Origin of the sequence: Leclercia adecarboxylata, from assembly GCF_035787115.1 — a bacterium.
GTDB classification, from domain to species: Bacteria; Pseudomonadota; Gammaproteobacteria; order Enterobacterales; family Enterobacteriaceae; genus Enterobacter; species Enterobacter adecarboxylatus_E.
Map to the genome: position 1 here is coordinate 112,684 of NZ_JALKTL010000001.1, position 56,855 is coordinate 169,538.

General features: G+C 57.0%; 53 protein-coding genes (2 of these 53 only partly in view). 19 read left to right on the plus strand and 34 right to left on the minus strand.

The genetic code is table 11. The features are described 5' to 3' along the window. The 7 genes from rsxD to blr form a co-directional block, all read right to left on the minus strand. Positions 1–534, minus strand: partial view of an electron transport complex subunit RsxD gene (rsxD, locus tag MXM41_RS00580; protein WP_325929273.1) — the 5' portion only. The gene continues 519 nt to the left of window position 1, outside the view; 534 of the gene's 1,053 nt are visible here — the first part of the coding sequence; its start codon is at positions 532–534; its stop codon lies beyond the left edge, outside the window. Then, complete coding sequence (rsxC, locus tag MXM41_RS00585) at positions 535–2,940, minus strand: electron transport complex subunit RsxC (RefSeq protein WP_325929274.1); 2,406 nt, start codon at positions 2,938–2,940, stop codon at positions 535–537. After that, positions 2,933–3,511 (minus strand): electron transport complex subunit RsxB, encoded by a 579-nt coding sequence (gene rsxB, locus MXM41_RS00590; RefSeq protein ID WP_325929275.1) that lies wholly within the window; start codon positions 3,509–3,511, stop codon positions 2,933–2,935. Before rsxB ends, rsxC begins: the two co-directional genes overlap by 8 nt. Continuing rightward, the gene (rsxA, locus tag MXM41_RS00595) at positions 3,511–4,092 is read right to left on the minus strand and encodes an electron transport complex subunit RsxA (RefSeq protein ID WP_039029166.1); all 582 of its coding nucleotides are present in this window, start codon (positions 4,090–4,092) and stop codon (positions 3,511–3,513) included. The genes rsxB and rsxA overlap by 1 nt, the downstream gene beginning before the upstream one ends. A gap of 76 nt (positions 4,093–4,168) precedes the next feature. Further along, positions 4,169–4,609, minus strand: coding sequence for a DUF2569 domain-containing protein (locus tag MXM41_RS00600; protein WP_325929276.1), 441 nt, complete (start codon positions 4,607–4,609; stop codon positions 4,169–4,171). An 86-nt stretch (positions 4,610–4,695) separates the two neighbouring features. Continuing rightward, positions 4,696–4,911 (minus strand): transcription modulator YdgT, encoded by a 216-nt coding sequence (ydgT, locus tag MXM41_RS00605; RefSeq protein WP_285127835.1) that lies wholly within the window; start codon positions 4,909–4,911, stop codon positions 4,696–4,698. A 201-nt stretch (positions 4,912–5,112) separates the two neighbouring features. Beyond that, positions 5,113–5,271: a division septum protein Blr gene (blr, locus tag MXM41_RS00610; RefSeq protein WP_325930809.1), complete on the minus strand. Its 159-nt coding sequence runs from the start codon at positions 5,269–5,271 to the stop codon at positions 5,113–5,115. 244 nt (positions 5,272–5,515) lie between these two features. Here blr and MXM41_RS00615 point away from each other — a divergent pair, with 244 nt between their 5' ends. Beyond that, positions 5,516–6,556, plus strand: a complete 1,041-nt coding sequence (locus tag MXM41_RS00615; protein WP_325929277.1) for an oxidoreductase — start codon at positions 5,516–5,518, stop codon at positions 6,554–6,556. A 32-nt stretch (positions 6,557–6,588) separates the two neighbouring features. Here the strand turns inward: MXM41_RS00615 and add are convergent, their stop codons facing one another. From add to malX, 3 genes are all read right to left on the minus strand, one after another. Further along, positions 6,589–7,590: an adenosine deaminase gene (gene add, locus MXM41_RS00620; protein ID WP_325929278.1), complete on the minus strand. Its 1,002-nt coding sequence runs from the start codon at positions 7,588–7,590 to the stop codon at positions 6,589–6,591. Between the two features lie 96 nt (positions 7,591–7,686). Further along, complete coding sequence (locus MXM41_RS00625) at positions 7,687–8,859, minus strand: MalY/PatB family protein (protein ID WP_325929279.1); 1,173 nt, start codon at positions 8,857–8,859, stop codon at positions 7,687–7,689. Positions 8,860–8,906: 47 nt separating this feature from the next. Then, the gene (gene malX, locus MXM41_RS00630) at positions 8,907–10,499 is read right to left on the minus strand and encodes a maltose/glucose-specific PTS transporter subunit IIBC (RefSeq protein WP_325929280.1); all 1,593 of its coding nucleotides are present in this window, start codon (positions 10,497–10,499) and stop codon (positions 8,907–8,909) included. A gap of 178 nt (positions 10,500–10,677) precedes the next feature. Between malX and MXM41_RS00635 the strand changes: the two genes are divergently transcribed. Next, the gene (locus MXM41_RS00635; RefSeq protein ID WP_325929281.1) at positions 10,678–11,706 is read left to right on the plus strand and encodes a Mal regulon transcriptional regulator MalI; all 1,029 of its coding nucleotides are present in this window, start codon (positions 10,678–10,680) and stop codon (positions 11,704–11,706) included. Positions 11,707–11,708: 2 nt separating this feature from the next. Here the strand turns inward: MXM41_RS00635 and MXM41_RS00640 are convergent, their stop codons facing one another. Then, positions 11,709–12,605 (minus strand): LysR family transcriptional regulator, encoded by an 897-nt coding sequence (locus MXM41_RS00640; protein WP_325929282.1) that lies wholly within the window; start codon positions 12,603–12,605, stop codon positions 11,709–11,711. 108 nt (positions 12,606–12,713) lie between these two features. Here MXM41_RS00640 and MXM41_RS00645 point away from each other — a divergent pair, with 108 nt between their 5' ends. Both MXM41_RS00645 and MXM41_RS00650 read left to right on the plus strand, forming a co-directional pair. Continuing rightward, positions 12,714–13,694: an MBL fold metallo-hydrolase gene (locus MXM41_RS00645; RefSeq protein ID WP_325929283.1), complete on the plus strand. Its 981-nt coding sequence runs from the start codon at positions 12,714–12,716 to the stop codon at positions 13,692–13,694. A 15-nt stretch (positions 13,695–13,709) separates the two neighbouring features. Further along, the gene (locus tag MXM41_RS00650) at positions 13,710–14,564 is read left to right on the plus strand and encodes an alpha/beta hydrolase (RefSeq protein ID WP_325929285.1); all 855 of its coding nucleotides are present in this window, start codon (positions 13,710–13,712) and stop codon (positions 14,562–14,564) included. A gap of 39 nt (positions 14,565–14,603) precedes the next feature. Here MXM41_RS00650 and MXM41_RS00655 read toward each other — a convergent pair whose 3' ends face one another. Further along, a complete protein-coding gene (locus MXM41_RS00655) occupies positions 14,604–16,157 on the minus strand; it encodes a YdgA family protein (RefSeq protein WP_325929286.1) in 1,554 nt (517 codons plus the stop codon). A gap of 98 nt (positions 16,158–16,255) precedes the next feature. Further along, the gene (gene manA / locus MXM41_RS00660; protein ID WP_325929287.1) at positions 16,256–17,431 is read right to left on the minus strand and encodes a mannose-6-phosphate isomerase; all 1,176 of its coding nucleotides are present in this window, start codon (positions 17,429–17,431) and stop codon (positions 16,256–16,258) included. Between the two features lie 199 nt (positions 17,432–17,630). Here manA and fumA point away from each other — a divergent pair, with 199 nt between their 5' ends. Further along, the gene (fumA, locus tag MXM41_RS00665) at positions 17,631–19,277 is read left to right on the plus strand and encodes a class I fumarate hydratase FumA (RefSeq protein WP_325929289.1); all 1,647 of its coding nucleotides are present in this window, start codon (positions 17,631–17,633) and stop codon (positions 19,275–19,277) included. Between the two features lie 156 nt (positions 19,278–19,433). Further along, positions 19,434–20,828 (plus strand): class II fumarate hydratase, encoded by a 1,395-nt coding sequence (fumC, locus tag MXM41_RS00670; protein ID WP_325929290.1) that lies wholly within the window; start codon positions 19,434–19,436, stop codon positions 20,826–20,828. On the opposite strand, the gene tus is transcribed toward fumC, so the two are convergent. From tus to rstA, 6 genes are all read right to left on the minus strand, one after another. Then, positions 20,829–21,758: a DNA replication terminus site-binding protein gene (tus, locus tag MXM41_RS00675; RefSeq protein WP_325929291.1), complete on the minus strand. Its 930-nt coding sequence runs from the start codon at positions 21,756–21,758 to the stop codon at positions 20,829–20,831. 74 nt (positions 21,759–21,832) lie between these two features. Further along, entirely contained in the window at positions 21,833–23,131 is a 1,299-nt protein-coding gene (gene rstB / locus MXM41_RS00680; RefSeq protein ID WP_325929292.1) for a two-component system sensor histidine kinase RstB, read from the minus strand. Positions 23,132–23,210: 79 nt separating this feature from the next. Beyond that, positions 23,211–23,981 (minus strand): ABC transporter ATP-binding protein, encoded by a 771-nt coding sequence (locus MXM41_RS00685; protein WP_325929293.1) that lies wholly within the window; start codon positions 23,979–23,981, stop codon positions 23,211–23,213. Beyond that, on the minus strand, positions 23,978–25,030 hold the full coding sequence (locus MXM41_RS00690; RefSeq protein ID WP_325929294.1) for a FecCD family ABC transporter permease: 1,053 nt from the start codon (positions 25,028–25,030) through the stop codon (positions 23,978–23,980). Before MXM41_RS00690 ends, MXM41_RS00685 begins: the two co-directional genes overlap by 4 nt. Further along, complete coding sequence (locus MXM41_RS00695) at positions 25,027–26,043, minus strand: ABC transporter substrate-binding protein (RefSeq protein ID WP_325929295.1); 1,017 nt, start codon at positions 26,041–26,043, stop codon at positions 25,027–25,029. Before MXM41_RS00695 ends, MXM41_RS00690 begins: the two co-directional genes overlap by 4 nt. 125 nt (positions 26,044–26,168) lie before the next feature. Next, positions 26,169–26,885, minus strand: coding sequence for a two-component system response regulator RstA (rstA, locus tag MXM41_RS00700; RefSeq protein WP_325929296.1), 717 nt, complete (start codon positions 26,883–26,885; stop codon positions 26,169–26,171). A gap of 129 nt (positions 26,886–27,014) precedes the next feature. Between rstA and MXM41_RS00705 the strand changes: the two genes are divergently transcribed. Further along, complete coding sequence (locus tag MXM41_RS00705; RefSeq protein ID WP_325929297.1) at positions 27,015–27,350, plus strand: GlpM family protein; 336 nt, start codon at positions 27,015–27,017, stop codon at positions 27,348–27,350. Here MXM41_RS00705 and folM read toward each other — a convergent pair. The 3 genes from folM to ydgH form a co-directional block, all read right to left on the minus strand. Then, on the minus strand, positions 27,347–28,069 hold the full coding sequence (gene folM, locus MXM41_RS00710; protein ID WP_325929298.1) for a dihydromonapterin reductase: 723 nt from the start codon (positions 28,067–28,069) through the stop codon (positions 27,347–27,349). The two genes, MXM41_RS00705 and folM, sit on opposite strands and share 4 nt — an antisense overlap. Before the next feature lie 39 nt (positions 28,070–28,108). Next, positions 28,109–29,491 (minus strand): amino acid permease, encoded by a 1,383-nt coding sequence (locus tag MXM41_RS00715; RefSeq protein WP_325929299.1) that lies wholly within the window; start codon positions 29,489–29,491, stop codon positions 28,109–28,111. Positions 29,492–29,677: 186 nt separating this feature from the next. Then, positions 29,678–30,631, minus strand: coding sequence for a DUF1471 family protein YdgH (gene ydgH, locus MXM41_RS00720; protein WP_325929300.1), 954 nt, complete (start codon positions 30,629–30,631; stop codon positions 29,678–29,680). Between the two features lie 536 nt (positions 30,632–31,167). Here ydgH and pntA point away from each other — a divergent pair. The 3 genes from pntA to MXM41_RS00735 all read left to right on the plus strand — a co-directional run bounded on the left by pntA (position 31,168) and on the right by MXM41_RS00735 (position 35,324). Then, positions 31,168–32,697: a Re/Si-specific NAD(P)(+) transhydrogenase subunit alpha gene (pntA, locus tag MXM41_RS00725; RefSeq protein WP_325929301.1), complete on the plus strand. Its 1,530-nt coding sequence runs from the start codon at positions 31,168–31,170 to the stop codon at positions 32,695–32,697. A 10-nt stretch (positions 32,698–32,707) separates the two neighbouring features. Beyond that, the gene (gene pntB, locus MXM41_RS00730) at positions 32,708–34,096 is read left to right on the plus strand and encodes a Re/Si-specific NAD(P)(+) transhydrogenase subunit beta (protein WP_325929302.1); all 1,389 of its coding nucleotides are present in this window, start codon (positions 32,708–32,710) and stop codon (positions 34,094–34,096) included. Between the two features lie 112 nt (positions 34,097–34,208). Next, on the plus strand, positions 34,209–35,324 hold the full coding sequence (locus tag MXM41_RS00735) for a mechanosensitive ion channel family protein (protein WP_325929303.1): 1,116 nt from the start codon (positions 34,209–34,211) through the stop codon (positions 35,322–35,324). Between the two features lie 32 nt (positions 35,325–35,356). Here MXM41_RS00735 and uspE read toward each other — a convergent pair whose 3' ends face one another. The 6 genes from uspE to MXM41_RS00765 form a co-directional block, all read right to left on the minus strand. After that, a complete protein-coding gene (gene uspE / locus MXM41_RS00740; RefSeq protein WP_325929304.1) occupies positions 35,357–36,307 on the minus strand; it encodes a universal stress protein UspE in 951 nt (316 codons plus the stop codon). 138 nt (positions 36,308–36,445) lie between these two features. Next, complete coding sequence (fnr, locus tag MXM41_RS00745) at positions 36,446–37,198, minus strand: fumarate/nitrate reduction transcriptional regulator Fnr (RefSeq protein ID WP_325929305.1); 753 nt, start codon at positions 37,196–37,198, stop codon at positions 36,446–36,448. A 182-nt stretch (positions 37,199–37,380) separates the two neighbouring features. Further along, a complete protein-coding gene (ogt, locus tag MXM41_RS00750; protein ID WP_325929306.1) occupies positions 37,381–37,896 on the minus strand; it encodes a methylated-DNA--[protein]-cysteine S-methyltransferase in 516 nt (171 codons plus the stop codon). A gap of 10 nt (positions 37,897–37,906) precedes the next feature. Then, the gene (gene abgT / locus MXM41_RS00755; protein ID WP_325929307.1) at positions 37,907–39,433 is read right to left on the minus strand and encodes a p-aminobenzoyl-glutamate transporter; all 1,527 of its coding nucleotides are present in this window, start codon (positions 39,431–39,433) and stop codon (positions 37,907–37,909) included. Positions 39,434–39,479: 46 nt separating this feature from the next. Continuing rightward, a complete protein-coding gene (locus MXM41_RS00760) occupies positions 39,480–40,925 on the minus strand; it encodes a M20 family metallopeptidase (RefSeq protein WP_325929308.1) in 1,446 nt (481 codons plus the stop codon). Beyond that, the gene (locus MXM41_RS00765) at positions 40,925–42,235 is read right to left on the minus strand and encodes a M20 family metallo-hydrolase (RefSeq protein ID WP_325929309.1); all 1,311 of its coding nucleotides are present in this window, start codon (positions 42,233–42,235) and stop codon (positions 40,925–40,927) included. Before MXM41_RS00765 ends, MXM41_RS00760 begins: the two co-directional genes overlap by 1 nt. A 174-nt stretch (positions 42,236–42,409) precedes the next feature. On the opposite strand from MXM41_RS00765, the gene MXM41_RS00770 reads away from it, so the two are divergent. From MXM41_RS00770 to MXM41_RS00780, 3 genes are all read left to right on the plus strand, one after another. Continuing rightward, positions 42,410–43,318: a LysR family transcriptional regulator gene (locus tag MXM41_RS00770; RefSeq protein ID WP_325929310.1), complete on the plus strand. Its 909-nt coding sequence runs from the start codon at positions 42,410–42,412 to the stop codon at positions 43,316–43,318. A gap of 359 nt (positions 43,319–43,677) precedes the next feature. Then, entirely contained in the window at positions 43,678–44,241 is a 564-nt protein-coding gene (smrA, locus tag MXM41_RS00775) for a DNA endonuclease SmrA (RefSeq protein ID WP_325929311.1), read from the plus strand. 57 nt (positions 44,242–44,298) lie between these two features. Then, positions 44,299–45,249 (plus strand): zinc-dependent alcohol dehydrogenase family protein, encoded by a 951-nt coding sequence (locus MXM41_RS00780; RefSeq protein WP_325929312.1) that lies wholly within the window; start codon positions 44,299–44,301, stop codon positions 45,247–45,249. On the opposite strand, the gene MXM41_RS00785 is transcribed toward MXM41_RS00780, so the two are convergent. Then, positions 45,246–46,283 (minus strand): AI-2E family transporter, encoded by a 1,038-nt coding sequence (locus tag MXM41_RS00785; protein WP_325929313.1) that lies wholly within the window; start codon positions 46,281–46,283, stop codon positions 45,246–45,248. The two genes, MXM41_RS00780 and MXM41_RS00785, sit on opposite strands and share 4 nt — an antisense overlap. A 136-nt stretch (positions 46,284–46,419) precedes the next feature. Between MXM41_RS00785 and MXM41_RS22775 the strand changes: the two genes are divergently transcribed. From MXM41_RS22775 to MXM41_RS00800, 4 genes are all read left to right on the plus strand, one after another. Beyond that, a complete protein-coding gene (locus MXM41_RS22775; protein ID WP_418936756.1) occupies positions 46,420–46,590 on the plus strand; it encodes a hypothetical protein in 171 nt (56 codons plus the stop codon). Positions 46,591–46,703: 113 nt separating this feature from the next. Continuing rightward, positions 46,704–47,066: a multidrug/spermidine efflux SMR transporter subunit MdtJ gene (gene mdtJ, locus MXM41_RS00790; protein WP_325929314.1), complete on the plus strand. Its 363-nt coding sequence runs from the start codon at positions 46,704–46,706 to the stop codon at positions 47,064–47,066. Beyond that, positions 47,053–47,382 (plus strand): multidrug/spermidine efflux SMR transporter subunit MdtI, encoded by a 330-nt coding sequence (mdtI, locus tag MXM41_RS00795; protein WP_325929315.1) that lies wholly within the window; start codon positions 47,053–47,055, stop codon positions 47,380–47,382. Before mdtJ ends, mdtI begins: the two co-directional genes overlap by 14 nt. An 85-nt stretch (positions 47,383–47,467) precedes the next feature. Continuing rightward, complete coding sequence (locus MXM41_RS00800) at positions 47,468–49,675, plus strand: bifunctional diguanylate cyclase/phosphodiesterase (RefSeq protein WP_325929317.1); 2,208 nt, start codon at positions 47,468–47,470, stop codon at positions 49,673–49,675. Here MXM41_RS00800 and MXM41_RS00805 read toward each other — a convergent pair. From MXM41_RS00805 to MXM41_RS00825, 5 genes are all read right to left on the minus strand, one after another. Continuing rightward, a complete protein-coding gene (locus tag MXM41_RS00805) occupies positions 49,632–50,453 on the minus strand; it encodes a serine protease (RefSeq protein WP_325929318.1) in 822 nt (273 codons plus the stop codon). The two genes, MXM41_RS00800 and MXM41_RS00805, sit on opposite strands and share 44 nt — an antisense overlap. Before the next feature lie 280 nt (positions 50,454–50,733). Then, a complete protein-coding gene (gene asr / locus MXM41_RS00810) occupies positions 50,734–51,054 on the minus strand; it encodes an acid resistance repetitive basic protein Asr (RefSeq protein ID WP_325930810.1) in 321 nt (106 codons plus the stop codon). 149 nt (positions 51,055–51,203) lie between these two features. Continuing rightward, on the minus strand, positions 51,204–52,691 hold the full coding sequence (locus tag MXM41_RS00815; protein ID WP_325929319.1) for a carboxypeptidase M32: 1,488 nt from the start codon (positions 52,689–52,691) through the stop codon (positions 51,204–51,206). 215 nt (positions 52,692–52,906) lie between these two features. Further along, a complete protein-coding gene (locus MXM41_RS00820; RefSeq protein ID WP_325929320.1) occupies positions 52,907–53,470 on the minus strand; it encodes a fimbrial protein in 564 nt (187 codons plus the stop codon). 394 nt (positions 53,471–53,864) lie between these two features. Further along, complete coding sequence (locus tag MXM41_RS00825) at positions 53,865–55,118, minus strand: MFS transporter (protein ID WP_325929321.1); 1,254 nt, start codon at positions 55,116–55,118, stop codon at positions 53,865–53,867. Between the two features lie 122 nt (positions 55,119–55,240). Here MXM41_RS00825 and MXM41_RS00830 point away from each other — a divergent pair, with 122 nt between their 5' ends. Then, positions 55,241–56,137, plus strand: coding sequence for a LysR family transcriptional regulator (locus MXM41_RS00830; protein WP_325929322.1), 897 nt, complete (start codon positions 55,241–55,243; stop codon positions 56,135–56,137). 130 nt (positions 56,138–56,267) lie between these two features. Beyond that, positions 56,268–56,855: the 5' portion of a sugar metabolism global transcriptional regulator Mlc gene (gene mlc / locus MXM41_RS00835; protein ID WP_325929323.1), read on the plus strand. It continues 633 nt past the right edge of the window; the window shows 588 of its 1,221 coding nt (coding positions 1–588); its start codon is at positions 56,268–56,270; its stop codon lies beyond the right edge, outside the window.

Here is a 56,855-nt window from a genome sequence, read left to right on the forward strand (position 1 = left end):
CAGGCGCAGGCTGGTCATGTCGGCGCCGCTGGCGGTATGGCCAGAGAAGATTACCTGCACAGCATCCATAAAGCCCGGCACCGTCGCGGCAATGTCATGCGGCGGCAGCCATCTGGTCATCTGTACCGGGAAAGAGATCAGCAGTACCACGTAGCCGATCATCGCCGGGTTAAACGGATTGTGTCCCAGGCCACCATACAGCTGCTTGGCGATGATCACCGCAAACATTGTGCCGAGCACCACCATCCAACAGGGGGCGAATGGCGGAATACTGATGGCCAGCAGCAGGCCGGTGAGCAGGGCAGAGTTGTCGGCCAGAATTTTGCCCACCGCCATTTTTCGCAGCCTGAGCACCAGCGCTTCGGCCGCCAGCGCGCTCGCACAGCCGAGGATAATCTGCAGCAGCGTACCCCAGCCGAAAAACCAGAACTGAACGGCAATGCCCGGCAGCGCGGCCAGGCAGACCAGCAGCATGATGCGCGACGTCTGGCGCTGGTTGTGGGTATAAGGGGAGCTTGCGATTCTGAAAACCATTTAATCCTCGTTAACTGCCTTCTGTGCGGCTTTCTTCGCCTGAACGCGCGCGATAGCAGCAGCCACTGCCGCTTTGCGTGGATCGTCATTGGCTGCCGGTTCTTCTTCCTGTTGCGCCGCTTTACGGGCTTTTGCCCGGGCAATGGCGGCTTCGACCGCGGCTTTACGCGGATCGACCGGAACCTGTTCTTCCGGTGTTTCTTCTGGCTGCGCCGCTTTGCGGGCCTTTGCGCGTGCTATCGCCGCTTCGACCGCGGCTTTACGTGGGTCGACCGGCGTCGATTCAATATGAATGTCGTCAGGCTGGGCCGCTTTGCGGGCTTTTGCCCGGGCAATGGCGGCTTCAACCGCGGCTTTACGCGGGTCTGCCGGAGGTTGTTCGGTCTGGCTCTCTTCCGTTGGCGCCGCTTTACGGGCTTTTGCCCGGGCAATGGCGGCTTCAACCGCGGCTTTACGCGGGTCTGCCGGAGGTTGTTCGGCCTGGCTCTCTTCCGTTGGCGCCGCTTTACGGGCTTTTGCCCGGGCAATGGCGGCTTCAACCGCGGCTTTACGCGGGTCCGCCGGAGGTTGTTCGGTCTGGCTCTCTTCCGGCTGGGCCGCTTTACGGGCTTTTGCCCGGGCAATGGCGGCTTCGACCGCGGCTTTACGCGGATCGACTGGCGCTGGCTCGCGCTGGCTCTCTTCCGTCGGCGCCGCTTTGCGGGCTTTGGCCCGGGCAATCGCCGCTTCAACCGCCGCTTTACGCGGATCGGATTCCGGCTGCGCTGCGGCTGCCTGCGCTTTTTCCGCCTGACGGGCGCGGGCCTCTGCTTTACGCGCTTCGCGGGCGGCAATCACCTCGCTGTTATCCGGGCGCTGACCAGCCGGGATCACAACCTCTTCAGTCGCGGTCGCTTTCTTCTCGCGCACGCGCGCCAGAGCTGCGTTAATTGCATCCTGATCTTTTGCCGCAGGCTGAACCGCAGCCTTCTTGTGACGCTCCTCGCGGGCGGCTTTCTCGCGCTCCAGGCGCTGCTGGCGCGCTTCAAAACGCGCTTTGGCGTCAGCCGCACGTTTTTCTTCCTGCGCGATGGCATAAATTTCGGCTTTCTCGACGCGGAAATATTGCACCAGCGGGATGTTGCTCGGGCAGACCCAGGCGCAGGCCCCGCATTCAATGCAGTCGGCCAGGTTATGGGATTTCGCTTTATCGTGGATCTGCCCTTTGCTGTACCAGTAGAGCTGCTGAGGTAGCAGATCGGCCGGGCAGGCGTCAGCGCAGGCGCTGCAGCGAATACAGCCTTTTTCTTCCTGCGCTTCGCCCATCTCGCTGACGGACGGCGCCAGCAGACAGTTGGTAATTTTCACCACCGGGACATCCAGCCACGGCAGGGTAAAGCCCATCAGCGGCCCGCCCATGATGACCATCTGTTCAGCGCTCGGGCAGAACCCGGCCTGGTCCAGCAGATGACGGACAGGCGTGCCCAGACGCGCCCAGACGTTGCCAGGACGATTAACGCCTTCCCCGGTGAGAGTGACGACGCGCTCGGTAAGCGGCTCGCCGTCAATAACCGCACGTTTCACGGCATAGGCTGTGCCGACGTTCTGCATTAGCACGCCAATATCAGATGAACGACCGCCGTGGGGAACCTGCTTGCCGGTTAAGATCTGGGTCAGCTGCTTCGCACCACCGGAAGGATATTTGGTAGGGATCACGCGCAGGCTGATATCATGGCTACCCGCCAGCACCGCGCGCAGCATGGAGATGGCCTGGGGTTTATTATCTTCAACGCCGATCAGCACCTCCTGCGGCTGCAGAATGTGCGCGAGGATGCGAATCCCCTCAATGATTTGCGCGGCGCAGTCCTGCATCAGTCGATCGTCGGCGGTAATGTACGGCTCGCACTCGGCGGCGTTGATAATCAGGGTCTTGATCCTGTCGCCGCCGCCCAGCAGTTTGTTGCCAGTCGGGAAGCCCGCGCCGCCCAGACCGGCAACGCCAGACTGGTGGATGCGTTCGATCAGCGCTTCGCGACTGTGACTACGGTAGTCGCTCCAGCCGTCGCGCTCAATCCAGCGATCTTCGCCATCGGCTTCGATGATCACGCACAGCTCAGAGAGCGCGGAAGGGTGGGCCACCGTATGCGGGGCAATCGCCACCACGGTGCCGGAGGTCGGAGCATGTACCGGCAGCATACGCCCGCGTCCGAAGGTCAGCGGCTGGCCGCGTAACACGGTATCGCCAGGTTTGACGCACAGTTCACCCTCAGCACCAATATGCTGTTTGAGAGGGATAATAAAACGGTTGGCCAGCGGGATCTGGCGCAGCGGCGTACCGCTGGACTGGGTTTTCATCTCCGGCGGATGAATACCGCCGTCGAAATCCCAAATCTTCTCTTTTCTGAAAGCAGAAAATAACTTAAGCATGTTGTTCCACAGGAATAATGCGCACCGGAATGGTCTGAAGATCCCATTTCCAGCTGTCGGTCGTGGTGGCTACCGGGCGTAACTCAATGCACTGGGTCGGGCAGGGGGCGACGCAGAGGTTACAGCCGGTACACAGGTCTTCCATCACGGTGTGCATGGCGCGCGTGGCGCCGACGATGGCATCTACCGGGCAGGCCTGAATACATTTAGTGCAGCCGATGCAGTTGGGTTCATCAATCACCGCCAGCATGCGCACGGGCTCCTGCGCGCTTTCGTCACCGTCGACCGGCTGCGGTTCAACGTTCAGCAGGTCGGCTATCTTCAGCATGACCGCTTCGCCGCCTGGCGCGCAGCGGTTAATCTTCTCACCGCCGTTGCCCACGGCCTCTGCGTACGGGCGACAGCCAGGGTAGCCGCACTGCCCGCACTGGCTTTGCGGCAGCAGCTCATCAATTTTTTCGACAACCGGATCGTCCTCCACCGCGAAGCGGCGCGAGGCATACCCGAGAATGATGCCAAACAGCAACCCCAGGATACCGAGGGCAGCGATGGCAATCCAGATTGCATTCATTACAACTTCACCAGACCACTAAAGCCCATAAAGGCCAGAGACATAAGACCGGCGGTAACCAGCGCGATGGCGTTACCGCGAAACGGTGCCGGAATATCTGCTGCGACCAGGCGTTCACGGATCGCCGCAAACAGCACCATCACCAGCGAGAAGCCGACCGCGGCGGAAAAACCGTACAGCGCCGACTGCAGAAAATTGTGCCCAAGGTTAATGTTGAGCAGCGCCACGCCGAGTACCGCACAGTTGGTGGTGATCAGCGGCAGGAAGATACCGAGCAGGCGGTATAACGCCGGGCTGGTTTTACGCACCACCATTTCGGTGAACTGCACCACCACAGCAATAACAAGAATAAAGGCCAGGGTGCGCAGATAGGTCAGACCGAGGGGGATCAGGATCCAGGTATCAACCCACCAGGCGCAGATCGAGGCGAGGGTCAGCACGAAGGTGGTCGCCAGTCCCATCCCCATCGCCGTTTCCAGCTTTTTAGATACGCCCATAAACGGGCACAGGCCGAGGAACTTCACGAGTACGAAGTTGTTTACCAGCACCGTGCCGACAAAGAGCAGTAAGTAATCGGTCATTATTTAGCCTGACATAAAAAAGCCGCCTATTATCGGATAAACCGTCGGAGGCGACAACAGGTTAACTGTAAGGTTATTACGGGTTCACAAAGGTGTTCTTCACGCGGGCCGAGCGCTTAAAGTACGGCACAAACAGCGCGGTTACCAGCAGTGGAAAGAGGAGTTGACGCACTGCCAGCGCATCGGATACCGGTGAAAAGGCGAAAGCTTTTACGGCCAGCAATACCGAGACCAGTAGCCAGATAATATAGTGCTTAGGCACGCTGCGACGGCGTTTAAAAAACGCGATGGTCAGCCACAGCGTGTAGTACCACATGGCAATCGCGAAGGCGAAAGAAATAAACCACATGACAATAGCAGAGGTATTTTGCGCGCCCAGCGCTTTTAACGCGTGCGGCGTAATTAATGCAGTGGAGTAAAGTACCAGCGCCAGCGAAGCACTTAATAATGCAACCAGCAGCCAGGCGAGCGGAGCAAGTAACCAGCCGCCAATTTTTTCTCCAGCCGTTGTGGTCATGTTCTCTCCCGATAGTCAGCGTAAAGCGCGAACTGCAAATTAGCAGGGGCGAGAGTATATAACATTTCCGGGGAATGGGTACCCTTTTAGAGCACGTAACGCCACACCGACTTCGGCACCTCACCAATGTTGAACAGGCGTCCGCCTGAGACCAGCTCAGCGCGACGGTGGTCGGCCGCACGGTACATGCTGATAATTTCCTGGTTGTCGCTCAGGTTGTAGTTCAGGTGGTCAAATAGCTTTTCCAGACTCTCGAGGGAATTAATTTTGCGAAATTTTAATAAATAATCCTGGACTGTCATTTTAATAATTTTCCATATAAGAGTGAGTAATGCCAAAGGAGTAATTCGGTCGAATAATAAACGGTTCAAATAAGACGTAAACTATTGCCAAAGCGCGTCGGCAAAAATAAGAATTTTCTTTACAGGTGAAATCAGGCGTCGGCCGACGCCTGGCGAAGAAGGTTAACGCTGTTCATGACGGCTGGCAATAACCAACTGACATCATATGTCACTATTTTTGATCAGCGTATGCGGCTTCTGTTGATGGACCGTATTCACTGGCTCGGGTGGCTGGTAGTTATCAATATGGCTGGCAATTCCCAGCAAGATCACCGAAACGCCAAGCACAATCCACCCTGCTAACTCGATAATTCGATTAATTATTGTCGTCATGATTCGTTATTTGTTTTATCCGTAAATACAGATTCAGAATTTTACAGCGCGGTATGACTTCCGGCAAGCGCTTTGCAGTGATGTTTTGCGATTGTATTCAGTAAGTTATAAATATTAATCAGAAATGACTTATTGCTTCTGTTGCGTTAAGGCGAGGAGCGCCAGATTAATCTATTGTGACGGAAGAGGAGATGGTGTGAAATAGGTGAGTCAAAAGATGAGAGGCGATTTCATGAGCGACAAAATCCGTGTTGGATTAATAGGTTATGGTTATGCGAGTAAAACGTTTCATGCCCCGCTGATTGATGGCACGCCGGGGATGGAGCTGACAGCAATTTCCAGCAGTGATGCGACGAAAGTCCATGCCGACTGGCCAACCGTGCCGGTGGTTTCCGAGCCGAAGCATCTCTTTAACGATCCGAATATCGATCTGATCATTATCCCGACACCGAATGACACGCACTTCCCACTGGCGAAAGCGGCTCTCGAAGCGGGCAAGCATGTGGTGGTGGATAAACCGTTCACCGTGACCCTGTCACAGGCACGCGAGCTGGATGCGCTGGCGAAAAGCCTCGGCAAGCTGCTCTCTGTGTTCCACAACCGCCGCTGGGACAGCGACTTCCTCACCGTCAAAGCGCTTATTGCCGACGGTTCCCTTGGCGAAGTGGCGTTCTTCGAATCGCACTTCGATCGTTTCCGTCCCCAGGTGCGTAACCGCTGGCGTGAGCTGGCAGGACCGGGCAGCGGTATCTGGTACGATCTGGCCCCGCATCTGCTCGATCAGGCCGTAAATCTGTTTGGTCTGCCGGTGAGCCTGCACGTCGATCTGGCCCAGTTGCGCCCCGGCGCGCAGGCCACGGACTACTTCCATGCGGTGTTAAGCTATCCGCAGCGTCGCGTTGTGCTGCACGGCACCATGATGGCGGCGGCGGAATCCGCGCGTTATATCGTACACGGTACCCGCGGCAGCTACGTGAAGTTTGGTCTCGATCCGCAGGAAGATCGTCTGAAAAACGGCGAGCGTCTTCCACAGGAGGACTGGGGCTACGACATGCGTGACGGTGTGTTGACCCGCGTTGAAGGTGAAGAGCGTGTGGAAGAGACCTGGTTGACGCTGCCAGGCAATTATCCGGCCTATTACGCCGGTATTCGCGATGCGCTGAACGGCGACGGTGAGAACCCGGTTCCGGCAAGCCAGGCGATTCAGATTATGGAACTGATCGAGCTGGGTATTGAGTCGGCGAAACATCGCGCCACGCTCTGTCTGGCGTAAATACATAAAGCCCGGCAATGCCGGGCTTTTTCTTATCCGCGTGCAACCTTGTCGCGCAAGGCCTGCTTCTCGGCGGGTGTTAGGAAGGCCATCTCCAGCCCGTTGATCTGCGCCTGGCGGATCTGCTCGCGGCTCAGTCCTGCCAGCGAGGCGGCAACCGTATATTCGTGAATGATATCCACTCCCTGAACCGCCGGATCGTCGGTGTTCAGCGACGCCATGACCCCATGTTCGAGGAAGGTTTTCAGCGGATGCTGGGCCAGCGTTGCCACAGTGCTGGTCTGAATGTTGGAGGTCAGACAGGATTCGATCCCGATGCGTTGCTCCGCCAGAAAGTCCATCAGAGCGCTGTCTTCCACGGCCTTCACCCCGTGACCAATACGCTCGGCTCCCAGCTCGCGGATTGCCTGCCAGATGCTCTCCGGGCCTGCCGCTTCACCGGCATGCACGGTGATATGCCAGCCTGCATCGCGGGCGCGGTTAAAGTGGGAGAGGAACAGGCTACCCGGGAAGCCCAGCTCGTCGCCCGCCAGATCCACGGCGGTGATCTTATCGCGGTGGGCAAGCAGGGCTTCGAGTTCCTGCAGGCAGGCGGCTTCGCCAAAGGTACGGCTCATGATCCCAATCAGGCGTGCTTCAACGTTAAAGGCCTTGCACCCTTCGCGAACGCCGGCGATCACCGCTTCTACCACACCCTCAACGGGCAAATGATGGTTCATCGCCATATAACCCGGCGAGAAACGCAGCTCAACGTAGTGCAGACCGTTGCGGGCGGCGTCTTCGATGTTTTCGAAAGCGACGCGACGGCAGGCATCCAGCGAGGCCAGAACTTTTACCCCCCAGTCGAGCTTGCTCAGAAAACTCACCAGATCCGGCTCGTTTTCCGTGACCTGCACATGCGGGATCAGCGACTCAAGGGTTTGTGCGGGCAGGGTTAAATTATACTGACGACCAAGGTCAAGGATGGTCTGGGCGCGGATGTTGCCATCAAGGTGGCGATGCACGTCGGTCAACGGGAGGGTGGTATCAATCATGGTCGCACTCTTTATTAGTAGAAGTGCGAGCTATTATAAAAACAAAACGGGCCAAAAAGCTATTTGCGCAATGAATGATTCCATTGCGCAAACAAATCACTGCAGGGCGCGGATCCCGGCAATCAGGCGTTCAACCCCTTGCTCCAGTTTACTGCGCGGGCAACCGGCGTTGAGGCGAATAAAGCCGTTACCGGCTTCACCATAGGTATATCCCGGCATAATCGCCACCTTTTGCTGCTCAATCAGGACTTTTTGCAGCGCCCGGTCGTTGATATTAAGCGGTCGAAGATCGATCCACGCCAGATAGGTTGCCTCCGGCGGCTGCCAGTTTAACGCGGGGAAGGCGGCATTCAGTCTGTCGGCCACGTACTGCAAATTGGCCTCGAGATAACTGCGCAGCGCGTCAAGCCAGGCATCACCCTGCTGATAAGCGGCAATATGCGCCACCAGCGCCAGCACCGACGGTGAAGAGAGCCCGTCGCGCCCCTTCAGCGCCTGAAGGTAGGCCGTGCGGCTGGCTTCATCCCCGATCAGCCCATACGCACCAGTAAGAGCGGGAATGTTAAAGCTCTTGGAGCCGGAGGTCAGCAGGGCCCATTTGCTCTGGGCAACCTCGCACCACGGGATATGCCGGTGGCTGCCCCAGACCATGTCCATATGGATCTCATCGCTGATCACCGCCACGCCGTGACGGGCGCAGAGTTCAGCCATGGTGTTCAGCTCATCCCGGGTCCAGACCTTGCCGGTGGGGTTGTGCGGGCTACAGAGTAATAAAATCCGGTTCTGCGGCTGGGCCAGCACCGCTTCCAGCGCCGCCATATCGCACCGCCATCCCGCCGTCTCTTTATGCAAATCGACGGCAACCACCTGACGGTTATTTCCCGCAATAGCATTGTAAAACGCGTCGTAGGCAGGGGTGTGGATCACCACGCCGTCGCCTGCCTCTGACCACTGGCGAATCAGCTCCGACACCATATAAATCACCGAGGGGCCATACACGATGGCGCTGGTGTCGATGCTGCTGGTAAAGCGCTCACGGAACCAGTGTGCCACCGCCGCCAGGAATTCGTCATTCTTCCAGCGGCTGTAGCCAAACACGCCGTGGCCGATGCGCGTTTGCAGGGCGTCGATGATGCAGGGCGCGGTGGCAAAATCCATATCCGAAATGGTAAACGGCAGCAGATCGGCGGCGCCGAAGCGATCGGCGACATAGTCCCACTGGGTACACCAGGTGCCGTGACGATCCACGACGGCAGAAAAATCAAACATGACGTGTCCTTAAAAGAAAACCCCCTCCTGATGAGGGGGCTGAGGCATCAGGCTTCTACTGTTCGCATCAGGGTTGCCAGCTCGTCTTTCACAGACTGCACCTGCGGACCGATCACTACCTGTAAATTGTGCTGGTTGAGCTGTACCACGCCGATGGCGCGATTGGCCTTCAGGGCGTTGGTATCCACTCTGGACATATCCGCCACCGACAGGCGCAGACGGGTGATGCAGTTATCCAGCGAGGTAATGTTATCTGCTCCGCCCAGCGCCGCAAGGATCGCAGGCGTATTGTAGCCGGATTTGCCGGTCACACCTGCAACAGCCTGTTCCACACTGGCCGCGCTCTCAATATCACGACCCGGCGTTTTCAGGTTAAAGCGGGTGATAGCGAAACGGAAGATCCCGTAGTACACCGCAAACCAGATAGCGGCCACGACCGGCACCAGATACCACTTAGTAGACAGGCCGTGCAGGATGCCGAACACCACAAAATCAATCACGTTGCCGTCGGTGTTACCGATGGTGACTCCCAGCACCGCCATGGTGGTAAAGCCCAGGCCGGTCAGCACGGCGTGAATGAGGTACAGCACCGGAGCAACAAACAGGAACAGGAACTCGATCGGTTCGGTGGTGCCGCCTACCACGCAGGCAATAACGCCGGAGATCAGCAGGCCCTTTATCTTATGACGATTTTCCGGACGTGCGCAGTGGTACATGGCCAGCGCCGCACCCGGCAGGCCGCCGAGGAAGGCCGGCATTTTACCCTGAGAGAGGAAGCGGGTGGCACTTTCCGAGAAGCCGTGGGTCGTCGGGCAGCTTAGCTGCGCCTGGAAGATAGTCAGCGCGCCGCTCACGGAATGGCCGCAGACGTCCATGGTACCGCCGGCTTCGGTGAAGCGGATCAGCGCCACAAGAATATGCTGTAAACCGAAGGGCAGCAGCAGACGTTCACCGGTGCCGAAAATCATCGGACCAAAATCGCCCGCGCTGTTGATGATATGCCCGATGCCGGTAATGCCCAGGGCGAAAATCGGCCAGACCAGCGGAATGACCAGGCCAAACAGGCCCATGGCGACGGTGGTGATAATCGGCACGAAGCGGGTGCCGCCAAAGAATGCCAGCGCGTCAGGCAGGCGGATATTGTGAAAGCGCTCGTGCAGCAACCAGATGATGACGCCTGCGATCACGGCGCCCAGGATCCCGGTATCGATCGACTGGATCCCCAGTACGCTCTGGATGTTATTGGCTTTTAGTACGGCGGCGTCGGTGGTCGGCAGGATGCCTTTCGCGGTCAGCCAGAAGTTCACCGCCAGGTTCATCACCGCGTAGCCCACAAACCCGGCAAAAGCCGCCACGCCTTTGTTTTCGCGGGCCAGCCCCAGCGGAATGGCGATACAGAACATCACCGGCAGGAAGCTAAAGGCAAAGGAGCCGACTTTGCTCATCCAGACAAAAATCGCCTGTAGCACAGGGTTGCCGAGGAAAGGGATCAGGGTAATGACATCGTTACTGCTGAGCGAACTGCCAATCCCCAACATGATCCCGCAGAAGGAGAGCAGAGCCACGGGCAGCATAAAGGTTTTACCCAGTTGCTGGAAAAACTCCCACAGCGAGATTTTTTGTGCTGCTTTCGCCGTCATAAAACGACTCCTTTATGGTTAAAATACGTTTACCTGCTTCACTGCTGCGAAAAGATAAAACGTTTTATCAAAGTTTAGTGCGCGCTGAATCACATTCTCAGGCTTTGGCAGGGAGTATAAAGAGAAGGTATTGATAAAACGTTTTACCGATCTCATTCTCAGGGAGACACGCCCACACATGGCTGTAGCGAAAAAAATCACCATTAACGACGTCGCGCTGGCGGCTGGCGTATCCGTCAGTACGGTTTCTCTGGTTCTGAGCGGTAAAGGGCGGATCTCTCCTGCGACAGGCCAGCGCGTCAACGATGCGGTTGAGCAACTGGGGTTTGTCCGCAACCGGCAGGCATCGGCGTTGCGGGGCGGGCAAAGCGGGGTGATTGGCCTGATCGTCCGCGACCTTACGTCGCCGTTTTATGCAGAGCTGACGGCGGGGCTGACGGAAGCGCTGGAAGCCCAGGGGCGAATGGTCTTTTTACTCCACGGCGGTCGGGAAGCCGATCAGCTGCTTCAGCGCCTCGACATGCTCCTGACGCAAGGGGTGGATGGAGTGATTGTGGCCGGGGCATCCGGGGTGAGTCAGGAACTGTGCGAACGGGCGGCGGAGAAGGGCGTTCCGCTGGTGTTTGCCTCCCGCGCCAGTTATCTGGACGAAGCCGATACCCTGCGCCCGGACAACATGCAGGCGGCACAAATGTTGACCGAACATCTTATTCGTCGCGGCCATCAGCGCATTGCCTGGCTGGGCGGTCAAAGCGCGTCCCTGACGCGCGCCGAACGCGTGGGCGGCTACTGCTCAACGCTGATTAAATACGGGCTCCCGTTCCACAGCGAATGGGTCGTGGAGTGTGAATCCAGCCAGAAAAAAGCGGCAGAGGCGATAAATACCCTGCTGCGGGCCAGCCCCACTATCAGCGCCGTGATTTGCTATAACGACGTCATCGCGATGGGCGCCTGGTTTGGCTTGATCCGTGCCGGGCGTCAGAGCGGGGAAGGTGGGGTTGAAACCTTCTTTGGCCATCAGGTGGCGCTCGGCGCTTTTGCTGATGTCACAGAAAATGCGCTGGACGACCTACCAATCGCCTGGGCGACCACCCCCGCACGCGAAATGGGCTATACCCTGGCAGACAGAATTATGCAGCGGATTGAAAAAACCGACGTGCAGGCCGGGCATCAGATTGTGTCGGCCCGGCTCGTACCGGTGAAATAGCCTCAGTTTTCTGGCGTCAGCGGATTCAGCGCCAGTCGCGCCTCAAGTGCCTCGACAAACTTTCGCACCTTAGCCGGGATCAGCCGCGAGGTCGGGTAAACGGCCCAGATGGAGAGGGATTCCGGTTGCGCATCCTGCAGCACGATCCGCTCAAGTTCACCTGCCGCAAAGGCGGGTTCGACGTACCAGCGGGATAAGTTTGCAATGCCCATTCCACCGAGACACGCCTCAAAGATCGCCTCAATCGAGTTCGCCGCAAATCGCCCCGACACTTTCTGGTTGCTTCGCTGTCCCCCCTGGTCAAACGCCCAGTGGGTGGTGCCGGAGGTGGCCAGGCAGCTGTGTGCCGCAAGATCGCTGAGCGTTGCGGGAGTGCCGTGCGCTGCCAGATACGCCGCACTGGCGCACAGGTCGCGCGGGTTATCGCCAAGGCGATGCGCCACCAGCCGATTATCCCGCAGGGGAGCGATACGTAACGCCACGTCTATCCCCCTGCCGACAATATCAATTTGTTCATCTGTGGCGAGCAGATCGACCTGCAGGGCGGGGTGCTGGCGCATAAAGTCGGGCAGCATCGGGGCGATAATCTTACGGCCAAACGCCGCCGAGGCGGTGATGCGCAGGCGCCCTGAAAGATGTGTGCCATCGGGAAACAGATCGGCAAGGGCGTTGGTTTTATCCTCCAGCAGCGCCTGGGCATGGGGTAAAAAAATGGCGCCATCGCTGGTGGGTGAAAGGGAGCGCGTGGTGCGGTGCACCAGCCGCACCCCCAGCTCCGCTTCCAGATTATTCAGGCACCGCGACGCTGCCATCGCGCTCATCGAGAGCCGACGCGCGGCGCCTGCCAGGCTACCGGCTTTGATGGCTTCCACGAACACTTCCACATCTTCCAGCTTCATTATCTCGTTTCTCGTTATACTGGCCTATCAAGTTACACATCTACACTAATTTATGATATAGCGCCATAGTCACTCCACATTCTGATTAATGATGAACCGGGAGTGAAGATGAAAAAGATGACCGCAGCGTTAGCCCTGGGCAGTCTGTTTCTGGCAGGCGTCGTCCGGGCCGGGGCGCCCGCGCAGATTAAACAGCAGGTGCCGGGTTACTACCGCGTGGCGGTAGGGGCCTATGAGGTGACGGCGCTGTTCGACGGCTACAACGATCTCTCGCCGTCGCTGTTAAAAGGGCTGTCGGCCAGTAAAATTCAGGCGCTGTTAGCGCAACATAAGATTGATGCGGAGCGCATGCCCACCTCGTTTAATGCCTTTCTGGTGAATACCGGTAAGCATCTGGTGATGATTGACAGCGGGGCGGGCCACTGCGTGCCGCAAACCGCGGGTCAGCTGATCCCCAATATGACGGCTTCAGGCTATCGTCCTGAGCAGGTTGACACCCTTTTTCTGACCCACCTCCACCTGGACCATGTGTGTGGCCTGAGCGATGCCGCCGGAAACGCGCTATTCCCCAATGCCACCGTCTGGGTGCCCCAGGGCGAAGCCGATTACTGGCTGGATCCGGCCAAAGAGGCCAGCGCGCCCGCGAATGCCAGGGAGTATTTCGCTATCGCGCAGCACGCCCTGGCTGCCTATAAAGCGGCAGGGCGCCTGAAAACCTTCGTGCCGCCAGCCTCACCTATTCCTGAAGTCCAGACCGCGTATGCCATCGGTCACACCCCGGGTAGCACCCTCTATCGTTTTGCCTCTGAAGGGAAGGCCATCAACTTTATCGGTGACCTGATCCACGCCCCTGCGGTGCAGTTCCCGCACCCGGAAGTGTCGATTCGCTTTGACGTGGATGCGAAAAAAGCCACCTCATCACGTGGGAAGGAGTTCAATGCCCTGGCAAAAGATGGCGAATGGATGGCGGCAGCGCATCTGGCTTTCCCGGGCATTGGCCACATTACGGCCAACGCTCAGGGTTACAGCTGGAACCCGGCAATTTACGGCCCGTATCAACGTGCAGCCGACGTGCCACTGCTGAAATAAGACGAGGAGAATACGATGAAAAGTTACACTGTAACAGCTAATGGCATCCGTCAGTTTGTGGTTGAGGAGGGGGAAGGCGCGCCGGTGATCCTGCTGCACGGCTTCCCGGAAACAAATTACGCCTGGCGCTATCAGATGCCGGTGCTGTCAAAACACTACCGGGTGATTGCCCCGGATTTGCGTGGCTACGGGGAGACCGATAAACCGGCATCCGGCTACGATAAACGCAACATGGCGCGGGATATCCGGGAGCTGATGCGCGCCCTGGGGCTGGAGAAAGTGGTGCTGGTCGGGCACGACCGCGGCGCCCGCGTCGCCACCCGATTTGCGAAAGATTATCCCGAGCTGGTGGACCGCCTGGTGGTGATGGATAACGTACCTACACGTATCGTGGCCCGCGATCTGAATGCCGCCATCGCCCGGGCGTACTGGTTCTTTCTGTTCCATCTGGTGCCCGATCTGCCGGAAGCCCTGATTGCCGGCCGGGAGCATATCTGGTTACGCCACTTCTTCTCGGACTGGACTTTCAATCCCTCTACCATCAGCGACGAGGCGTTTGATACCTATGTGCGGGCGTATCAGGCACCCGGTGCGGTGCGCGGGGCAATGGCGGATTATCGCGCCAATACCGAGGATGTGGCGCAGGATCTTGCCGACGCTGACGTCAAAATTGCCTGCCCGGTGCTGTCGCTGTGGGGCAATGATTTTCACGCCGTCGGGAAGCTATTCGACATGCAAAGCGTCTGGGCGGAAATGGCGGACGATCTCAGGGCCTGTGCCATTGAGGAGTGTGGTCACCTTCCACAGGAAGAGCAACCGGAAAAAGTGAACGCTCTGCTGATGGATTTTCTGACCGGCTGGAAAGGATAACCGGGAATAAAAAACCCCTCCGAAGAGGGGTTTTGCCGTTTACTGCTGCGGAACCGCTGGGGCAGCTGGTGCTGCCGGTGCCGGTGCCGGTGCCGGTTCTTCCGGAACGGCCAGATTCAGGGCCGGTACACCGAACATACCGACGAACTCCTCCAGCGGCATCTTCTGACCGTTCAGCGTCACCTGACCATTGCTGTACTGCAGGCTGGTGCTGATGACGTTGTCTTCCACAGTAGTGATGCGGAACATCTGTCCCATCGCCGCCAGGCCTTTTACCTGCTGGCTGGCCAGCTTGCCGGCATCATTCTCGTTATAGCCTTCCAGCTTCGCAATCTGAGTCATGAACTCGGTTGCCATGTCCATCGGGATGGTCAGCTTGCTCTCCAGCGATTTCACGCTGCGATCCACTTCCTGGGCCAGGGTCTGCGCTTCACCGGTAGCGGTGGCCGGATCTTTCATGAACAGCGACAGGTTGAAGTGGGTTTCGCCTTTGCTGTTTTTCCAGCTCAGCGGCGCAACGGTGATCACCGGCTCGCCTTTAAGCAGGACAGGCAGGTTACCAAAGAACGCCTCGGCCGCTTTCTGCTGATAGAGCGCCGGGTTATTAGTCATCAGCTCTTTATCCGCCAGCAGGGCCTGGCTCTGGGCGCGATATTGCTGGCTGAACTGATGCCACGCCTGCCCGTCGATATTGCCGATCTTCAGCGTCAGCTTACCGGTGCCGAGATCCTGATTCTGAACCTTCAGGCTCTTCAGGGTGTAATCCAGCTGGCTGTTGATGCTCTTGCCATCCTGAGACAGCTCCGCCTTTCCGTTCAGGTCCGTCCCTTCCAGCACCGCCATCTCTTTGCCTTCGATAGCAATAGCCATCTTATCGAGGGTCAGTTTCTGATCGCCGATCCGCTCATCAAAGCTGGTCAGACGGCTGTTGCCTTCGAGGTTCAGGTTGTTAAACGTCAGTTGCACCTTCTGATCGAACTCGTTCACCGCGTTCACCAGGCCGCTTGCCGCTTCACCTTTCAGCGAGATATTCTTACCTTCGCGATCGGCGTCAAGCTGGAAGTTGCCCCCGCTGAACGCGACTTTCTCATCGCCATTCTCGTAATTCAGGGCTTTCAGGTCGATGTCGGAACGGGTGTCACCGGCATAGCTGATACGGGTGTTGACCTCGAACGGCGATTCATTCTTCGCCAGGTCGAACAGCGGCTTAGAGGCTTCGTTGTTGACGAGGGTCGATTTGACCGAGGCCATAGCGGGGATCAGATTGAAGGATTTCAACTGAGAAAGCGGGAACGGGCCGTGGTCAACCTCTTCGTTGAGCACCAGGCTTTGCCCCGGCTGCAGCCAGGGGCTGGCGGTGCCTGCGGCTGGCTTCACGACCATCTGCAGGTGGCTGCTGAATACGCCACGCTCATAATCCTGATAGCTCAGCTCCAGCCCGGCTTCCGGCGCGGTGCGTTTAAGTTCACTGTTTGCCTGCGCCACCATTTCCGCCAGACGGCTTTCCAGCTGTTTGCCGGTAAACCAGGCCGCGCCCGTCCAGACCACGCCTAATGCAACAATAACGCCTGCAGCTATAACCGATTTTTTCATCGTGATTATCCATAAAATGAAACCGAGCGGTGAAAACCGCCCGGTGAGGTCATAAGGTTACCAATAGCTTAGCAACAATTGTTAAAAAATTCAGCAGGTCACTGGAGCTTGTTAAAAACCCGCGCCAGACGACCCACGCCGCTGACGCTGACCGGCGAGTCATTGGCCGCAATGAAGGCCGATTCGCCAGGCTTCAGGACCAGGCGCTCTTCGCCCTTGCTCAGCACCGCTTCGCCTTCCACGCAGAAGAGAATGGCCGCGCTCTGCTGAGCAATCAGGGTTTCTTCACTTCCGAGGTCATGGAGAGAGAAGGCAAAGTCCTCTACCGGAATAGGGAAGTCCAGCTCTGGGCCGTTTTTCACCGGCTGGGTGAGCAGTTCGGCGGCAGGTTTGGCAACGAATTTGACGTTTGCCACCAGCTCAGGGATGTCGATGTATTTCGGCGTCAGGCCCGCACGCAGCACGTTATCGGAGTTGGCCATCACCTCCAGCGCCACGCCTTTCAGGTAAGCGTGCGGCGTTTCGGCGAACAGGAACATCGCTTCACCCGGCGCCAGTTTAACCACGTTCAGCAGCAGCGGGGAGAACAGGCCGCTGTCGTCCGGGTAAAATTCCGAAATAACGCGAATGGTCTGCCAGGGTTCGCCCTGCTGGCTGTTCAGCGCCGCTTTCAGCACCGCCAGCGCGCGGGACTTTTCATCGCCCTGCATATTGAGCAGGCTGGCGAAGAGGTGGCTCAGGCGATCGGCGTCCGGTTTTTCAAGGAAATGGGCAATAGCGTGATGCGCCCCGGCGACCGGCTGCAGCAGCGAGACGATCTCAGAGAACTCACGGAAGGCGTTCATCGCCAGGAAGGGCGTCAGGGCGAAGACCAGTTCCGGTTTGTGGTTGGGATCTTTATAGTTACGCTCGGCGGCGTCAAGCGGGATACCGGCCGCATTCTCTTTAGCAAAGCCTGCTTCGGAGGCCTGCTTGTTCGGGTGCACCTGAATAGAGAGCGGCTGGTCGGCGCAAAGCACTTTAAAGAGGAAAGGCAGTTCGCCAAAACGTTCGGCGACGGCGCTGCCCAGCAGGGTGGCTTTGTCGGCGTCGATAACGTCACGCAGGGAACGCTCGCCCTGGGCATCGGTAATTTTTGAGCTGCTCTTCGGGTGCGCCCCCATCCACAGTTCAGCCATCGGCAGCTTGTCTGGGTTGGCGATACCGTAGAGATCCGTTAACGCAGTTTTACTTCCCCAGGCGTAGTTCTGCACTGAGTTGATGAGTTTTTGCATTATCAAGCCCTGTTTCATATGTGGAATTAACTGCCCGTATTAAAGCAATAAACCGCGCGGATGTAACCTGCGCGCGGAAAAAGTCGTACTTGTCTCAGTTTTTGTTAAAAAATTGTGTAGGATAGGCTAACTCGCTTTTAAGCAGGGCAGCGGAACATCTGCTCTAAATAATCAGACCGAAGCAGTAAGTGAGAGATCAATGTCGAACAAACCCTTCCATTACCAGGATCCTTTCCCGCTGGCCAAGGATCAGACCGAATATTACCTGTTAACCCGCGACCACGTTTCTGTCTCTGAGTTTGAAGGTCAGGCGATCCTCAAAGTCGACCCGCAGGCGCTGACCTTACTGGCGCAACACGCCTTCCACGATGCCTCCTTTATGCTGCGCCCGGCGCATCAGCAGCAGGTGGCCGATATCCTCAGTGACCCGCAGGCCAGTGAAAACGACAAGTACGTGGCCCTGCAGTTCCTGCGTAACTCCGATATTGCGGCGAAAGGTATTCTGCCGACCTGTCAGGATACCGGCACCGCCATCATCATGGGTAAAAAAGGCCAGCGCGTCTGGACCGGGGGCGGTGACGAAGCGGCCCTGGCGCACGGCGTGTACAACACCTATATCGAAGACAACCTGCGCTATTCACAAAACGCCGCGCTGGATATGTATAAAGAGGTCAATACCGGCACCAACCTGCCGGCGCAGATCGATCTCTACAGCGTGGATGGCGACGAATACAAATTCCTGTGCATCGCCAAGGGCGGTGGTTCCGCCAACAAAACCTATCTCTATCAGGAGACCAAAGCGCTGCTCTCGCCGGGCAAGCTGAAGAACTACCTGGTCGATAAAATGCGCACCCTCGGCACTGCCGCCTGCCCGCCGTATCACGTTGCGTTTGTTATCGGCGGCACCTCGGCAGAAAGTACCCTGAAAACCGTCAAGCTGGCCTCGACCAAATACTACGACGCGCTGCCGACCGAAGGTAACGAACACGGTCAGGCGTTCCGCGACGTCCAGCTTGAGCAGGAACTGCTGGTGGAGGCCCAGAACCTCGGCCTCGGTGCGCAGTTTGGCGGCAAATATTTCGCCCACGATATCCGCGTGATCCGTCTGCCGCGCCACGGCGCATCCTGCCCGGTGGGGATGGGCGTCTCCTGCTCGGCGGACCGCAACATTAAAGCGAAGATCAACCGCGACGGCATCTGGATTGAGAAACTGGAAAACAACCCAGCAAAATACATCCCGGAAGAGCTGCGCAAAGCGGGTGAGGGCGAGGCGGTACGCGTTGACCTGAACCGTCCGATGAACGAGATCCTGGCCCAGCTCTCTCAGTACCCGGTCTCCACCCGTCTGTCGCTGAACGGCACCATTATCGTGGGCCGCGATATCGCCCACGCGAAGTTAAAAGAGCGTCTGGATAACGGCGAAGGTCTGCCGCAGTACATCAAAGATCACCCGATCTACTATGCGGGCCCGGCAAAAACGCCGAACGGCTATGCCTCCGGCTCGTTAGGCCCAACCACGGCAGGGCGTATGGACTCCTACGTGGATCAGCTCCAGGCCAACGGCGGCAGCATGATCATGCTGGCGAAGGGCAACCGCAGCCAGCAGGTGACCGACGCCTGCCACAAACACGGCGGCTTCTACCTCGGCAGTATTGGCGGCCCGGCCGCGGTGCTGGCGCAGGGCAGTATCAAGAGCCTGGAGTGCGTCGAGTACCCGGAACTGGGTATGGAAGCGATCTGGAAAATTGAAGTGGAAGACTTCCCGGCGTTTATCCTCGTGGATGACAAAGGTAACGACTTCTTCAAACAGATCCAGTCCTCCCAGTGTGCGGCCTGTGTGAAATAAGATATAAATTTCCCGGCGGCGTTGTAGGCCCGTGCAAGCGTAGCGCCGCCGGGCAACAAAAAGAGCGCACAAAGCGCCATACCGTTTTTCTTATCTCATCAATACTTGTTTCTTTGAGCTGTGAGCAACCCACTTCGTTGTTATCAAGGAGAAAGTATGACCACCTCACGCAGTGAGAAAGATTCGATGGGTGCCATCGACGTCCCGCAGGACAAACTCTGGGGCGCACAAACCCAGCGTTCGCTGGAACATTTCCGTATCTCTACTGAAAAAATGCCGGTCTCGTTGATCCAGGCTCTGGCGCTGACCAAACGTGCCGCGGCGAAGGTCAATCAGGATTTAGGCCTGCTGGCGGCGGAAAAAGCCACCGCCATCATTAACGCCGCCGATGAAGTGCTGGCGGGCAAACATCCCGATGAGTTTCCGCTCGCCATCTGGCAAACCGGCTCTGGTACCCAGAGCAACATGAACATGAACGAGGTGCTGGCGAACCGCGGGAGTGAACTGCTCGGCGGGGTGCGCGGCATGGAGCGCAAGATCCACCCGAATGACGACGTCAACAAAAGCCAGAGCTCCAACGACGTGTTCCCGACGGCGATGCACGTGGCGGCGCTGATCGCCCTGCGCGAGCAGCTGATCCCGCAGCTGAACGTTCTGAAGCAGACCCTTAACGACAAAGCCCAGGCCTTTGCCGGTATTGTCAAAATTGGCCGTACCCATCTGCAGGATGCCACGCCGCTGACCCTCGGCCAGGAGATCTCCGGCTGGGTGGCAATGCTCGACCACAACCTGCGCCATATCGAACACAGCCTGCCGCATCTGGCGGAGCTGGCGCTGGGCGGCACGGCGGTGGGCACCGGGCTCAATACCCACCCTGAATACGCGGTACGTGTCGCCGAAGAGCTGGCGACCATCACCGGACAGCCGTTTGTCACCGCGCCGAACAAGTTCGAAGCGCTGGCCACCTGCGACGCGCTGGTGCATGCCCACGGGGCGCTGAAAGGGCTGGCGGCCTCCCTGATGAAAATCGCCAACGACGTGCGCTGGCTGGCTTCCGGGCCGCGCTGCGGCATCGGTGAAATCAGCATCCCTGAGAACGAGCCGGGCAGCTCCATCATGCCGGGCAAAGTTAACCCGACCCAGTGCGAAGCCATGACCATGCTCTGCTGTCAGGTAATGGGCAACGACGTGGCGGTGAATATGGGCGGCGCGTCGGGCAATTTTGAGCTTAACGTCTACCGTCCGATGGTTATCCATAACGTCCTGCAGTCGGTACGTCTGCTGGCCGACGGGATGGAGAGCTTCAACGAACATTGCGCGGTGGGCATTGAACCTAACCGCGAGCGCATCAGTCAACTGCTCAACGAGTCGTTAATGCTGGTCACGGCGCTCAATACCCATATTGGCTACGACAAGGCGGCGGAAATCGCCAAAAAAGCGCATAAAGAAGGGCTGACCCTGAAAGCCGCCGCCCTGGCGCTGGGGTATCTCACCGACGCCGAATTCGATTCCTGGGTTCGCCCGGAAGAGATGGTCGGCAGCCTGAAATAGTCACTCCGCCACGTACAGGTGCAGCCGCGGGATAATTAAGCGCAGCGGCTGCGCCTGCGGCTTATAGCGGTGCTGGACGTTGTCAGCGTCGTAGTTCAGCAGCTCACCGATATCCGGGATCACCGCGCCCTGATCTGCATCGTACAGGGCAATCAGCGGCGTCGGGCAGGCGTACTGCACCTGCTTTTGCTGCCCGGCATACCAGACCCGGGCAATAGGCTGTACCTTTACCGGTCTTTTGATCTTCAGCCGGGCATCCGTCGGCAGCGCATGGATAGCGGTGTACTCCGCCTCCAGCCGTTCAACCCACTGCTCCCGCGACCAGGGCGCTACGGCGCGCGGCGACTTCAGGCTTTTTTCCAGCATCTGCAGCACTTCATCGCGGGTGAAATTTTTGATGATGTGCTTGTTAGCCCAGCCAAAGCGCAGGGTGGCGGGGTGGTTGATGACCGTCAGCGTGCGGTAGGCATTGAGGGTGATCAAACCCGGCAGCTGGTGATGCACCCACTCGAAGCGGGCGGCAGGGGCGAGCCCCGACTCTTCGGTGACGATTTTTTCAAACTCCGCTTTCAGGGCGTTAATACCTGCGATTCGTGCGGTGAGTTGCTCCCGGTGTGCGGCATCGCTCTGCAGGCAGATCACTCCCGGCAGGCGCACGGCGGCCTTGCTGCTGCGGTTCTCTGACTGCTGCTGGATAAACAGGTGGCGGTAGTGTTGTAGCGCCATCGTCAGCGCCTCCTGGCCGAGGTGCTGTTTAACCGCAATGGCGTTGAGCGGATCGTGCTCGGCGCCTTTGGTGACGTCCGGCAGGGAGAAGACGCGCCCGGCCAGCAGCCGACAGGCCTGCAGCTCAGGGGTTAACAGCGCCAGTTCGTGCTCCATCTGGCGAAAGGTGGAGTTTAAGCGTTCGATCAAATCGTAAGTGGCCATAGCGCACCCAATTTAGTTACAACATACTTAATTTATAGCACAGCACGCCGGGTCAGGCCAGCGTGCGGTTTAGGTCAGTCAGGGATGGGCAGGGCGATGTGATGCCAGACGGGCCAGGTGAAGCAAAAACGGGCCCCGCCGAGGTCGCTGGCATGACAGCTGACGTCGCCACCCAGCGCCTGGGCGATGGAGTGGACGATCGCCAGCCCCAGCCCACAGCCGCCGGTGGCACGGTCGCGGCTGGGGTCGAGCCGGACAAAGGGCTCAAAGACGCGCTGACGGGCCTCTGGCGCGATGCCCGGACCATCATCTTCTACCGACAAACTGGCGTGGCTGCCGTTAAGCGTGAGTGAAATTCGCACCCGGCCATCGCTGTAGCGCAGGGCGTTGTTCACCAGATTATCCAGCACGCGCTCCATCAAGCGCATATCCAGCGCGCCGTAGTTGCCCTCCATGCTGTCGATCAGCAGCCTGCGCTGGGGATTGACGCTCTGCACATCCTCCACGTAGCTACGAAGCCAGGCGGGCAGGTCGGGGGTGGTGAGCTTGAGCTCGTTTTGCGGCCGGTCAAGACGGGCGTAGGTGAGTAGCTCCTCGATCAGCGCTTCGAGCTGGCCGATATCGCGGTTCAGCGCCTGCGACTCCGCCGCGGTCAGGTTCTCACTCATCTCCAGCCGGTAGCGCAACCGCACCAGCGGGGTGCGCAGTTCGTGGGCGATACCGTCGATCAGCTGTTTTTTACTGGCGATCAGCGCGTTGATGTTGTCCGCCATCTGGTTGAAGGCCACCCCAAGACGTTCGAAGCTGGAACCACTGTCGAAATGGATCCGCTCGCTTAAATGCCCGTCGCCAAAGCGCTGGGCGGCGGCTTCCAGACGCAGCATGTCCTGCCAGTGGGGCCGCATCCAGATAAACACCGGGAAGGCCAGCGAAATAGCGATGAAGGCCAGCAGAGCAATATCCAGCAGGCGCATCTGGTGCAGGAAGTAGAGATATGGCACCGGGCCGACCGCCAGCACGTAATGGCTGCGCGGAATGCGCTGGATAAAGGTGTACTGATCGTCCAGCGCCACGATGTCGCCCTCGCGCAGCCGCTGCATCGTCGGGGCATCCAGGGTGTATTTTTTCAGCGGCTCGATGCGCAGTTTAAAGGACAGGTTCAGATCCAGCTCTTTAATGGTGCGCGCCCAGTCATGAGGAGGGATCTCACGCAGTTCGCTGCGCATCAGGTAGAGCGAGCTTTTCATCAAATCATCGAGCGACTGCCTGCCCGCCCGCTCGGCGGTGAACTTATAGACCAGCCCAACCAGCATGGTCATCACCAGAAAGCAGACAAACAGCAGGAGGTAAAACTGCACAAACAGCTTCTTCATGAACTCTCACCCAAATACGTCGCGTTTATTATGCTGCCCGACCAGAAAATTCACATTCTCTGGACGGGCATCGCATACTTTACGCAATGGGCTGCCGCATGGCATAGCGAATGTTGACGGTTTCGCCTTGCTTCATCACGTTTGCTTTCACATGCCAGGCATTTTCTATCAGATGCGGAGTCAACACGGCATCGGGCGGGCCGCTGGCCATCACTCTGCCCGCTTTCAACAGGATCAGCCGCTGGCAGTAGTTGGCCGCGAGATTGAGATCGTGCAGCGCCACCACTACCGTAATGGGCAGCTGCGTAATCAGCGTCATCAGCTCCAGCTGATACTCGATATCAAGGTGGTTGGTGGGTTCATCCAGGATCAACAGCCCGGGCTGCTGGGCCAGGGCGCGGGCAATCTGACAGCGCTGCCGCTCGCCGCCGGAAAGTTGCTGCCAGAGCCGGTAACGCAGGTCGGCGAGCTTCATCAGGCGGATCGCGTCCTCAACGGCCCGATCGTCCCTTTCGCTCCAGCCGAAGAGACCCCTGCGGTGTGGCGTGCGTCCCAGCCGGACAATTTGCTCCACGCTGAGATCGCCGTCCACTCCGGCATGCTGGGGGACAAACGCCAGCCGTTTAGCACGCTCCTTTACGGAGATCTTACTGAGTGGGATCCCATCCAGCTGGATGTGGTGAGCATGACGCGGCAATAATCCAGCCAGACAGCGCAGCAGCGTCGATTTGCCCGAACCATTTGGTCCCAGCAGACCGACGATTTCACCGGTTCCCAGCTCCAGATTAATGTCATGCAATACCTGGTGCGACTGCAGGGTGACCTGCAATCCTTTTAACGAAAGGGTCATACTTTTTTCTCCCGGCTGCGATACAACAAAACCACAAAGGCAGGCGCGCCGACCAGGGCGGTGACCACGCCAATGGGCAGGACCTGGTAGGTGATAAGCGTGCGGGAAACCACATCGGCGAGGATCATGAAGTGGCTCCCAACGAGAAAGGTCAGGGGAACAGACCGGCGGTGTCCGGGGCCGCACAGCATGCGAGTAATATGCGGGATCACCAGCCCGACAAAGCCTACCGCACCGATGATACTGACCATCACTGCCGTCACCAGCGCGCAGGTGAGCAGCAGGATGATGCGCACCAGGGTAACCGGCACGCCGAGCGTGGTGGAAACGTCATCGCCAAAGGTGAAGGTATCAAGCGTGCGTGAAAAGGCGAAAATCACTATCAGTCCGGCCATGACTACCGCCAGCGCCAGCAGCGCATCCGGCCAGCGAACCCCGCTCAGGCTGCCCAGCAGCCAGAACATCACGCTGCGCGACTGCTCGGCATTGGCGGAGGTACTGACGATGTACGCGGTCATGGCGTTAAAGAGCTGCGTCCCGGCAATGCCCGCCAGCAAAATACGCGGCGGGCTGTCGGTCATGCCGCGAGTGATCAGCATGATAAGGCCGAATGCGCAGCAGGCGCCGATAAAAGCGCCGCTACTGATGCCCAGCGTGCTGCCGCCGATCCCCAGTAACATGACGCAGACGGCCCCCAGCGAGGCGCCGGAGGAGATGCCCAGCAGATAAGGTTCCGCCAGCGGATTCCGCAGGATCGCCTGCATCACCAGGCCGCAAAGCGCCAGGCCGCCTCCGCTACAGGCCGCCATCAGAGCCCGGCTCATTCGATACTGCCAGACAATGCCTTCCTCAATCTGGGGCAGCATATAGTGGCCCAGACCCAGACCGTTGAGAATGGCTTTACCAGCGACGACATACGACACTGGCATATCCCCGACGGTAGCGGCGAAAACCAGCATCAACGGCAGCGTGAGTAACCCGACCGCCAGCAGGCTATGCTGCCGCCAGCGCGGCAGGATAAAGGGGATGCGCAGGGTCAGTATGCTCATCGTTCAGCCTGGAAAGTCGCCAGTTTTTCGCCGATCGCCTCGACGGCATCGACATTACGCAGTGAGGGATTGAGCGACATCGCAGGCACCACAATGATGTGCCCCTTTTTCACCGCGGGGATGTTGCGGGTCACCGGGTCGTCGTTTAAAAAGGCTTTTTTAACCGCGACATCATCGGCCGGGTAGAGCCGACGGGACATTTCGGCGATAACAATCACATCAGGCTGGGCCTGGGCGATATGCTCCCAGGTAACGGTGGGCCATTCATCATGAGAATCAATGATGTTTTTCAGCCCAAGCGTGTTGCTGATCCATCCCGGCGCGCCGTAGTCGCCTGCCACCCAGGGATCGCCTTTCAGACGGCTGCTGGAGAACCAGAACACCACTTTCAGGGGGCGGGTGCGCGGGGCAGCGGCGCGCGCTTGTGCCTTCTGAATTCGCTGTTTCAGCGCCTCGTTAAGCGCTTTACCCTGCGGCTGGACGTCAAAAATTTCCGCCAGCGTATCGATCTCGCGTTCGATTTCGGCGATGGAGAACGGTGTGCTGCGGGCCCCGTCACCATTTGAGCTGTCGGTGACGCTTTTGCCGATGCAGTCGGCGGGTGAGATCCACGTCGGGATCCCAAGCGTGGCAAATTGTTCCCGGGTACCCGTTTCTCCCTGAGGTCCAATGTGCCAGTGATACTGGGCCAGCACCAGGTCAGGATGCTGGGCGGTGACGGCCTCAAAGGAAGGAGCATTATCCGCCAGTTTTTTTATCCCCTGACCGCGGGCCGACAGCGCATCGGGTAACGGGCCAAACCAGACGGACGTCGCCCCGATCGTCTTCTCGAGCCCCAGCGCCAGCAGTAATTCGGTCTCGTGTTGTCCGACGGTGACCACCCGCTGCGGGGGCTGAGTAAAGGTCTCCTTCACTCCGCAGTTCTCTACCGTCAGAGGATAATTTGTTGCTGCGAACACCGGCTGCGCGAGCGTTGCAAATACCCATGCCAGCAGCCTCTTTTTAGCTAACACATTTCTGCCCTCATAAATGTTATGTTATAACATAATACATGTTATGCGGGCGGGCGCAAAAGATAAATCATCAGAGGCGAAACAGGGCAGAAGGCGCGCCCTGATTGGGCGGAATGGGAACCTGTTTAAACGTCCCAGGCGTGCGGTGCGAAAAGGTAGCCTTTATTACGCACGGTTTTGATGCGGAACGGCTCGGTGGCATTATCCAGCAGTTTCTTGCGCAGGCGCGAGATAGCAACGTCCACGCTGCGGTCCATGCCATCGTAGCTGACGCCGCGCAGGTTTTTCAGCAGCGCATCCCTGTCCATTATCTGTCCGGCATGGGTTGCCAGCTCCCAAAGCAGATCGAAATCCGCCGTCGAGAGCGCCACCTGCTCGCCGGACAGCAGCACCTGGCGATTCACCGGATCGATGGAGAGGGTGCCAAAGCGCAGCGCTTTATGGGGCGTTAACAGCGGAGCCGGGGTTTCACCGGAGGCGGCAAGATGCTGGCGCAGATGCAGGCGCAGGCGCGCCAGCAGTACCGCTGGAGGTGTGGTTTTCAGAATATAGTCGTTAGCCCCCATCTCCAGAGACAAAATATGGTTCATATCGCTGTCGAGGGAAGTGAGCAGCACGATCGGGCCGTGCCAGCGGGCGCGCAGATCCCGACACAGGGTCATGCCGTCTTTGCCGGGCAACATGATATCCAGCAGCACCAGATCGGGTTTTTCCCGCGCCACGACTTCTTCAGCCCGATCGCCACGCGGTTCGACGATGACTTCAATATCATGTTTACCCAGATAGGCGGCAATCAGCTGGCCAACTTCGGGTTCATCCTCAACGTATACGATCTTGTTCATGGCTGGTCTGCATCACTGAAAAACGCCAACATACACCGCGCAACCTTAACCTTCCATTAATCATTCGCAAATTGTTGCCGTTCCGTTATGCTGCCTGGAATTGTTATTTTGTTGTTAAGGGGGAAAGGGATGGGGCTGGTGATAAAGGCGGCGATAGGTGCGCTGGTCGTCTTACTGATTGGGGTACTGGCGAAAACCAAAAATTATTACATTGCCGGGTTGATCCCGCTCTTTCCGACCTTTGCGCTGATCGCCCACTATATCGTCGCCTCGGAGCGCGGTATTGAGGCGCTGCGGGCGACCATTGTCTTTGGCATGTGGTCAATCATTCCCTATTTTCTTTACCTGCTCTCGCTGTGGTACTTCACCGGAATAATGCGTCTGCCGCTGGCGCTGGGCGGGGCAGTGCTCTGCTGGAGCCTCAGCGCCTGGGTATTAATTTTCTGCTGGAGCCGCTTTCATTAGCGTAATGGACGTCCGCCGTCCACGCCGAACGACCGGCCCGTAACGTAGCAGCTGGTCAGAATGTAGTCGATCAGATCAATGACCTCTTTTTCACCGGGGGCGATTTTCATCAGGGACTTGTTCAGCGCCTTCTGGCGATAGTCAGCATCGTCATGCTCGTTAAACATAATCAGCGACGGGGCGATGGCATTCACCTTCACCTCCGGTGCCAGCTTGCGGGCAAAGGAGCGAGTCATGTTATCCAGCGCGGCTTTGCTGGCGGCATAGGCTATGTGCTTATCGCTGCCGCGCTCAACCACGTAGTCGGTGAAGTGGATGATGTCGCTGGCAGCATGGCCATGTCCACGTAACAGCCCCTGCAGGGCATGGTTCAGCAGGTAAGGGGCATGGACGTGAATTTGCAGCATGCAGGAGAGCGTTTCGCTGAGCGACGTCTGCGGGGTTTCTGCCATCCATGCGCTGGCATTATGAATGATGGCGCGTAATCCCGACGTTTCCGCTTGTACCCGTTCGGCAAATGCCAGAATGCCCTCGTCGGTAGCAAAATCCGCCTGAATACAGGTCGCACCTGCCTCGCACAGGGTCTCGATCGCCGGGTATTTCGTGCGATAGCTGATAATGACAGGCTGGTGAAGATTCAAAAAGTGGTGTGCAAGCGCGAGACCGATGCGACGGCCTCCGCCAGTAATCAGAATCGGGAGCGGTTTTGCCTGTCCCATCTTGTTCTCCTTATCCGTTCGACGATGGGAGGCGATCGCTTATCCCATCAGCATCCAGGTGGCCGGTAATGCGGCAACCAGTAACAATCCAATCAGCACGATTTCACGGCGCTTCAGCGCGTGCTGGAGCTGGTGCGTGCGACGGGCATAAATAAACACCAGCAGTCCCGGCGCGTAAAGCACGACGGAGAGCAGCAGATGCATAGGTCCGGAGGCATAAAGCAGCCATAAGCCATAAATACAGGCGCCCATCCCCACGACGGTATGCATCGGTCGGGTAGCTATTTTTAACAAATATGCGCCCACCAGGAAATAGGGTACCAGAATCATCTCAGAGGCGATGGTTAACAAGGTGTTATAGTCAGAACCTGTGAGCCAGATCAGCACCAGACAGACCTGCACGCTGAGGTTGGTCAACCACAGCGAGGCAGACGGCGCATTGTTTTTGTTCTGCTGACCAAACAGACGCGGGAAAGCTTTATGGGTTGCGGCCAGGAACGGTACTTCTGCCGCCATGATGGTCCAGCTCAGATAGGCGCCGCACACGGACACAATCAGGCCGGCGGCAATCACCACCTCGCCCCATGAACCCATCATTTTCACCATCAGGCCCGCCATGGAGGGGTTACGCATCTCCGCCAGCTCAGGACGCGCCACCACGCCCAGCGACAGCAGCGTCACCAGCAGATAGACCCCCAGCGCGGCCAGCACCGCCAGCAGCGTGGCGCGACCTACATCGTGTTTATTGCGCGCCCGGGCCGAAACGACAACCGCGCCTTCGACCCCGATAAACACCCACAGGGTAATCAGCATGGTATTTTTCACCTGCTCCCAGACCGGGACGCCCAGCGCCACGCCGGAAAAGTCCATGCTGAAGAAATCGAGACGAAACGCGATAAACGCCAGCACGATAAACAGCCCCAGCGGCACCAGCTTCGCAAGCGTTGCCACCAGGTTGATGCTCGCCGCGGTCTGTACGCCGCGCAGCACCAGGAAATGGACGAACCACAGCAGAACCGAGGAGCCGACGATGGATTGCCAGGTATTGCCATCGCCGAACAGCCGCAGCTCAGGCGAGTCAGTAAAGAAACTCAGCGCAGAAAAGACGATCACCAGATAAGAGACGTTAGCGATCACCGCGCACAGCCAGTAGCCCCAGGCGGAACAAAAGCCCACCAGTTCGCCAAATCCTTCCCGGGCGTAGGTAAAAATACCGCCGTCGAGATCGGGACGGATGCGCGTGAGCAGCAGCATGGCGAAGGCCAGCAGCAGGATCCCGATACCGGTGATCCCCCAGCCGATAAGCAGTGCTGACGGACTGGCAACCGCCGCCATGTTCTGCGGCAGACTGAATACACCCGCACCGAGCATGGAGCTTAAAACGAGCGCAGTTAAAGCGCTCAGGCCAAGTTTCTTTTCCATTGGCTTCCTTTTTTAAAAGGGTCAGATCCAGAATAATTATTTTGTCGAAACGCATAAAAATGGTGGATCACACTAAGGCGCGGGATTTTACGGAGTGTGACGAAGGCATGCAATCGGGAAGGGCGGAATTGTGGGGAAAAAGCGAAAAAAAAGGCGGCATTATGCCGCCTGGGTGAAACTATTAACTTATTTGTACAGGTCGGCGCTGATGGTCATATTATTACCACGCTCCTGCCACTGGCGGGTGATGTGGTAATACTTAGCGCCTTTCTTCGCCGCACGCTTCGCCACCTGATGGGAGACTTCGGTCATATTGGCGTAGTTACCGGTGAACTTGATGCTGTCAAACGGCACCATTTGCGCGGCTGTGGCGTTGTTCAGCTCTTCAATCTTCGTACCGTCGTTCAGCGTCACGCTGTAACGGCCACCTTTAGTGGACTGGGTTTCGAAGAAACGGCCCACACCGGCAACGCTGGCGCCTGCTGCAGCGGTGGTCGCCACGCCCGGAATTTCAACTTTCTTCGCTTCTTCGCCGCCTTTCGCGATAGCGGTGCGGCCTGCATCCGAGTCAGCCGGAATAGCATCCGGGCTCTGAACAATACGTTTTTTAGCGTCCGCTTTATAGATAAACGCGGTGATACGCTGGTTACCGCCCTGGTTAGCATCGATCTGACGAACGATATAGAAGGAGTAAGCCCCTTTTGCTTTCGCGGCTTTGGTGATGGCTTCGTTCACTTCTGGCTGGCTGCGGTAGAAACCCTGAATGGTGACGGTGTCATAAGGCTCAAGCAGAACGGCCTGGTCTTTTGGCAGTTCTACCACGCCATTGATAACGCGATTTTTCTGCTCTTCAGCTTCAGGCGCATTTTCTTTATACAGGGCCACGATCACGCGCTGGTTGCCGCTGTCGCCGTAGTCTGAGTTATCAACCACATAAAATGCGGCGGCGCCTTCTTTGTCGGCACGTTTCGATGCGGCGGCAACCGCATCGCCAATTGCGTTAAAACGACCTACGATCATAACGCGGTCGTAAGGTTTCGTTGCTGCCGCTTGCTCCGGCGTTAACTCTGTCGCCGCATTGGCAGACAGGGCGGTCGCAGAAAGGAGTGCGGACGCCAGGAGAGTGTTCTTAAGCTTCATAAAAATAATCCTTCGCCTTACGCAAACCAGTTACTGGTGTAGTTGTTAATTTGAAAACGTTGACGATTATTGCATTTAACACCCTCTGCTGTCTGCGCCATTTTTTGCGGACAACACGGGGGCGGCAGTCAATTTCCATAACATTTAGTGATATGTTGAAAAAACACGCGTTTGACCAGTAAAACTAATAAAGCATATGACTTTCACAAGTTGATTTAATGTTAATAAGTTGTTTCTTGCTGGCGCTATATCGTGTTTTTCCCGCTTCGACTGAGCTAAACATCGGCCCTGGCGAAGAAATAAAGGCAGATATGCCTGTCAGAGATGCCGATAGCTTATTTTTGACAGTTAAAAGCATAAATAGTGTTTTCTTGCTGTGGATCACAGGCGGTATTTTCAGTAGGTTATAGAAAGTTTGTTACTGTTTTATTTTCTGCGGGTATTCGTTAGTGGCACGTTATGACATGTCACTGTTCTCGAATACCCGTGATGAATGTTCGACAAACCATCATCAAAAACCGATGGAAGGGATTACTATGCGTATTGGGGTACCAAAAGAACGGTTTGCCAATGAAACCCGCGTAGCGGCGACACCAAAAACGGTGGAACAGCTGCTTAAACTGGGTTTTACCGTCGCGGTTGAAAGCGGCGCAGGCAAGCTGGCAAGTTTCGATGACGAGGCGTTTGTTCAGACAGGCGCAGAGATTGTAGACGGCGCAAACGTCTGGCATTCGGACGTGATTCTGAAGGTAAATGCACCAGAAGAGGAAGAAATCGCGCTGCTGAACCCGGGCACCACGCTGGTGAGCTTTGTCTGGCCAGCCCAGAACCCGGAGCTGATGGAGAAGCTGGCGGCGCGTGGCGTCACCGTGATGGCAATGGACTCCGTGCCGCGTATTTCGCGTGCGCAGTCGCTGGATGCCCTGAGCTCAATGGCGAATATTGCGGGTTACCGCGCCATCGTTGAGGCGGCGCATGAGTTTGGTCGTTTCTTTACCGGGCAGATCACCGCCGCGGGTAAAGTCCCGCCAGCCAAAGTGATGGTGATTGGCGCAGGCGTTGCCGGTCTTGCCGCCATTGGCGCGGCGAACAGTCTGGGCGCCATCGTTCGTGCTTTTGATACCCGTCCGGAAGTGAAGGAGCAGGTGCAGAGTATGGGCGCCGAGTTCCTTGAACTGGACTTCAAAGAAGAAGCCGGCAGCGGCGACGGCTACGCGAAGGTAATGTCCGAGGCATTTATCAAAGCCGAAATGGCGCTGTTCGCTGCGCAGGCGAAAGAGGTGGACATTATTGTCACCACCGCGTTGATTCCGGGCAAACCGGCACCGAAGCTGATTACCTGTGAAATGGTCGACTCCATGAAGGCCGGCAGCGTGATTGTCGATCTTGCCGCGCAAAACGGCGGCAACTGCGAATACACCGTCCCGGGCGTGGTAACCACCACCGCCAATGGCGTAAAAGTGATCGGTTATACCGATCTGCCGGGTCGTCTGCCGACCCAGTCATCTCAGCTCTATGGCACCAACCTGGTCAACCTGCTGAAGCTGCTGTGCAAAGAGAAAGACGGCAATATCACCGTTGATTTCGAGGACGTGGTAGTGCGGGGCGTCACTGTGGTTCGCGAGGGTGAAATCACCTGGCCGGCACCGCCCATTCAGGTTTCCGCGCAGCCGCAGGCGGCCGCCAAAGCCGCACCGGCACCGAAAGAGCCGGAAAAACCCGCCTCGCCGTGGCGTAAATACGCCTTTATGGCGCTGGCGATTATTCTGTTTGGCTGGCTGGCAGACGTTGCGCCGAAGGAGTTCCTCGGCCACTTCACGGTCTTTGCGCTCTCTTGCGTGGTGGGTTACTACGTGGTCTGGAACGTTTCCCATGCGCTGCACACGCCGCTGATGTCGGTGACTAACGCCATCTCCGGGATCATCGTGGTCGGGGCATTGTTGCAGATTGGTCACGGCGGCTGGATCAGCTTCCTCAGCTTTATCGCGGTACTGATCGCCAGTATCAATATTTTCGGTGGTTTCACCGTGACTCAGCGCATGCTGAAAATGTTTCGTAAGGGATAAGGGGTAACCTATGTCTGGAGGATTAGTTACCGCTGCATACATTGTTGCCGCGGTCCTGTTTATTTTCAGCCTCGCGGGGCTTTCAAAACATGAAACGTCGCAGCAGGGTAACAACTTTGGTATCGCCGGGATGGCGATTGCGCTGATTGCCACGATTTTCGGGCCGGACACCGGCAACGTTGCGTGGATCCTGGTGGCGATGATCATCGGTGGCGCCATTGGTATCCGTCTCGCTAAGCGCGTAGAGATGACCGAAATGCCGGAGCTGGTGGCAATCCTGCACAGTTTCGTGGGTCTGGCAGCGGTGCTGGTTGGCTTCAACAGCTACCTGTATCACGAGCCGGGGATGGAACCGATTCTGGTTAATATCCACCTGACCGAAGTGTTCCTCGGCATCTTCATCGGTGCGGTGACCTTTACCGGCTCCATCGTGGCGTTCGGCAAACTGCGCGGTAAGATCTCCTCTAAACCGCTGATGCTGCCAAATCGTCACAAGCTGAACCTGGCCGCACTGGTGGTGTCATTTCTGCTGATGGTAGTGTTCGTGCGTACCGATAGCGTAGGTATGCAGGTACTGGCGCTGCTGGTGATGACCATCATCGCCCTGGCGTTTGGCTGGCACCTTGTGGCCTCCATCGGTGGCGCAGACATGCCGGTGGTGGTCTCTATGCTTAACTCCTACTCCGGTTGGGCTGCGGCAGCGGCGGGCTTTATGCTGAGCAACGACCTGCTGATCGTCACCGGTGCGCTGGTGGGCTCCAGCGGTGCGATCCTCTCCTACATCATGTGTAAGGCGATGAACCGCTCGTTCATTAGCGTCATTGCCGGGGGCTTTGGTACCGACGGACAAGTTTCCGACGGTGACGAAGAAGTGGGTGAGCATCGTGAAATCAGTGCCGAAGACACTGCCGACATGCTGAAAAACTCGCACTCGGTGATCATCACTCCGGGCTACGGCATGGCGGTTGCGCAGGCGCAGTACCCGGTTGCAGAAATCACCGAACGTCTGCGTGCCCGTGGCATCAAGGTGCGCTTTGGTATTCACCCGGTTGCCGGGCGTCTGCCGGGCCATATGAACGTGCTGCTGGCAGAAGCGAAGGTGCCTTACGACATCGTACTTGAGATGGATGAGATCAACGACGACTTCGCCGACACCGATACCGTGCTGGTCATCGGCGCCAACGACACCGTTAACCCGGCTGCGCAGGACGATCCGAAGAGCCCAATTGCCGGCATGCCGGTTCTGGAAGTGTGGAAGGCGCAGAACGTTATCGTCTTCAAACGCTCCATGAACACCGGTTACGCTGGCGTGCAGAACCCGCTGTTCTTCAAAGAAAACACCCACATGCTGTTTGGCGATGCCAAAGCCAGCGTGGATGCGATTCTGAAAGCGCTGTAATCCCGTCTGCTCTCTCTCAAATAAACCGCCCTCCAGGGCGGTTTTCCTATTTCTGCTGCCAGTCTATGCCATCTGTCTATACTTTTACCTTTGTGTAAAGGGAGGAGAGATAATGCGGTTTTTGTCGCACTTCGATATTTTGGCGCTCATGATGACCCCCACTTTCTGGATCGGTTTTGCCACCGTAGTGGTCGTGACCCTGCTGGTTTACTGGCTCCTGAAGCGTCTGATCACCTTTGTCCATAAAGGCATAACCAGCTGGGGCGATAAGCACCCTACGACCAACAGGATGCAAATAATCCTCACCGAGATGCTGAACAGAACCAGCAGATTTCTGCTGTTCGTGGTCGCCTTTCTGTTCAGCCTGCGGTTTATCGATCTCCCCGATCGTCTGTTCGGTACCCTGAGCCATGCGTGGTTCCTGGTGTTTGCCATTCAGATGGCACTGTGGATGGATCAGGGGGTAGTCTCCTGGCTGCGGCACGTTATGCTGGCGCCGGGCAGTCATAAAAACCCGGTTACCCTGGTGATCACCGGCCTGATTCTGCGGGCGATTGTCTGGTCAGTGATGCTGCTGTCTATTCTTGCCAATGCGGGCGTCAATATCACTGCTCTGGTAGCCAGCCTTGGGGTAGGGGGTATCGCTATCGCCCTGGCCGTACAGACCATTCTCAGCGACGTCTTCGCCTCGCTCTCAATTGGGTTCGACAAGCCCTTTGAAATTGGTGATTTTGTGGTGTTTAACGATGTTGCCGGGACGGTGGAGCACATTGGCCTGAAGACCACCCGTATCCGCAGCCTCAGCGGGGAACAGATTGTCTGCGGCAATGCGATCCTGCTTCAGCAAACGCTGCATAACTATAAGCGTATGCAGACGCGCCGTATCGTCTTTACCTTTGGCGTGGCCAGCGACACTCCGCCGGAAAAGCTGCGCGTGATTGGCGATAACGTGAAACAAATCATCACCGACATTGGCGAAACACGCTTCGATCGTGCGCATTTACTGGGCTTTGATAAGGACAGGCTCACGTTTGAAGTGGTGCATATCGTCAACACTGCGGATTACAACAAGTACATGGACATCCAGCAGGAGATCAACATCCGTATTCTGGAGAGTCTGAATGAGGAGGGGGTAAAACTGGCCCTGCCAAGCATGGTGCTGCATGCACCGTGGATGAAAGAGGGCGAGGGGGTACAACCCTCGTCGCAGCCCGTCACCGAGAGCTAAAAAAAGCCCGCCATTACGGCGGGCTTTTTGTGTTAATCGTCTTCGTCGTCGTCGAGTTCAACCGGGGTCTGATACTGATCGGGCTTGATCACCAGCAGATCACAGCGCAGATGGTCGATCACCTGTTCGGCAGTGTTACCCAGGAAGGCGGCTGAAAGACCGGTGCGGCCAATGGTGCCTAACACCACGATACCGGCCTGCAGATGCTCTGACAGGTCCGGGATCACCTCTTCCGGCAGCCCTTTTTCAACGTGGGTCAGCTTTTCATCGATACCGAATCTTTGCCGCAGCGCTTTCATTGCCAGCAGATGCTGGCCGCGGATGGCGTCGTTATAGACGGTAGGATCGAATTCCGGGAGTTCAATGGCAATATTAATGGGGGTAATCGGGTAGGCGCCAACGAGATGGACTTCGGTATGGTTAACCTGCTCGGCGAGGTAGAGTGTCTCTTTAACCAGCTTCTCGTTCAGGGCGTTGTGGTAGTTCTCTTCGCTGGCGAGATTAACCGCCACCACCGCTTTACCGCCTTCGGGCCACGGCTGGTCTTTGACCATCCACACCGGGCACGGGCACTTACGCAGCAGATGCCAGTCGGTCGGGGTGAAAATCACCGCCTCAAGCTTGTCGTGCTGGTGGGTCATTTTCAGCAGCAAATCGTGTTCTCCGCTCACCACTTCCTGGATGATGGCTTCAAACGGGCGGTTATGCCACACCACTTTAATCTCGATGGGTACACCGGCATCAAGATAGAATTTTGCCTGTTCGCGGATCCATGCCGTACGCTGGCTGATCACTCCCTGACGCATAGCGGTGCGTTCGTCAGGCGACAGAAGGGTGGTCATTTCGTAAGAAAAGTCATATATCGGCAGAAACGCTTTGATTCTGCCACCAATCCGTTGATGTAAATAGACAGCTCGTCGTAACGCCGGTTGATCGTCCTGATTAGGATCGATGGCCACCAGCATGTTTTGATACTTTGCCATACAGGTCTCCTTACTACTGTCACCACAGTCTGTAAGTAAAAGAGTAACCTATATATCTGGAATGAAACAGGGGGGGAAGTTTTGCCAGATCAATAAATCAGTAAAATTACCGACCTGGCAGACAGAAGTCAGATGAATTTATGCAACGTTACGCGAGTGGCCCGCCAGCACCGCCAGCGCTTCACCGTTCTCGATGGTGATGTACTTGCCTTTCACCGCCAGCATGCCGCTTTTCTGGAAACGACCCAGCAGACGGCTGATGGTTTCAACGGTCAGGCCCAGGTAGTTACCGATATCGCCACGGGTCATGGTCAGACGGAACTCACGTGGCGAGAAACCGCGCTCGGCAAAACGGCGGGAGAGGTTATAGATAAACGCGGCCAGGCGCTCTTCTGCATTCTTTTTGGAAAGCAGCAGAATCATGTCCTGATCGCCTTTAATCTCACCGCTCATCAGACGCATCATCTGCTGGCGCAGGTTAGGCATTTTGCCCGACAGATCGTCCAGGGTCTCAAACGGGATTTCGCAAACCATTGAGGTTTCCAGTGCCTGCGCGAAGCTCGGGTGGATACCGGTGCCAATGGCGTCAAAGCCAACCAGATCGCCCGCCAGGTGGAAGCCGGTGATCTGCTCGTCGCCCTGTTCGGTGATGGTATAGCTTTTAATGGTGCCAGAGCGGATAGCGTACAATGACTTCAGTTCGTCTCCCGCTTTAAACAGCGTCTGCCCTTTTTGAATCGGCTTTTTACGCTCGATGATATTATCAAGCTGATCAAGCTCGTGCTCATTCAGGGTAAACGGGATACAGAGCTGGCTGATGCTGCAGTCCTGGCAATGGATAGCACAACCGCCAGACTGAATGCGTCGAATAATTCGCTTTTCCGGGATCATAGGTATGCTCAAGCCTTAATTGATATTGGTCAATTTTAACATCTTTTTTGACCCTGCGTAAGCCTGGTAAACCATCAATAAGGACAAGAAGCGCGGATGTGCCAGCATCTTCTTGAAATTCCACAACTTGGCTGAGGGCATTTCATCTAACTTAAGGAATATTAAGCACTAAAAGCCTGGAATTACAGCAGCAAATAGCCTTCATGACGCAGTAACCACTCCTTACGCTGCACCCCGCCAGCATAGCCGGTGAGGGTGCCGTTACGCCCGATGACACGGTGGCAGGGCACCACAATACTCACCGGATTGGAGCCGTTTGCCGCACCCACGGCACGCGCCGCACCGGGGCGGCCAAGCTGTTCTGCCAGCTGCCCATAGTGCATCACCTGCCCGCAGGGGATGGATCGCAACGCCTGCCACACTTCACGCTGGAAAGGAGTGCCCGCCGTGGCGGTAGGCAGGCTATCAATAATACTGAGATCGCCCTCGAACCAGGCCGCGAGTTTATCGCTAAGCCCGCCCGGATTGCTGGCGCTGATGCGCTCGTAGCCCTGGGTACGGTAGTGGATGTTGAGCAGCTCCACCATCCGGTTGCTATGCTCTTCCCACTCGACGGCACGGAGGTTAAATTGCTCATCGGCAATCACCCACAGCGGCCCGAGGGGCGTCGCAATTTTGTCTTCGAGTAATCTCAGCATGTGATGGTCCTTAGTTCAGTCGCGGGTAGATCCCGGGCCAAATAGGCAGGCCGACAAGATACCACGCCACCAGCATCAGCAACCATACCCCTAAAAAGATAAGCGGATACGGCAGCACCAGCGAATAGTAGGTACCCAGTTTCGCCTCGGGCTTATAGCGCTGCAGGAAGCCTAAAAACAAAGGTACAAACGGCGACACCGGCGCCAGCGGGATCACCGACGAGTCGGCCACGCGGAACAGGATCTGCGCGAACGCCGGGTGGAATCCGAGCAGCATAAACATCGGCACGAAGATAGGGGCGAGGATCGACCAGATAGCAGAGCCGCTGGCGATAAACATACACAGCAAAGACGACAGCAGGGCCAGGCCAACGAACGCAGGCACACCGCTCAGCCCGGCACTTTCCAGGATATCGGTCAACCCTACCGCCATAAACTTGCCCATGTTGCTCCAGTTAAACATGGCAACAAACTGCGCCAGCGGGAACACCATCACGATAAACCCGGCCATCTCCTTCATCGGCTCAATCATCAGCTGAGGCAGATCGCCCTGACGGCGCACTTTCCCGGTCGCAATCCCGTAGGCCAGCGAGACCACAAAGAAGAAAAGGATGATCAGTGGCACAATGCCTTTGATAAACGGCGAAGGCAGGACGGTATGCTGCACCGGATCGCGCAGGATGCCGTTCTCCGGCACCACCATCAGCGCAATGGCGGCAATAAACAGCAGCGACACCACCCCGGCCACGCGCAGCCCGCGACGCTGCTCCGGCGATAATGCATCCAGCTTCTCATCGCTGCTACCCTGCCATTTGCCGAGACGCGGCTCGACGATTTTATCGGTGATAAGCCCGCCAACCAGGGTCAGCACAACCACAGAGCTGGCCATAAAGTACCAGTTGTCAATCACGCTGACGTGCATAGCGGCATCAATGGATTTTGCCGCTTCGGTACTGATGCCCGAGAGCAACACGTCGGTGGTGACGATCAGCAGGTTAGCGGTAAAACCACAGCCCACACCTGCGATGGCCGCCAGCAGACCCGCAACCGGATGCCGTCCCACCGCCAGGAAGATCAGCGCCCCCATTGGCGGCATTATCACCAGCGCGGCGTCTGACGAAATATGGCTAAAGAAGGCGATAAACAGCACCATATAGCTGGCGTATCGCGCGCTAACGTGGGACGCCATTTTGACCATCAGCGCAGGCAACAGGCCTGAACGTTCGGCCAGACCCGCGCCCAGCACCAGGGCCAGGATCGCCCCAAGTGGGGCAAAACCGCTGAAGTTTTTAATCACATTCGGTAAAAACCAGTGCAGACCTTCGAGGCTCAGCAGGTTTTTCACCGCCACCATGCTGCCGTCTGCCGGATTGCGGGCGCTGACATTAAAGGCTGACAGCACAGCGGTTGCGACCATCAAAATTACAATCAACCAGACAAAAAGCAGGAAAGGATGCGGCACTTTATTGCCAACCCTTTCAACCCAACCATAAAGCTTGCCGGATGGGGAATGCGAAGGTATGGATGACATACTCATGGGCGTTCCTCGGGGTGTTGTGTTGTTATGTTGTTGTTTTGTTTTATTATTTTAAAGGTGACGGCGTCACTTTTTCTGGAATGGGACAGTGATACGGTTTTTCGTTCAGCTGCTGGTTAAACTCCTCCCGGCAGGCCGCAAGCAGTTCAGGGTCCTGCAGTAGCGCCAGGACGGTTGCACCCATGACTTTGCCTGCCAGCAGCATGCCTTTATGGGCGATGGAGGTTCGGCCCTGCGCCACCAGCTGCCAGGTATGCAGCGGTGTACCCACGGTAAAGCAGGGGCTGAAGCACTGGGCGACCGGCGTTTTCCAGCTGACATCGCCCACGTCGGTGGAGCCTGCCAGCACGTTGTCGGTGATGGCATAAGGGGCCACCTCATCCATCAGCAGGGTCTGCTGATGGCGGCGGGCAAAATGCTTGCCCTCTTCACCGCCGGTCGCGGCGATATTTTTCAGGCTGTTTTGCAGATCGTTGTCGCTCAGGGTGGCGCGGATCTCCGCGGCGAAGGCGCGCTCCTCGTCACTCCACGCCGGGGTGCCGTAATGCTGAACGGCGCGGTACATGACGGCCTCCAGCGTGCGGTTAGGCAGGTAGCTGGAACAGGCCTTATCGAAGCGCCGCTCAACGATGGTTTCGGTCATCAGTGCCGCCCCCTGGGCAATCTTTTCGATTCGCTCGTAGATCTGCTGCGCGTCGGCCATTTCCGGGGCACGGATCAGATACAGCACTTCCGCCTGTGCCTGCACCACGTTCGGTGAGATCCCTCCGGTATCGGTGATGGCGTAATGGACCCGGGCTTTCTCAATGATGTGTTCATTGAGGAAATTGGTGCCGGTGGTCATCAGCGTGACGGCATCCAGCGCGCTGCGCCCGAGGTGCGGGGAGTTCGCCGCATGGGCCGCGGTGCCGTGAAAGCGCCATGCAGCCTGAATATTGGCCAGCGTGCTGACGTTGAACATTCCGGCGAAGGCTTCAGGATGCCAGGTGACAGCCGCATCTACGTCATCAAACAGCCCTTCGCGCACCATAAAGGTTTTCCCCGAGCCACCTTCTTCACCCGGGCAGCCATAAAATCGCACCGTGCCGCTGCCACCGTGCTGCTCCAGCCAGCTTTTCACCGCCACGGCGCCCGCCAGCCCGGCGGTGCCGAGCAGGTTATGCCCGCAACCGTGGCCGTTTGCCCCCGGGGTGTCGCTTTGCGGGGTGGCGCAGTACGCCTGCTGGCTCAACCCCGCCAGAGCATCGTATTCTCCGAGCAGGGCGATAACAGGTTTGCCCTCGCCGTAACTGGCTATAAAGGCATTCGGCACGCCTCCGGCCTCGCGGGTAAGGGTAAAGCCCGCCTGTTCGAGGGCGCTGGCCAGCCGTTCGGCAGACCAGAACTCTTCAAAACGGGTCTCAGGGTGATCCCAGATCTCATCGGCAATGGCGGTAAAGAGCTGAGCGCGGGTGTCGATAGCATCTTCAACAAAAGGGTAAATTGACTGCATCACACACCTCGCGTCCACGGGAAGTTCAGCGCGGTACGCGCCAGGGTTTCGATGGCAACCGGCATCACCGTCTCATCGAAATCGAATTTTTCATTGTGATGCCCGGCGCTGAGGGTGGTGCCAAACACCATATAGGAGGCGAGCCCGCCGTTTTGCTGGACCCGCGCCATCATCAGGGTGGCGTCCTCAGAGCCCGCAGGGGCTTTCACTTTATCGATGGCCTGCTCAACGCCGGAAACCTGTAGCGCCTGTTCACGTAAATAGCTCACCCACGCCGGGGACGGCGCGCTGGAGGTGGCCGCACCCATCAGCCTGAGTTCGCTGCGAACGCCATGCATCGCCGCCGCGCCGTCAATTACCCCTTTTGCACGTTCGAACACGTATTGATTAATGGCTTCGCTCTCGCCACGCGTCTCCACCTTCAGCAGGGCGCTGGCTGGCACTACGTTGCGCCCGCTGCCCGCCTGCATCACGCCGACGTTAACCCGTGACGCGCCTTCACTGTGCGGGGCGATACTGTGCAGGCCGATCGCGGCCTGGGCGGCGGCCAGCAGGGCGTTGCGTCCCTCTTCGGGTTTGCCGCCGGCGTGCGCCGCCACGCCGGTGAAGCGGACATCGAATTTGGTGGTGGCCATAAAGTTATCGCTGCCGCAGATTACAGTGCCTGCAGGCACGCCGGTGCCGATATGGATGGCGGTAAAATAGTCCACGCCGTCCAGCGCGCCTGCCGCAACCATCGCCCGCGCGCCGCGGGTGCCCTCTTCAGCAGGCTGGAAGATAAGTTTTATGGTGCCGTTCAGCTGCTCGCGGTACTGCATCAGCAGATGCGCCAGCCCGAGGCCAATGGTGGTGTGCCCGTCGTGGGCACAGGCGTGCATCATGCCGTCGTTACAGGAGGCAAAACCTTCCCTGGAGGGAAGATGGTCGTTGTCGCGGGCTTCGTCCAGATCCAGCGCGTCCATGTCCACGCGAAAAGCGAGAGTCGGCCCGGGGCGGCCCGTGTGCAGCGTGGCGACAATACCGGTGAAACCGCCTTCGAAGGCGCTTAGCCATTTTTCAGGCGCGCCTTGCTGACGTGCGCGGGCAAAGGCCTGGGCCAGGGTGGCGTCGTCAGGCAGACCCATCCGGCTGCCGGCATCGACAACATCGCGGCCCATCGCCAGGTCGTAGCCCAGCCGATCCAGTATCTCTGCGACCTTAGCCGCGGTGCGGAACTCTACCCATCCGGATTCGGCAAAATGGTGAAAATCGCGTCGCCACGCGATGAGTTGCGGGAAGAGGGCCTTCAGATCCTGCGCCAGTGTATGCATATCGTTTCCTGTATCATAAGAATATGTGAACTGCTTCACACTGTGATAGTTTTTACTTATCACTAACCGTTTTTTCACAGATTTAACCGTTCGTGGCTTACCCTGGCACAATCAATTCCATTACAGTAGATGGCAGTTTCTTTTCTCTGATAAACAACGGTTATCGGTGCCGACATGACATTTCAGGTAAAATTTCATCAGCTGCGGGCGTTCGTGGAAGTGGCAAAACAGGGGAGCATTCGCGGGGCCAGCCGGGTACTGAACCTGTCGCAGCCGGCGTTAACCAAATCTATCAAAGAGCTGGAGGAGGGGATCGCGGCGCAGCTCTTTATCCGGCGCAGCAAAGGGGTAACCCTCACCGAATGCGGAGAGAGTTTTTATCAGCATGCCAGTCTGATCCTCGAAGAGCTACGCAGCGCCCAGGATGATATTCGTCAGCGGCAGGGTCAGCAGGCCGGGCAGATTAATATTGGTATGGGCGCCAGTATCGCCCGCATGTTAATGCCCGCGGTTATTACCCGCTTCCATCAGCAACATCCACAGGTCAAAGTGAGGATTATGGAAGGGCAATTAGTTTCGATGATAAATGAATTACGCCAGGGCGAACTCGATTTCACGATAAATACCTATTATCAGGGGCCCTATGACCATGAATTTACGTTCGAAAAATTGTTTGAGAAACCCTTTGCGATATTTTGTCGGGAAGGCCATCCGGCAACGGGCGCTAAATCTATTAATGAGCTACTGAAATACAGCTGGACGATGCCAACGCCGCGCGGCAGTTATTATAAACAGCTGGAAGAGATGTTTTCCCACCGCGAACAAACCCCGCGTATTGGCGTGGTGTGTGAAACGTTTTCGTCAAGCATCAGCCTGGTGGCACACAGTGATTTTCTTAGCATTTTGCCGCAGGAGTTAGGCTGTGACCCGCTACTGGCGCAACGCCTGGTTATGATCCCGGTCAAGGAGCCTTTACCAAAAGCGACTTATTACCTTATTCAAAGAAGAGACTCCCGGCAGACACCATTAACGGCATCATTAATCACACAATTCAGACGCCACGTCCGGCAGGTTATTTCTTAGCCAGATTCAGGATAAAAAAATGGAGCCTGTCGACATCCAACAGACCCCACAGTACACACAGCATTGCTCCACATGCGACTCTGCTTATTGTTTCCATTGTGCAGATACCTTTATCTATATCATTTTTTAATGACAATACAGATAAGAAAGCGCCTGGTTTTTTTAAAAGTTTAACCTAAGTCATAAAGTTAAACATTAATAAAAATAAACTTAAGGCCGCTTCAATTAAAAATTAAAATAACTGTATTTATTATTCTTTTTTTAAAACCTGGCCGGACACCACGCCGGTGGGGCAATGCCGCATTGAGACCCGGTGAGGGGGCAGGTATAGTAGCCTGTCAGCTAAGCAGGAGGATGCCATGAACCCAGATGATAAATCGCTTTTTCTTGATGCGATGGAGGATGTCCAGCCCCTTAAGCGCTGTACCGACGTCCACTGGCAACCCGGGCGGAACGCGCGCGTTCGTCAGGTCGTGGATACGACCCAGCTCGATAACTTTTTGACCACCGGCTTTCTGGACGTGATCCCTCTGGCACAGCCGCTGGCCTTCCAGCGCGATGGGGTGCAGCAGGGAGTTATTGATAAGCTGCGCTCCGGCAAGTACCCGCGTCAGGCAAGCCTCACGTTGCTGCGTCAGCCCGTTGAGCAGTGCCGCCAGCAGCTGTTTACCTTTATCCGTCAGGCTGAGCGCGATGGCCTGCGTAACCTGATCATCATTCACGGTAAAGGACGTGACGATAATTCCCACGCCAACATCGTGCGCAGCTATCTGGCGCGCTGGCTGACCGAGTTTGAGGCGGTGCAGGCGTTCTGTGTTGCCCAGCCGTACCACGGCGGCAGCGGCGCCTGTTACGTCGCGCTGCGTAAATCGGGCGAAGCGAAGCAGGAAAACTTCGAACGCCACGCCAAACGCAGCCGTTAAACCCGTGCATGTGATACATTTGCAGGCTGAATAATCCTGGGATAACGCCGTACACGCATGGAAAACACCGCATTATGCTACCGTCAGTTTGGTGAGCCTGAGTCCGTTCTGCAGCAGGAGAGTGCGATCAAGGCAACGCTGCAAACGGGCGATCTCCGGGTACAGATGCTGATGGCGCCGATCAACGCCTCAGACCTGATCCCCATTACCGGCGCTTACCGCCACCGTATTACCCTGCCAGCTATGGCTGGATACGAAGGTGTAGGGCGCGTCGTTGCCGCCCCGAAGTGCGCCGCGTCACTTCTCGGGAAACGGGTTTTACCCCTGCGCGGGGAAGGCACCTGGCAGCAGTATGTGGATTGCCCGGCGACGCTTGCGATCCCGGTGCCCGACACCATTGCCGACCCGCTGGCAGCGCGGGCGTTCATCAACCCGCTGGCGGCCTGGCTGATGCTCAGTCTCTATCCCCCCCGGGGGAAACGGGTGCTGCTGACCGCCGCCGGTTCGGACTGCGCTATTTTGCTGGGGCAATGGGCGCAGCGGCAGGGGGCAACGGAGGTTTACGGCATCCACCGCTCGGCGGTTCACGCAGACCGGTTGCGGGCGATGGGGATCGTTCCTGTTGCCCAACAGGAGAACGACAGAGTTCGCGCCATCGCTGCGGCCAGCGATATTGTTTATGACGCTACCGGTGGTGAGCTGGCACTGACGCTGCTGGGGGCGATGGAGAAAAGCGCCCAGTTTATCTGCTACGGTTTACTCTCCGGTGAGCCCTTTGCGTTACAACGTCACTTTGCGCCGGTGCGCTGGTTCCATATTCGCAATTATCTTGATGCACTCAGCCCGCAGGCGTGGCAGTCAACGTTTCGTGAGATATGGCCGCTGCTGGCCGCCAGCCAGTACAGCGGAACTACGCTGGTGCCGTTTACCGACTGGCAGACCGCCCTGGCCAGCTACCGGCAGGCGGGGCGAACCTGTAAACCGGTGCTGGATTTTGCAAGCCTTTAGTTATCCCGGCTCATATCACTGAGCAGCAGCGCAATGCTTTTACCGCCGCTGGTCTGCTCCAGCGCGATCCTGGCGATAATGGTCAGGGGCACCGACAGCAGCATTCCCACCGGCCCCAGTAGCCAGCCCCAGAAGATCAGTGATAAAAAAACCACCAGCGTAGACAGGCCCAGTCCGCGCCCCATTACGCGGGGCTCGAGGATATTACCGAAGATCAGGTTCACCAGCAGATAGCCCGCCAGCAGCACCAGCGCGGCGTAAAAACCGCTGAAGACCAGCACCTGGGCTATAGGCGGGATGGCGGCCAGCACCGAACCGATATTGGGGATATAGTTCAGCGCAAAGGCCAGCAGCGCCCAGACAAAGGCGAAGCGCACCTCCAGTATCGCCAGCATCCCCCACACCACCAGCCCGGTCACCAGACTGATAGCGGTTTTCAGCACCAGATAGTGCGACACGCTGTCGAGCGCGCGCTGAATGGCAGCCATCCCCTCCACAGGGCGGGTCATCAGAGGCTGGAGCTTCGCCGGCAGTTGCGGCACCTCCAGCAGCATAAACACTACAGTCAGCAGTAACAGAAAAATGGCGGTCATGGCGCTGGAAAGCTGGGCCAGCAGGGCGGTCACCAGGGTCATGGCGGCATTGGGATCGATATACTTCAGCAACTCTTCCATCGACACTTCAATCCCGGCCCGCTGTAGCCAGGGCTCCAGATGCAGCAGAGGAATGGCCAGCGAGGTGCGATAGTGCGGCAGGGTGCGGGCCAGTTCATTGAGCGATGTGCTCAGGTAGGCCACCAGTAACGCCATCAGCACTACAATAAGTACGATCGGCAGGGTTATCGCCAGCACGCGCGGCAGACGCAGACGCACCAGCCGCCGTACCAGCGGGTGCAATACCACGGCGATAAACAGCGCCAGGATAAAGGGAACAATAATATCTGCCGCAAAACGGATCCCCGTCAGTATAATCACCAGCATGCCAAGCATGATGACTATTTTTAATCCGTTGAGGGTAATAATGGGTTTCGCCATGCCCGGCTCCTGAATTTGTCCTTTTATATTTATTCTAGCGGCGCAGCACGTTTAATAAATTAACCAAACGCAAACGATGAGGGTAAAGAAGTGAAAAGACTTTGAGTAAATTCCTGGCTTATGGTAGAAATCAACCGTGTTTAACTACCGGAGACAATTTTCATCTGCACGGACGAGAAGCAACAACGCAGATAATTGTAATATTATGGACAATCTGTTCAGCAATTCTTTAACAACTCTTACGACTATTTTACTCTCCTCTTTTTGCCTGCCGTCCGGCGAGCAACACTGGCGCAACGCGCTTTAGACCCTCTCTCTGCCTGAGCTGGCGCAGCGCGTCCGGCCGATCTGCCCTATTTTTTATCCGGCTGCCATAACTGGCGAGCCGCGAAGGATTATATTCTCAAGCAGGAGAAAAACATGTTTTACTGGATCCTATTAGGACTTGCTATCGTTGCTGAAATAACCGGCACACTTTCCATGAAATGGGCCAGCGTCACCGGCAGTCATAGCGGTTATATTTTAATGCTGTCGATGATTGCGCTGTCCTATATTTTTCTGAGTTTTGCGGTTAAAAAAATCGCACTCGGTGTGGCATATGCGTTATGGGAAGGCGTCGGTATTCTCTTAATTACCCTGTTCAGCGTGACGCTGTTTGATGAGTCGCTGTCACTCATGAAAATGGCGGGACTGATGACCCTGGTAGCGGGCATTATATTAATCAAATCCGGCACCCGAAAACCGGCCAAACCGCGTGCGGAGGTGACCCATGCAGCAGTTTGAGTGGGTGCATGCCGCCTGGTTAGGCTTTGCTATCGTGCTGGAGATCATCGCCAACGTCCTGCTGAAGTTTTCAGATGGTTTTCGCCGCAAAACCTGGGGGTTGCTGTCGATAGCCGCGGTGCTCGGCGCGTTCAGCGCCCTGTCGCAGGCCGTGAAAGGCATTGATCTGTCGGTCGCATATGCCCTGTGGGGCGGGTTTGGTATTGTGGCTACCCTTGCCGCAGGCTGGATCCTCTTTGGTCAACGGTTGAACCAGAAAGGGTGGATAGGCCTGCTTCTGCTGCTCGCCGGAATGATAATGATAAAACTGGCCTGATAATGCCGCTGCCTGTCATTACAGGCAGCGAAATTCATCTCCTGTATTACGCTTAAACTGAGGCATAAAAAAGGACGGTGAATGCATGCGTAACCCTTTAAGCTGGCGTAAGATTCCTTCGGCCAGGACTCTGTTTGTTATGATTTTCATGGCAGGGGTCGCCTTAATTTTTTCTGTTGTCGCCTTACTGTACCTTTCCCTCAATCTTATCAGTAGCAAAGCCAATGAAATCGACGAACAGCGCACGGCGCTCTCTGTACAGGGTGCCGTTCAGACCTCGGTAAACCGTGTCTGGTCATTGGTGATTGATAATGCCGTCTGGGATGACGCGGTGCGCGAAGCCTATCGCCCGGCGCTTGACGTCGACTGGCTCTACAACACCTGGGGCGCGGGCTATAAGGTGAATAACCTCTATGATGGCACCTTTGTGCTCGACGAGCGCTTTCAGGTGCTGTGGGGATCGTTCAAAGGCCAGCCTTTTGCGGAAAAAAATCTCGACTTCTTTGGCGACGGCTTAAAATCGCTGATCCTGATGCACACCAACGCCCTGCGCTCGGATAAAAATATCTACGCCGGGATCACCCGCACCCGGGCGGGTATCGCCTTCGTGGGCGTAGGCCTGATTCGCCCGACGATTGGCAGTCTGCGCGCAGGGGATAATACCCGTCGTTATCTGGTGATCACCCGCCACCTTAACCCGCACATCCTGCGTGACCTCGGCAACACCTTTCAAATCGACACGCTGACGTTTACCCCAGAGCGGGTCAGCGAGGTCAGTGTGCCGCTTAAAAGCGCCTCGGGTGACGTGCTGGGGTACCTGTCGTGGCAACCGCGCCTGCCGGGGGCCGCCGCGGCGAAAGCGGCCTCCCTCGAGATAACCCAAATTGTATTGCTCACCGCCGCGCTGATTTTACTGTTTATCCTTTTTAGCTGTGTGGGGCTGTATAAACTGGCGCGTGGTGAGACCCTGGCGCGATCGGTGGCGCGCACCGACTGGCTCAGCCATTTACCCAACCGGCGGGCGCTGATTGAAGAGCTGGAGAGAGTAAGTCAGCGTGGGGATACCGATCGCAAAAGCGTGGTGTTTATCGACCTCGACGGTTTTAAGGACGTCAATGATATCTACGGCCATGAGGTAGGGGACGAACTCATTGTCACCATCGCGGGCACGCTACGGGAAAATGTCCCCAAAGACGGCATGCTGGCCCGCATGGGCGGAGATGAGTTCGCCATGACCATCGGCGGCGAGAACGCTGAAGCGCTGGCCTCGGCATTTGCGGGCTTTGTCCTGGACTACCTTCATTCGCCGATTGTTGTTGGTGAGCGTTCCATACACATTGGCGCCAGTATTGGCATCGCCAGCGGCACGCTGGTGGAGTGCACCAGTACCGAGTTGTTTCGCCGGGCCGATATCGCTATGTACCACTCCAAAATTACCGGCAAGGGGCGGGTCACGCACTATGACGCCGAACTGAACAACGTACGCGAGCGTCGGCTGGCGATTGAGGGGCAGATCCGCCATGGTCTTGAACACGATGAGTTTGACGTCTGGTATCAGCCGATCATCGATGCGCGCAGCCAGAAAATGGTCAGCGTAGAAGCGCTGGTGCGCTGGCCGCGTCGTCCGCAAGGGCAGCTGGCGCCGGATGAGTTTATTACCGTCGCCGAGACCAGCGGCCTGATATACGGGCTGGGACAATTTGTTCTGCGCCGGGCCTGTCAGGATCTGGAGCCGTACACGGATCTGAAGCTGTCGGTCAATATCTCCCCGGCGCAGTTTCGTGATCCTGAATTTGAAGCCAAAGTGGAGGGTGCGCTGGCGCTGAGCCAGTTTCCCGCCACCCGTCTCCAGCTGGAGGTAACCGAAACCTACGTGCTGGAAAATCCCGAGCGGGCGCGCTCGGCCATCAGCAATCTTAAGGCGCAGGGCATTGCGGTGGCGCTGGACGATTTTGGTACCGGCTACTCCAGCATCGGCTATCTGCGCCGCTTTAACTTTAATACCATCAAGATCGATAAATCGCTGGCCGGGCTGGTGGATCATGACGAACAGGCTTCGGCGCTGGTGAGCGGTACGGTGCGTATTGCCAGCGCGCTGGGGATGACGGTGGTGGCCGAAGGGGTGGAGAACGAAAAACAGATGAAGCTGTTGCGTCTGGCGGGCTGCGATCAGCTGCAGGGCTACTGGTACAGCCAGCCGCTGCCGATAGAGGCGATTATAGCGTTACGCCAGCAGCGACAGTGCCAGGTCACTGCTGGGCCAGTTCTGCCAGTTTGTCACGAAAACCGGTGATCGACAGGGCGCGGTTATCGGCCCGCCAGCGATCTTTCGCCGCCGGCGCCGAGCTCTGAACCCCGATAAGCTGCCAGCCTGCGGCAGTTTTCAGCATCAGCGGCGAGCCGCTGTCGCCGGGCAGGGTATCGCACTGATGCGACAGCACGCTGTTTTGCGCCCAACCGGTGACGATGCAATCCTGATGGGTGTACAGCGTGTCCAGATGATCTTCCGGGTATCCCGCCTGACTCACCTTGCGGTCGGCCTCTTTCAGGGCGGCGGTCAACTCCGCTTTATCCCCGGTAAACAGCGGCAGTGGGGTGATCCCCGACGGCGGATTGCGCAACACCACCAGTCCGAAATCCCACGAAGCGGCAGAGGGTGGCACGATCCAGCCATCGCCGTCGGCCTTCAGCCGTCTTCCCAGCGATGCATCAACGCGGCCTTCAATACCGTGGATCTCATAGCGCCAGCTCCCTTTTTGCGACACGAAGCGCAGGGCAACGGCGGTATCCGGTTTGCCTTTCGGCGGCACCAGCAGGCAGTGTCCGGCGGTCAGCGCCAGCTGAGGGGTGATGAGGGTGGCGGTACAGAGGTTTCCGCTGGCCGTTTCCAGTTGGCCAATGGCATCCCACGGCGCGCGGGAGGGATCGGCGACACGCGTACGGTCGTCATGCCCGAAAAACAGGGTTTGAACCTCTTTGGCGTTCGCGGCCTTGTCGTCGCCATCGTCCGCATGACTTAACCCAGAAAAGAGAAAAAACGTTCCCAGTACAATCACAACAGATTTATGCATATCACACTCTGAAGGGAATAATTATGATTTTTAAATATGAACCCTGGTAATTAACTATAGACGGGACAGCGCGAAAGTGGGAGTAAAATCAGCGTGCTACAATCAGGAAATATAAAACACGCTGGCAACAAGTGCGCATAAAATAAGCGTGATAAGGATCACCTCAAACCGATAGCGCTGCAACATAACGCCCTCCGGATAAAAAAACGGCGCTGCCACCATGCCGGGACAGCGCCGGATGACCAACGTGCCCGTGACGGGCACGTTAAGTTAAGCTGGCTTATGCAGCCGGTTTTGCAGCTGGAGCGGCTGCTTCGTGTTTCGCCGCTTTCTTATGATGTTTTTTGGCGGCCTGCGCCTTCTGGGCGACTGGCGCGGCTTCTTCTTTCTTCACGGCTTTTTTGTGGTGCTTTTTAGCAGCCTGCGCTTTCTGCACAGCGGCTTTTTGGTGTTTTTTATGATGGACGGTTTTCGCAGCCGGTGCCGCGGAAGTGGTGGCGGTAGCAGCCGGGGCCGTGGTATTGGCAGCAGCATCAGCGGCGAATGCAGCAGAAGAGAGACCCATAGCAGCGGCAACAACCAGAGCTAATACTTTTTTCATCATCTTACCCTCGAATTGGTTTTTTCATTTAACCCCACTGCGGGGCCGTTGAAAGAACTATATTCCTGAAAATCCGGGGCTTCCGTGAGTGATTGGTATCGGCGTGTAACCATATGTACAACGCCGGGTACATGACCCGGCGAGGTCAGTTACAGATAGCGGGCAGTGAGGTGGTCGCGGAAATAGCGGCTATTGAGATCTTCTCCGGTCGCCTGTTCAATCAGCTGAGCGGTGGTGAAGCGGCTACCGTGCTGCCAGATATTCTGGCGCAGCCAGTCGAACAGGGCGCTGAAATCGCCGGCGGCGATGGACGTCTCCAGCCCCGGCAGCGCGGTTTTTGCCGCACTAAACAGCTGAGCGGCGTACATGGCACCCAGGGTGTACGACGGGAAGTAGCCAAAGCCGCCGTCGGTCCAGTGGATATCCTGCATACAGCCGTTGCGGTAGTTATCTTTTGTCGATAAGCCCAGCCACGCCTGCATCTTCTCATCCCACAGCGCCGGGATGTCTTCAACCTCGATATCGCCGTTGATCAGCGCCCGCTCAATCTCATAGCGCAGCACCACGTGCGCCGGGTAGCTCACTTCGTCAGCGTCCACGCGGATATAGCCCGGCTTCACCCGCTGGTTCCAGGCGACAAAATTCTCGGGCGAGAAGGCCGCCTGACTACCGAAACGTTCATGAACCGCCGGGAGCAGATGATTCAGAAACGCCGTGCTGCGGCCAAGCTGCATTTCAAAGAACAGGCTCTGGGACTCGTGGATGGCGGTGGAGCGCGCGAGGGCGATGGGCTGACCCAACCAGTTGCGCGGCAGGTTCTGCTCATAACGCGCATGGCCGGTTTCATGGATCACGCCAAAGAGGGCGCTCAGCAGTTCGTCTTCGTCGTAACGGGTGGTAATGCGCACATCTTCCGGCACGCCACCGCAGAACGGATGGGCGCTGACGTCCAGACGGCCCGCGTTAAAGTCAAATCCGAGGCTCTTCATTGCCTCCAGCCCCAGTTCACGCTGGATAGCGGTCGGGAACGGCCCCTGTGGCGGCACGAAAGACTGCTGCGCCTGTTTCTCGACCACCTGCGCCAGCAGATCCGGCAGCCAGGTTTTGAGATCGCCAAACAGGTCGTCCAGCCGGGCGCTGGTCATGTCCGGCTCGAAGATATCCAGCAGCGCGTCGTAAGGGGTACAACCTTTGGCCTCTGCACGCAGGCGGGCCTCTTCCCGGCTCAGTTTCACCACCTCTTTCAGATTGGCGGCAAAACCCTGCCAGTCATTTGCCGGACGCTGGGTGCGCCAGGCATGCTCACATTTGCTGCCCGCCAGCGATTTCGCTTCAACCAGCGATTCCGGCAGCAGCGCAGCCTGCTGATAGTGGCGTTTCATCTCCCGCAGGTTGGCCTGTTCGACGTCGTTAAGATCTTCGCTTTCGGCGTTACGCAGCCAGTCGGCGACGTTCTTGTCGGTCAGAATTTGATGCTGCAGAACGCTCATCTCTGCCAGTGCTTCACCCCGGGCGGCACTGCCGCCTGCAGGCATCATGGTGAACATGTCCCAGCTGGCGATGGCGGAGAGGTGGGAGAAACGGGAGAGACGCTGGAATGTGCGGGTGAGATGCTGATAAGAGACGTTTTTCTGCATAGTTGTTGTTCTCGTTCAGGGGATGTATTCAGAGGAGTGTACCGTGATTCATGCGCGATTCATGCACTTTTCATACCTCCCTTGTATCCGCTCTTATAGGTATGCTTCACATAGACGGATGACGGGTCTGAAATTGCGTGCCCGCTTTTGTAAAAATGAATCGGATTAAGTAACAATCGTTGGTAGAGCCTGCCAGTGTCAGGCTCTGAGGGGGATTAATATGAAATAGTCATCACGGCGGTGCCTTTAACATTACCAGCGGTAACGCTTTCGGCCGTTTTTACGTAGGTCGCTTTGTAACGCACGAAGCTCGGTGTACCTGGGCTATAAGTTATCGTTTCATTATGGGAACCGTCAAAGTTAATACGGCTATTATCATAATTAATCAGTGTGATAGCAGCGTTCCCGGCAGCGCCAGTTGTAATCTGGTTGACCAGAACGTCTGACATAGTTGAAATATAGTCGCCGCTAACGTTTACATTCAGATTACCCGTGTAATCCTTACCGCCAGTCTTACAATCCATGACCTTGTAGATAACGTCTTTGGCAAAGGCCAGGGAAGGGGTATTCACGGCCAGTGCATTCAGTGAAGCTACTTTAATATCATCCAGAACGACAGTGCTATTACTAATGGCTCCCCATGGCGTCACGTTACACGATTCAGAGTCGTCAAAGACATCACCATGTATAACCACCTGTGCTGTGTTTCCTGAAGCCATAGCTGGAAGAGCGACCACCGCTGAGGCGGCTACCAAAAAGGCAAGAACGCTTTTTTTCATTTTTTCAATCCATGTTTAATTCATTGAAAATTCCTGGTGCAAATACAACTCTTCACTTTCATTACAATAAATGATGGTTGCTGATTTGCTTTTTTTGCTTTTACGCGCGTCCAATACTACCTTTCACTTTAGTTAACCAGAAGGGTCTTTTTCTGAATGTAAATATGAGCCAGGCTGGTTGGCTTTATTTTAGTAATATCGCTTGCGTAGGGTATTCATTATTTTTATTCTTCCATTCACGATATTTGCATTGTGTATGTTTCTGGTCTTCAAGGGGGGGTATTTAACCAGGGTCTGCTCAAAAAAAGGAGCCAGAAACAGAAAGTTGTATTTAATAAATGCAATACCAGGTATGACTTACAATACCTGGTATGAAAACAGTAAAACACTGCGTCTATTGCAATCGCCGATGAAGGCTTCGGCCCACCACCAACGCCGCGCAGAGCATTAAGGCAATAAATCCCCCCACGCCGTTCCAGCCGTACTGGTGCCAGAAAACGCCGCCGAGCGTCCCGGCGATGCTGGAGCCGAGATAGTAGCTGAACAGATACAGCGACGAGGCCTGGCCTTTGGCGCGGCGCGCGCGTGGGCCGATCCAGCTGCTGGCGACCGAGTGGGCAGCGAAGAATCCGGCGGAGAAGAGCAGCATCCCGGCGAAAATCACCCACAGATTAGCAAAAAGCGTCAACAGAACCCCGGCCAGCATCACCCCCGTGGAGCACAGCATCACCGGGCCGCGTCCGAAGCGGGTGGTCATTGCCCCGGCTTTCGGGGAACTCCAGGTGCCGGTGAGATAAGCCACCGACAGCAGGCCCACCAGCGCCTGGCTCAGATGCCACGGCGAGAGCATCAGACGGTAGCCGATGTAGTTAAAGAGGGTGACAAACGAGCCCATCAGCAGAAAACCGGTGAGAAACAGCAGGGGCAGACCTTTATCCCGCCAGTGCAGGCGGAAGTTAATCAACAGGGTTTTTGGCCGTAGCGCAGTGGGGCGGAAGTGGCGCGATTCCGGCAGTATCTTCCAGAACATCAGCGCCGAGGCCAGGGCAAAACAGCCGATCGCCGCCAGCGCTATCCGCCAGCTAAAGAAATCGGTGAATACGCCGCTCAGCAGGCGTCCACTCATGCCGCCAATCGAGTTACCGCTGATGTAAAGCCCCATGGAGAAGGCGACAAAGCTGGGGTGGATCTCCTCGCTGAGGTAGGTCATCCCTACCGCCGCCACGCCGCTAAGCGAGAGCCCGATCAGCGCGCGCATGATCAATACCCCATGCCAGCTGGTCATCATCGTTGATAGCAACGTGCAGATCGATGCCAGCAGCAGGGCGGTGACCATCACCGGTTTACGACCGATGGCGTCCGAGAGCGGGCCGGTAAACAGCAGGCCGACCGCCAGCATCCCGGTAGAAATGGAGAGTGAAATACTGCTGCTGGCCGGGGAGATGCCAAACTCCTGAGACAACACCGGCAGGATCGGCTGCACGCAATAGAGAAGGGCGAAGGTGGCAAGACCGGCGGAGAAGAGCGCCAGCGTGACGCGCATAAACTGCGCGGTGCCGCGTTTGATGAATGGAACCGGTACTGCGTGGTTCGGTAAGAGATCGATATCATTGACTGGGGCGATATCAGCCGCCGTTGTACGACTCACGTAAATTCCTTGCTTCAACATCCCCGTGATTTCGGGTGACGGGTATGACCACAAGGATCAGGGTAGGAAATTGTAAATATTCTGTCTAATATATTAATAATCTCAAATGATACGTTAAAAATATGAATATCGAACTGCGCCATTTGCGCTATTTTGTCGCCGTCGCTGAGGAGCTGCATTTTGGTCGCGCGGCGGCGCGGCTTAATATCTCGCAGCCGCCTCTCAGCCAACAGATTCAGATGCTGGAGCAGCAGGTGGGGGCTCGTCTGCTGGCCCGCACCAATCGCAGCGTCGGGCTGACCCCTGCAGGGCGACAGTTTCTGGCCGACAGCCGCCAGATCCTGAGCATGGTGGAGGAGGCCGCAGCCCGGGCAGAGCGCCTGCACCAGGGGGAAACCGGCGAGCTACGCATCGGGTTTACCTCTTCCGCACCTTTTATCAGCGCGATTTCACATACTCTGTCGTCGTTTCGCCGCCTGTCGCCGGATGTGCATATCCAGACCCGGGAAATCAACACCCGGGAGCAGATCGTCCCGCTCAGCGAAGGCTCGCTTGATCTCGGCCTGATGCGCAATACCTTGCTGCCGGATACCCTGGCGTGGCAGCGGGTGCTGCGCGAACCGCTGCTGGCGATGATCCATCGCGATCACCCTCTGGCGGCAAAGCCGGAAATATCGGTGACAGAACTGGCGCAGGAGCCTTTTGTCTTTTTCGACCCCCACGTCGGTACCGGCCTGTACGACGACATTCTGGGATTGCTGCGACGCCATGGGGTGAATCCGTTAATTACTCAGGAGGTGGGTGAGGCGATGACCATTATCGGCCTGGTGGCGGCGGGACTGGGGGTGTCGATCCTTCCGGCCTCGTTCCGGCGGCTTCAGCTGCATGAAATGCGCTGGGTAGCGATTGCCGAACCGGACGCGGTTTCAGAGATGTGGTTAGTGTGGTCAAAACATCATGAACTCAGCGCAGCGGCACACCGCTTTAAAGATCTGCTCATCGGCGCTGCTTCGGGTTGATGACCGGCAAAAAAAGCGGGTAAAAATGTGCTGCAAATCACAAGGCTAAGTAAAAATTTGACGATTACTGTAGAAGTGCTTCACCATAGCCCACAGTTTATTTCGAAGCGCGAAAATAAGGGAGTACGTGGTGGTTGCTGATAGTCAGCCAGGGCATATCGATCAGATTAAGCAGACCAATGCGGGCGCAGTATATCGCCTGATTGATCAGCTTGGGCCGGTCTCGCGCATCGATCTTTCTCGTCTTGCTCAACTGGCACCCGCCAGTATCACCAAGATCGTGCGTGAGATGCTCGAAGCTCACCTGGTGCAGGAAACAGAAATTCAGGAGCCGGGCAGTCGTGGCCGTCCGGCTGTCGGGCTGGTGGTAGAGACTGAAGCCTGGCACTACCTCTCACTACGCATCAGCCGCGGCGAAATCTACCTTGCGCTGCGCGATCTCAGCAGCAAGCTGGTGGTGGAAGACCGTCTGCCGCTTGAACTGAAAGCCGCCGAGCCGCTGGAAGTCCGGATCACCGCGCTTATCGATCGGTTTTTTATTCATCATCAGCAGAAGCTGGAACGCCTGACCGCCATTGCGATCACGCTGCCGGGAATCATTGATACTGAGAATGGCATCGTGCACCGTATGCCGTTTTACGAAGACGTCAAAGAGATGCCGCTGGGGGAAGTGCTGAAAAATCACACTGGCGTGCCGGTCTATATTCAGCATGATATC

Excerpts from the sequence above, each read along its gene's own strand:
- rsxC (WP_325929274.1), bottom strand. The coding sequence starts at position 2,940 with ATGCTTAAGTTATTTTCTGCTTTCAGAAAAGAGAAGATTTGGGATTTC.
- rsxB (WP_325929275.1), bottom strand. The coding sequence starts at position 3,511 with ATGAATGCAATCTGGATTGCCATCGCTGCCCTCGGTATCCTGGGGTTG.
- rsxA (WP_039029166.1), bottom strand. The coding sequence starts at position 4,092 with ATGACCGATTACTTACTGCTCTTTGTCGGCACGGTGCTGGTAAACAAC.
- MXM41_RS00600 (WP_325929276.1), bottom strand. The coding sequence starts at position 4,609 with ATGACCACAACGGCTGGAGAAAAAATTGGCGGCTGGTTACTTGCTCCG.
- ydgT (WP_285127835.1), bottom strand. The coding sequence starts at position 4,911 with ATGACAGTCCAGGATTATTTATTAAAATTTCGCAAAATTAATTCCCTC.
- MXM41_RS00615 (WP_325929277.1), top strand. The coding sequence starts at position 5,516 with ATGAGCGACAAAATCCGTGTTGGATTAATAGGTTATGGTTATGCGAGT.
- add (WP_325929278.1), bottom strand. The coding sequence starts at position 7,590 with ATGATTGATACCACCCTCCCGTTGACCGACGTGCATCGCCACCTTGAT.
- MXM41_RS00625 (WP_325929279.1), bottom strand. The coding sequence starts at position 8,859 with ATGTTTGATTTTTCTGCCGTCGTGGATCGTCACGGCACCTGGTGTACC.
- malX (WP_325929280.1), bottom strand. The coding sequence starts at position 10,499 with ATGACGGCGAAAGCAGCACAAAAAATCTCGCTGTGGGAGTTTTTCCAG.
- MXM41_RS00635 (WP_325929281.1), top strand. The coding sequence starts at position 10,678 with ATGGCTGTAGCGAAAAAAATCACCATTAACGACGTCGCGCTGGCGGCT.
- MXM41_RS00640 (WP_325929282.1), bottom strand. The coding sequence starts at position 12,605 with ATGAAGCTGGAAGATGTGGAAGTGTTCGTGGAAGCCATCAAAGCCGGT.
- MXM41_RS00645 (WP_325929283.1), top strand. The coding sequence starts at position 12,714 with ATGAAAAAGATGACCGCAGCGTTAGCCCTGGGCAGTCTGTTTCTGGCA.
- MXM41_RS00650 (WP_325929285.1), top strand. The coding sequence starts at position 13,710 with ATGAAAAGTTACACTGTAACAGCTAATGGCATCCGTCAGTTTGTGGTT.
- MXM41_RS00655 (WP_325929286.1), bottom strand. The coding sequence starts at position 16,157 with ATGAAAAAATCGGTTATAGCTGCAGGCGTTATTGTTGCATTAGGCGTG.
- manA (WP_325929287.1), bottom strand. The coding sequence starts at position 17,431 with ATGCAAAAACTCATCAACTCAGTGCAGAACTACGCCTGGGGAAGTAAA.
- fumA (WP_325929289.1), top strand. The coding sequence starts at position 17,631 with ATGTCGAACAAACCCTTCCATTACCAGGATCCTTTCCCGCTGGCCAAG.
- fumC (WP_325929290.1), top strand. The coding sequence starts at position 19,434 with ATGACCACCTCACGCAGTGAGAAAGATTCGATGGGTGCCATCGACGTC.
- tus (WP_325929291.1), bottom strand. The coding sequence starts at position 21,758 with ATGGCCACTTACGATTTGATCGAACGCTTAAACTCCACCTTTCGCCAG.
- rstB (WP_325929292.1), bottom strand. The coding sequence starts at position 23,131 with ATGAAGAAGCTGTTTGTGCAGTTTTACCTCCTGCTGTTTGTCTGCTTT.
- MXM41_RS00685 (WP_325929293.1), bottom strand. The coding sequence starts at position 23,981 with ATGACCCTTTCGTTAAAAGGATTGCAGGTCACCCTGCAGTCGCACCAG.
- MXM41_RS00690 (WP_325929294.1), bottom strand. The coding sequence starts at position 25,030 with ATGAGCATACTGACCCTGCGCATCCCCTTTATCCTGCCGCGCTGGCGG.
- rstA (WP_325929296.1), bottom strand. The coding sequence starts at position 26,885 with ATGAACAAGATCGTATACGTTGAGGATGAACCCGAAGTTGGCCAGCTG.
- MXM41_RS00705 (WP_325929297.1), top strand. The coding sequence starts at position 27,015 with ATGGGGCTGGTGATAAAGGCGGCGATAGGTGCGCTGGTCGTCTTACTG.
- folM (WP_325929298.1), bottom strand. The coding sequence starts at position 28,069 with ATGGGACAGGCAAAACCGCTCCCGATTCTGATTACTGGCGGAGGCCGT.
- MXM41_RS00715 (WP_325929299.1), bottom strand. The coding sequence starts at position 29,491 with ATGGAAAAGAAACTTGGCCTGAGCGCTTTAACTGCGCTCGTTTTAAGC.
- ydgH (WP_325929300.1), bottom strand. The coding sequence starts at position 30,631 with ATGAAGCTTAAGAACACTCTCCTGGCGTCCGCACTCCTTTCTGCGACC.
- pntA (WP_325929301.1), top strand. The coding sequence starts at position 31,168 with ATGCGTATTGGGGTACCAAAAGAACGGTTTGCCAATGAAACCCGCGTA.
- pntB (WP_325929302.1), top strand. The coding sequence starts at position 32,708 with ATGTCTGGAGGATTAGTTACCGCTGCATACATTGTTGCCGCGGTCCTG.
- MXM41_RS00735 (WP_325929303.1), top strand. The coding sequence starts at position 34,209 with ATGCGGTTTTTGTCGCACTTCGATATTTTGGCGCTCATGATGACCCCC.
- uspE (WP_325929304.1), bottom strand. The coding sequence starts at position 36,307 with ATGGCAAAGTATCAAAACATGCTGGTGGCCATCGATCCTAATCAGGAC.
- fnr (WP_325929305.1), bottom strand. The coding sequence starts at position 37,198 with ATGATCCCGGAAAAGCGAATTATTCGACGCATTCAGTCTGGCGGTTGT.
- ogt (WP_325929306.1), bottom strand. The coding sequence starts at position 37,896 with ATGCTGAGATTACTCGAAGACAAAATTGCGACGCCCCTCGGGCCGCTG.
- abgT (WP_325929307.1), bottom strand. The coding sequence starts at position 39,433 with ATGAGTATGTCATCCATACCTTCGCATTCCCCATCCGGCAAGCTTTAT.
- MXM41_RS00760 (WP_325929308.1), bottom strand. The coding sequence starts at position 40,925 with ATGCAGTCAATTTACCCTTTTGTTGAAGATGCTATCGACACCCGCGCT.
- MXM41_RS00765 (WP_325929309.1), bottom strand. The coding sequence starts at position 42,235 with ATGCATACACTGGCGCAGGATCTGAAGGCCCTCTTCCCGCAACTCATC.
- MXM41_RS00770 (WP_325929310.1), top strand. The coding sequence starts at position 42,410 with ATGACATTTCAGGTAAAATTTCATCAGCTGCGGGCGTTCGTGGAAGTG.
- smrA (WP_325929311.1), top strand. The coding sequence starts at position 43,678 with ATGAACCCAGATGATAAATCGCTTTTTCTTGATGCGATGGAGGATGTC.
- MXM41_RS00780 (WP_325929312.1), top strand. The coding sequence starts at position 44,299 with ATGGAAAACACCGCATTATGCTACCGTCAGTTTGGTGAGCCTGAGTCC.
- MXM41_RS00785 (WP_325929313.1), bottom strand. The coding sequence starts at position 46,283 with ATGGCGAAACCCATTATTACCCTCAACGGATTAAAAATAGTCATCATG.
- mdtJ (WP_325929314.1), top strand. The coding sequence starts at position 46,704 with ATGTTTTACTGGATCCTATTAGGACTTGCTATCGTTGCTGAAATAACC.
- mdtI (WP_325929315.1), top strand. The coding sequence starts at position 47,053 with ATGCAGCAGTTTGAGTGGGTGCATGCCGCCTGGTTAGGCTTTGCTATC.
- MXM41_RS00800 (WP_325929317.1), top strand. The coding sequence starts at position 47,468 with ATGCGTAACCCTTTAAGCTGGCGTAAGATTCCTTCGGCCAGGACTCTG.
- MXM41_RS00805 (WP_325929318.1), bottom strand. The coding sequence starts at position 50,453 with ATGCATAAATCTGTTGTGATTGTACTGGGAACGTTTTTTCTCTTTTCT.
- asr (WP_325930810.1), bottom strand. The coding sequence starts at position 51,054 with ATGAAAAAAGTATTAGCTCTGGTTGTTGCCGCTGCTATGGGTCTCTCT.
- MXM41_RS00815 (WP_325929319.1), bottom strand. The coding sequence starts at position 52,691 with ATGCAGAAAAACGTCTCTTATCAGCATCTCACCCGCACATTCCAGCGT.
- MXM41_RS00820 (WP_325929320.1), bottom strand. The coding sequence starts at position 53,470 with ATGAAAAAAAGCGTTCTTGCCTTTTTGGTAGCCGCCTCAGCGGTGGTC.
- MXM41_RS00830 (WP_325929322.1), top strand. The coding sequence starts at position 55,241 with ATGAATATCGAACTGCGCCATTTGCGCTATTTTGTCGCCGTCGCTGAG.